Origin of the sequence: Thiohalobacter thiocyanaticus, assembly GCF_003932505.1 — a bacterium.
In the GTDB taxonomy this organism is placed as follows: Bacteria; Pseudomonadota; Gammaproteobacteria; order Thiohalobacterales; family Thiohalobacteraceae; genus Thiohalobacter; species Thiohalobacter thiocyanaticus.
Genome location: NZ_QZMU01000002.1, coordinates 1 through 55,319, shown reverse-complemented (window position 1 = coordinate 55,319; position 55,319 = coordinate 1). Strand labels below are relative to the sequence as shown.

Genomic DNA, 55,319 nt, shown 5'->3' with positions numbered 1-55,319 from the left:
TGGACCGGGTACAGGCCCTGACCGGTCACCCGGCCTTCAGCCTGGCCAATCCCAACAAGGTCTATTCCCTGCTGCGGGCCTTTGCCCAGGGCAATCCGGTGGGGTTTCACAACGAATCCGGGGCCGGCTATCGCTTCATCGGAGAACAGATACGTACCCTGGACGCCCGCAATCCCCAGGTGGCCGCGCGGCTGGCGGCCGCTTTCACCGACTGGCGCCGTTACAACCCCGCGCGCCAGGCGGGGATGCGTGAGCAGCTGCAGACGATGCGCGACGCGCCAGGCGTGTCGCGCGACCTGTATGAAATCGCTGAGCGCAGCCTGGGGGAGGAATGTACAGAATAATGATGGGTTATGACACAAATTGAAGAGTGAACATAAAATTTGTTCCGTAGGTAGACGGTAACAAGGGAAACACGGCAAATCCTGCTGCCCAGGGTATGCCAGTGTGGATTTGTGAGCTTTGTATCAGTGTGTTTTCCTGTGCTATGTTAGCGTTAAACGACCAAATACAGACTTGGGCCTCACAGCCACTACGCCATGTCAGCTTGCGGCAATTACATCCGGCATCTGTGCCTGCGCGCAGCGCTCTGCGCGCCGCTGCTCTTCGCTCCGTCCCTGCAGGCGGCGGACGCTGCCGCCGGCGTCGGCTATGAGGGCTGGGCCTTCTCCACCACGGAAACCTCCCTGGCGCGCGAACCCCTGGACAGTCGTGCCTGGCAGGGCAACGCCGGGGGCTACGAGACGGTTTCCGCCACCCCGGCACCACTGGGGCTGCAGTTGACCAGGACCCTGGACAATGGCCTGGCACTCGATGCCGGCCTGTCTCACGGCCAGATGCTCGACCGGCAGCCGCCGCCGGGCCGCAGCCGGGCCGACTACCATGACGCCTTCCTGGGTGTTCGTTATCAGGGCTTCAGCGGCCAGGTCTGGTACCTGGACGAGCCACGGGCCGAGGGCGGCAGCCAGCAGCAGAGCCTGTACTACCAGGCCGGCTGGACGGCGCCGGTCAGCGAGCGCATGTCCGTCTCCCTGCAGATGGGCCAGAGCTATCGTCGGGGTGCCGGATTCGAGCATGACTATCCCGACCTCAGCATCGCCGCCGAAGGTGATTTCGGCGGTTATGGGCTGGGTGTCCGCCTGATCGACCGTTCCGGTCTGGGATACGGCGAGCAGGACGCCGGCTACAGTCTGATCGGCAGCTTCAGCAAGCCATTCCCCTGAGTCCACAGGGCGTAAAATACCCTCCTGGTTTGCTGGAAATTTCTTGTAAAACAGTACCTAAACAATTATAGTTCCGCCCGGCCGGACTGCCCGGGCAGTTCCTGTTTCTGCCGCCACCCGATCCGGGGCGCGGCCTTGCATCCCAGACTGGGTCATCACCGATGGATTATTTACCAATTTATCTCACCCTGACCGACAAACCCTGTCTGGTAGTCGGCGGGGGTGGTGTCGCGGAGCGCAAGGTGGCCCTGCTGCAGCGCGCCGGCGCGCGTGTGCATCTGGTGGCTCCGGCCCTGACGCCCGACCTGCAGCGTCAGGCCGACAGCGGCGCGATCGAGTGGCGTCGGGGGGTATTCGAGGATGCGGACATCAGCGGCAGGCAGCTGGTCATCGCCGCGACCGACGATCGCGCGGTCAATGCCCGGGTCTCCGAGCTGTGCCAGACACGCGGTATCCCGGTCAACGTGGTCGATAATGCCGATCTGTGCAGCTTCATCGTGCCCTCGATCATGGATCGCTCTCCGGTGCTGGTCAGTGTGTCCACCGGCGGCGCCTCTCCGGTGCTGGCCCGCCAGCTGCGTGCCCGGCTGGAAACCCTCATCCCCTCCACCTATGGCCGGCTGGCGGCCATGGCCGAGGCCTATCGGGACAGGGCCAGGCAGGCGATCCCCGACGAGGCCAGGCGCCGGCACTTCTGGGAGGAGGTGTTGCAGGGGCCAATTGCCGAAATGGTCTTTGCCGGCCGTGACGACGAGGCCCGCCAGGCGCTGGAGGATGCCCTCAGCGGCAAGCCGGCCGCGCGCGCAATGGGCGAAGTGTATCTGGTCGGCGCCGGCCCGGGGGATCCTGATCTGTTGACCTTCCGCGCCGTGCGCCTGATGCAGCAGGCCGACGTGGTCATCTACGACCGGCTGGTGGCCGGGCCGATTCTGGATATGACCCGGCGCGATGCCGAGCGTTATTATGTCGGCAAGGAAAAGGACAACCATGCCGTACCCCAGGAAGGGATCAATCAGCTGCTGGTGGATCAGGCCAGACAGGGCAAGCGGGTATTACGCCTGAAGGGCGGTGACCCCTTCATCTTCGGCCGCGGCGGCGAGGAGATCGAGACCCTGGCCCAGGAAGGCGTGCCGTTCCAGGTGGTGCCCGGGATCACCGCTGCCGCCGGTTGCGCCAGCTATGCCGGGATTCCGCTGACGCATCGCGATTACGCCCAGTCGGTGACCTTCGTTACCGGTCATCTCAAGGCCGGCGATCTGGATCTGAACTGGCCGGCCCTGGTGCAACCGCGTCAGACCGTGGTCTTCTACATGGGACTGACCGGGATTTCCGTCATCAGCGAGCGCCTGATCGAGCACGGCATGTCCCCCGACATGCCGGCCGCGCTGGTGGAACAGGGCACCACGCCCAACCAGCGGGTGCTGATCGGCACGGTGCGGACCCTGCCCGAGATCGTCCAGCAGGCGGGGGTGAGGGCGCCGACTCTGACCATTGTGGGCGAAGTGGTCAGTCTGCACGAGAAGCTCGAATGGTATCAGGCCGAGGAACATGTTCCCGGCACCGTCTTCAGCTCGCACGGCCAGGCCGGGCGCGGCTGAGGTTCACAGCCAACAACGCCGTTCAGGCAGGAGGTGAGCGAATGAGCGAACCCCTAGACATCCAGATCGATTCCGGCTCCTGCGGCGAGGCGGAGCTGTTTGCCCTGCAGGTACTCGACGACAGCATGGAGCCCGAGTTTGCCAAGGGCTGTATTATCATCATCGACCCGTCGGGCGTGGTGCAGAACGGCTCCTTTGTGCTCGCACGGCTGGAGGGCGATGACCTGATTTTCCGCCAGTTGCTGGTCCAGGACGACAGGTACTATCTCAAGCCCATGCGCTCGAGCTACGAAACCCTTGAGATCGACGGCCTGCACCAGATCTCGGGCGTCATCGTCCAGCGTGCCGGTACCCGCCGCAGTTACCACAAGCACTACGCCTGACTCCCTGACTCCTCTGATCCGGGGCCCGCTGCACCCCGGAACGGACCTGTTCGCCTTTTTTACATGGGGCTCGGAATCCCGCTGCCAAATCCGGTCGGGGGGGAGGGGCTGTGTGCGAGCCAGATTCTGTTAAATCGATCGAATTTGTAGGCTATTTCTTACAATAAATTTTATGCCATACCCCTTTAGTCTAAAATTATGATTTATTAATGATTTTATCTTTATGATATTAATAAAAATTATAGGTGTTATTGTTTTTCGGAAAATAATCTGTCGATAAAAATTACATTTTTACAGCCCCAAACCATGGGGTTGTCGAAAATAATTAATATATCATCAGGTTATAAAAATGGCCTGATCCTTGCTTATGTACATGGGCTAATCAACTTGTCATCAGGAAATCCCATGTCGCGTCTGAAAGCCATCATCTTCAGTCTGCTGCTCCCGTTGCCGGGTCTGCTGCAGGCGGTATCTCTGGATCCCCTCTGTGCCGCCGTGCGGCCGGGCGTGGATGTCGGCTGTGCCGTGGGCGAGGCGCAGTTCCGGATCGATGTCAGTCAGAGTGCGACTGACGAGGTCACCTTCACCTTCGCCAACATCGGTTCGGAGACCTCGGTGGTCCTGCCGCACATCTATTTCTTCGGCGACGGTTTCTTCTCCGGATTGAACGGCATCGAAAGCGGCAGCGTGGGTCGGGTGGATTTCATGGAAGGTCTCGCCAGACCCGGTACCCTGCATCCGGCGAAGCGTGCGCCTGCCTATACCTTCGGTATCAGCGGGCCGGCCACAGTGAGCGGTATCAATGCGGGTACGGACGCCGAACACGAATCCCTGGCGATCCGCTTCGGACTGGCCATGGATTACAGCAGCCTGCTGCTCGGTCTGGAGAGCGCTGACCTGCAGGTGGGACTGTTCGGCCGCTATTTCCCCGAGACCCGGGGTGGTCTGAGTTTCCTGACCATGGAGACGGATGGGTTGCTGCCCCCCGCGGCTATCCCCGTGCCGGGTGCGCTGCTGCTGTTCGGCTCCGGTCTGGTGGGACTGGCGGCCGCCGCCCGCCGGCGGCTCGGGGCCTAGTACTCCTTCAACATGATAGTGAAGAAGTATTAGTGCAGCTTGATCTCCGGGTGTACGCCGGCCCGGAACAGGTGTGAGATACTCAGCATTGCGGTCCGGTAAAAACCGAACAGCGCCAGCTGGTGCAGCTTGTACAGCGACAGATACACCATTCTTGCAATAAAACCTTCCACCATCACGGAACCGGTCAGGTTCCCCATCAGATTGCCCACCGTACTGTAGCGGCCGAGCGAGACCAGCGAGCCGTAGTCCCGGTAGTGATACTCCGACAGGGCTTCGTTGTTCAGCCGCTGGCGCAGCACACGATACAGGTGCGAGGCCTGCTGGTGTGCCGCCTGTGCCCGTGGCGGCACCAGGCTGTTCTTCTCCGGCCAGGGGCAGGCGGCGCAGTCGCCCAGGGCAAAGATGGCGTCGTCCCGCGTGGTCTGCAGGGTGGGGCGCACCACCAGCTGATTGCTGCGGGTGGTTTCCAGCCCGGCGATCTCCCCGAGAAAGTCGGGCGCCTTGATGCCAGCGGCCCAGACCCTGATCGCCGCGGGGATGAACTGACCGCTGTCGGTCCGGATGCCGGTGGCGGTGACTTCGGTGACGCGCTGTCCGGTAATGACATCGATGCCCAGCCGGCTGAGTTCACCATGGGCAGCCTGGGACAGGCGCTCGGGCAGGCCGGGCAGGATACGCTCGGCAGCCTCGACAATGCTGATCTGGATCGCGTTCGGGGTGAAATTGTCCAGGCCATAGGCCCGGAACAGACGTGAGACCTTGTGCAGCTGGGCAGCCAGCTCGATGCCGGTCGCGCCGCCGCCGGCGATCACGACGTCGAGCTGGCTGAGCTCCATCGGCCGGTTCTGGGCGTGGGCATGGATATAGGATTCCAGCAGCCGGGTCTGGAAATTCTCGGCCTGGGCCTTGGTATCGAGGAACAGGCAGTGTTGCTTCACGCCCGGGATGCCGAAATCGTTACTGATGCTGCCGACGGCGATGACCAGGGTGTCATAGCCGAAGGTGCGCCGGGGAATGATCTCCTCGCCCTCGCTGTTGCAGGTGGGGGCGACCTGGATTTCCTTTTTCTCCCGGTCCAGGCCATCCATTCGTCCCAGACGGAAATGGAAGCCGTTCTTCGCGCCCTGGGCCAGGTATTCGAGCTGGTTCTCATAAGAGTCGAAAGTGCCGGCGGCGACCTCGTGCAGCAGCGGTTTCCAGATATGGGTGCGATTGGCATCGACCAGGGTGATATCAGCCCGCCCTGGCCGCCCGAGTTTCCGGCCGAGCCGGGTGGCCAGCTCCAGCCCGCCGGCGCCGCCGCCGACGATCACGATGCGGTGTTTGTCGTTCATGCGTTATTCGATCCCGCGAGGTATATTGGCCACGAATGAACACGGATAAACACAGGTAGAATTAATGATCCATTCATTTTGGTTTTATTCGTTTTCATCCGTGTTTATCCGTGGCTTCAATACCACCTGACCACTCAGTGCAACCGCGACAGGACCATCAGCTGGTAGGGTTCCAGCACCAGTTCCTGCGCGGCGATGATGGTCCGGCCGGCGAACAGATCGACCATCGACTTGCGCATGCCCATCATACGCAGGTAGCGCGCCTCCAGTCGCTGTTCGCGTTCGCTGAAATTGGCCAGCACGAACAGGCTGTGCTGTTCATGGTTGCGAAAAAAACCGAACACATGGCGGTTGCCGGTGTTGACGATTTCGGTCTCCGTGCGCCGGAAGGCATCATTCTGCTGGCGCAGCTGGATCAGACGCAGGATGCCCTGATAGATACGACCGACGGTCGTGGCGGGGTCGCGGCGCTGTTCGGCGCGTTCCCAGTCGAAGGCAGAGCGATGCAGCCAGCGTGAGTCGCCGACCTTGGCCGGGTCCTTGTCGTAGCTGTAGTCGTTGAGCATGCCGATCTCGTCGCCCATGTAGATCAGCGGAATGCCGCCGATGGTGATGATCACCCCGTGCAGCAGCAGAATGCGCCGAATGGCAAGCTCGGTTTCGTTTTCGTCGGATTCCGCGAGCGCCTGTTCCAGGCCGCACAGCGAGGCGCAGGTGCCGGAGACCCGTGCATCGCCCGTGTCCGGGTTTTCCTGGAACGGCGCGCCGCGCGCGAAACTGCCCTCGAAGCGGTTGGTATAGAACCTGGTCAGAAAATCCCGGTGCGCCCGTGGATCGAAGCCCACCGCCTCGACATCCTGATCGCAGAAGGCCCAGCCGATGTCGTCGTGACAGCGCACATAGTTGACCCAGGCGCAGCCCTCGGGGATGGCGAAGCGGCGCTCCATGGCGTAGTGCAGGAGCCTGACATCACGGGTGGCCAGAGCGTCCCAGAGCAGGGCCATGAGCTGGGGGTTGTAGGACAGCGGACATTCCTGCGGACTGATGTACTTGCTGACCTCGTCGGGATGAACAATGGCCTCGGACTTGAACACCATGGCCGGGGCGGCGATATTGACCAGCGCGTTGAAGGCCTGGATGATCCAGTGGGCCTCGGGCAGATTCTGGCAGTCGGTGCCGAGGCGCTTCCAGAGAAAGGCCACGGCGTCCAGCCGCAGTATCTCCACGCCCTGGTTGGCGAGAAACAGCATCTCTTCCAGCATGCCGCTGAACACGACCGGATTCTCGTAGTTCAGATCCCACTGGAAGGTGTTGAAGGTGGTCCACACCCATTTCTTGATGCGGTTGCGATAGGTGAAGGCGCCGGGGTGGTCCTCGGGAAAGATCTCGCCCATGCTGCGCTCGTAGGCATCCGGCATGCTCCGGTCGGGGAACATACGGTAGTAGTCCTGGTGGTCCTCGTCGCCGCGCAGTGCCTGCTGTGCCCATTCGTGCTCATCGGAAGTGTGGTTGTAGACGAAATCGAGTACCAGCGAGATGCCGTGGTGTCGCAGCTCGGTGGCCAGTTCGCGCAGGTCATTCATCTCGCCCAGCCGTGGATCGATCTCACGGTAGCTGCTCACGGCATAGCCGCCGTCGTTGTCGCCCTGAGGTACCTTGAATACCGGCATCAGGTGCAGATAGGTTATGCCCAGTTCGGTGAGGTAGGGGATACGTTCGCGCAGGCGCTTCAGGTCGCCGGCAAACAGATCCGCGTAGCACATGGCGCCGACCATGCGGTTGGATTGGTACCAGTGCGGATCGAGTTCGCGCATGGCATCCAGCGCCTTGAGCTCGGCCGGGCGCTGCAGCCACATTTCGGTGGCCGAGGCCAGGATGCTTTCCAGGTGATAGAAGAAATCATAATGCTGGCCATACAGGCCATGCAGGCGCTTGAACAGCTGCGGGAAGTAGGTCGTCAGCCTGTCGATGTAGGCTGCCCACTCGGCGGGATCGGTCTGAGCCTTGTAGCGCTCCTCGATGCGCGGCAGCAGCCGGCGCAGAGAGGCGTCACTGTGCTTTTGCAACCATCGGGCATCATCGATACTGCTGTGATTCATACTGCAATCCATGCGGCAGGTAGCCGCCCTGCGGCGGATGGTTTCAATCGGGTTTGAAGTTCAGCGCTGCTCTGGAGGCAGTTGCTCGGGCTTGAGCCTGGGCGTGAAATATTCCTCGGCATCGTCCGGATCGACCTGTTTGCCGCTGTTGTCGATCAGGGGGAGCTCATAGTCGTTCCAGCCGCGCAGGCCGGTCTTGAGCGAATAGACACCCTCGTAGCCGAGCTGCTGCATGGTTACGGCCGCCAGTGCGCTGCGGTTCCCGGAGCGGCACACCACGACTACCGGGCGATGGCGTGCCTCCACCAGTTCGGGGACCGTTTCGTCGAAGCCCCACTCACAGGCGGTTTCCAGGATGCCGCGTGGTACATTGATCGAGCCATCTATGCGCATGGCTTCGTATTCATGGGGCTCGCGAGTGTCAATCAGCAGGATGTTGTCGTTCTGCTGTTCGAGTTCTTCCATGTCCCAGGGGAAGACCTCCCGGATCTGGGCCGTGGCCTCTTCGATAAGGTCTGTGTACTTCTTCATTGTTTGCTCCGCATGGAAACTGGCGCTTTTACTCGGCCTCGCGCCCCCCGAGATCCTCGCGGGTCGAACGCAGACCCTGCTCAACCGCGATCACGGCGGCCTCCACCCGTGAGTGGACCCCCAGCTTGCGCAGAATGGCCTTGACGTGCAGCTTGACCGTGCCGTCGGAGATACCGAGGTTGCGGGCGATGGCCTTGTTGCTCTGTCCTTCCGCCAGCAGACCCAGGATTTCGCTTTCCCGCGGCGTCAGTTCGTCAAACGGGCTGGCGTTCGACTCATGGGTGCTGACGCTTTCACCCTGTACTACCTTGGCCAGCACCGGAGCGAGATCCGGGGCGACCACGGTCTTGCCTGCGACGATCTCGCGCAGGGCGACGACCAGGTCGTCGGGTTCGATATCCTTGATCAGGTAGCCCTGGGCGCCGTTACGCAGGGACTCGACCAGGTCCTGTTCATTGCTGCTGGTTGTGAGCATGACGATGGGCATCCTGAGTCCGCTCTGACGCAATTGACGCAGGACGCCCAGGCCGTCCATGTCCGGCATGCGCATGTCCAGCAGGATAACATCCGGCTTGAGCTCTTCGGCCAGGCGGATGCCTTCCTTGCCATCACCTACCGCGGCGACGATCTCGATACCGCGATGTGAGAGCAGCCCCTGCAGGCCGACCCGGAACAGGGTGTGATCATCTATCAGTATGACGCGCAGACTCATCGGGTGACGTTTTCCACCGGTATGTTGACTTCCTGGAGGTTGACCTGGGTCGACGGCGGCGCCTTGAACATGAGCTGGATGCGCGTACCCTCGCCGGGTTCGGACTCGATGCGGATGCGCCCGCCGAGGCGCTGGGCGCGTTCCTCCATGATGGACAGGCCCACGTGCTCGCCGGGTCCGCCGCCCTTGTTGGGTTTGGCCATGCCGACGCCGTCGTCTTCGATCAGCACGGTATAGTTACCGACGGCATCGCCGCGCATCAGCACGCGCACCACATGGGCCTGGCTGTGCTTGCGTACATTCGCCAGGGCCTCCTGGATGATGCGCAGCACCTGGATCTCCATGTCGTCGGGCAGATCGCGATTGCCCCATTCCTGCTGGAGAAAAATCTGGATGTCGGACTCGTTACGAAAGCGCTGGATCACCTTTTCCACCGCCGGGATCAGGCCGCGGCGGTCGATGGGGGCGCTGAAGTGGTCGATCAGGCCGCGCAGCTCCGTGTAGGCCTCATCCAGGCTGTTCTCGATGCGTTCCAGTTCGGCCCACAGGGCGGACTCATCACCCTGGTGCAGAGTTTCGTCCAACACCCGGACCTGGAACCGCAGGCTGGCCAGCGTCTGCGCCAGCGAATCGTGCAGTTCGTGAGCGATGCGGGTGCGTTCCTCGATGATGGACAGGCGGTTGGCCTCTTCGTCCACGCCGGCCTTCTCGATGGCCATGCCCAGGTGCCGGCCGATGCTGACCAGCAGCTCCCGGTCCACACCGTTGTCGAGCTTGTTGTTCTTGTTGACGAACAGGTTGTACACCCCGAGGGTGCGTCCCCGGTACTGCAGGGGCACGGCGATCATCTCGATTTCCTGGCTATCGAAGAAATCGCTGCCCACCAGCCGGTTGCAGGTACGCAGGCTGGTATGCACCTGCACCGAACCCTCGGTAGCGGCCTGGCCGCACAGGCAGCGGTCGGAGGGCAGGTATTGTTCCTTGCGTACGATGTCTTCGCTCAGGCCCAGGCTGGCGACCAGCCGCATCTGGTTGTCCTTGCCCTGCAGACGTACGGTGGCGGCGCGCGCCTGCACGACTTCCTTCAGGGTATGCAGAAAGCGGGTGAGCAGATCGTCCAGATCACGAGAGCTGTTGATGCTGGCCGCTACGTCGTAGAGGATTTCCAGCGAGCGCGTTTTCTGTTTGATGTGGCGGGTCTCTTTGCGCACCTGGGTTTCCATGTCCAGGGACAGGCTCTGGAAACGGTCACTGAACTGGTTGATGTCATGCATCAGATCGGTGAACAGGCCCCGGGGCGGTACCGGGATCCGGCTGGCGAGCTGGTCGTTGAGCATCATGGTGGCCCAGGAGCGGATCTCCTGCAGCGGCCGGAGCAGTTCATTGCGGATCAGGATGATGCCGGTGATGACCAGGACCAGTCCCAGCAGGCTCAGCAGGGTCTGGAGGATATAGAAGCCGCTGCCCGGCTCTGCCAGCCACAGGTGAGCAAGCGTGAGTGCAAAGATCACTCCCAGCCCCAGCATCGGCAGCAGCAGGGGATTCAGTACCCGGTTGCGCAGGGAGACCACCGCGCCGGAGTCTTCCGTGTGCGGTTCCCGCCTGCGCCGGGATTCGGTCTGTTCAAGGGATTCCTGGCTCATCCGACCTCAGTGACGTTCTGCCGTGAAATCAATGCCATATTGCTTGGAAGGCGGGTCGAAAGCGACTGACTTCGAGCCTTCACTATACCACCATCACCGCCGGCGGACATCCGTCCGGGGCAGCGCGGTCGGGTCCGGATCCCGTTGCGTGGCTGCTCAGCCCGCGTTCTCCGGCGGGGTGTAGTTGGCGTCGTTGGGATTCATGAAAATGAACTGGAAGTCGCCGGGTTCGATTTCCACGAAGTCCACAACGGTGCCGTCGAGCAGGGCGCGGCTGGTGGGGGCGATAACCAGCTCGATGCCTTCCGAGGCATAGCGGGTGTCATCGTCCCGGTTCAGGTCATCGAAACCCATGCCGTAGTGGATACTGCCATCGGACTGGCGGTCGGCCGCGATGCGCAGGGCCATGCCCTCCATACGGGACTGCTTGGCCGCTTCTTTGATCTGTTTGGCGGCGGCGGGGGTAATGGTGATCATGGGTGACACCTCGTGATGGTTAATGCGTGAATTACACGGACTATTCTAAGACATTGGTCCGGGCATCGTCGCCTTCACCCGTGTGGTGTGGGGTTTTTGTCCGGCGTACAAAGTCCACGAAGCGCAGTGCCCAGTGGTACTGGCCGGTATCGCGCAGGTGGGCGTAGCAGGCCAGCAGGTTCTTGTAGACATAGCCGTCGTGCCGGCCGTCCATACCGCTGCCGCGTACCACCTGGTAGGCGAAACGGGCCGCGTCGGTATCGAAATTTTCCAGGCGTGAATAGTGGAATTCGTGTGCGGCGATGGTGTCCGGGGGCGCCGTGCCCTGCCAGGGGTGGGCCGCTGCCTCGCGCAGGACGATGTAGCCACGGCCCTGGGGGCGGGCATGCATGACGGTATCGGCCGGGATGATACCCACCATCTCCGCCCGCCGGTCCTGCCAGTGCAGGCTGCGGGTGAGATACATCAGACCACCGCATTCGGCATAGGTGGGGAGGCCGGCCTCGATGGCGTCATGGATGGCCCGGCGCAGGCCCGTGTTGGCCTCCAACCGGTCCATGCAGGCCTCGGGAAAGCCACCGCCGATGAACAGGCCGTCGATCGCCGGCAGTTCGGTATCGGTGAGGGTGTCGATGGGGACCAGGCTGGCACCGGCCGCTTCCAGGGCCTCCAGGTCGTCGGGATAGTAGAAACCGAAGGCGGCGTCGCGGGCGATGCCGATACGCAGCGCCGGCGCGGGTTCAACGGTCTGGCTGCGCTCTGCAGGTGTGGCCAGCCCGGGTGCCGTGGCGGCGATTTTGCGCAGCCGGGACAGGTCGACCTGGTCGCGGATCAGGGCCGCGATGCGGTCGATCAGATCGCGGGCGCCCGAGGCCTCGTTGCTCGGAACAAGCCCCAGGTGGCGCTCATCGATGCGCAGGTCGGGATTGCGGTGCACGGCACCGACCACCGGGATGTCGGTATAGTGCTCGATGGTCTCACGCAGCTTGGTCTCATGGCGGCTGCCGGCGACCTTGTTCAGGATCACGCCGCCGATGCGTACCTGGGGGTCGAACTGCATGTAGCCAAGCAGCAGCGGGGCGATGCCGCGGGTCATGCCCTGGACGTCTATGACCAGTACCACAGGCGTTGCCAGCAGCCGCGCCAGCGCGGCATTGCTGTTGCTCAGGTCCAGCGCCATGCCGTCGAACAGGCCCTTGTTGCCTTCCACCAGGCCGATGTCCATGCCCTGCAGCCGGGTGGCCACCAGGCCACGGATTTCATCCGGCTGCATGGTGTTGAAATCGAGGTTGTAGCAGGGTCGGCCGCTGGCCTCTCGCAGCCACATGGGGTCGATATAGTCGGGGCCCTTCTTGAAGGTCTGAACCCTGAAACCTTCCTGTGTCATGGCAGCCGCGAGCCCCAGGGACAGTGTGGTCTTGCCCGAGGACTTGTGTGCGGCACTGATATAGAAACGGGACATTGTCTTTCAGAAAGACAGAACGCGCACAGCCGGTGACTGTGCGCGTTCTGTCAGCATTGACGTGGCCTGGTGATCAGGCCGCTTTGCCGGCCGCGGCGTCGGTTGCGCCGCCATGGTGTGGATCGGCGACGGCGTCTTCCAGCGTCTGCGGCATGAAGGGCAGAACCTTCACCGCCAGCGCCACGGCGATCAGGGCGATGCCGAAGCCGCCGATGCCCAGCAGGAACTCGGGCAGCGCGGGGCTGTACTCGGCGACCACGCCGTCGTAGAAACTGCTGCTGACCTCCATGCCGGGGAACAGAACCAGCGGGTAGGCCTGGCCGCCAATGATGATGGTGTACATCTGCGTCAGCCCGCCGAGGATGACCAGCGCACAGGCCCAGCCGATAGCGGTGCGCGACCTGCCCAGACCGGGGTGATACAGCATGGCCAGCGGGATCAGGCTGCCGATCAGAATCTGCCCGATCCAGAACAGCTGGGTGTAGATGCCGCCGCCGAGCAGGAGGAAATGCTCGTAGCCGTGATGCTCGGTAGCGTAGAGGTTGGTCAGGTGATAGGCCAGCACGAAATAGAGCACGCCGCCGACGAATACGCCCAGCAGGTTCTTCAGGCGGCGCAGGAGGGCGTCACCCAGCGGCCGGCCGGTCCATTTCATGCCGGCCATGAGCACCAGCAGGTAGATGGCCAGCCCGAAGGAGAAGGACATCACCACGAACAGCGGCGCCATGATGGCGGCATCGTAGGCCTGGCGGGCGACGATGAAGCCGAAGATGGAGCCGGTGCCGGTGGTCAGGATCAGGCGCCAGAGGAAGGCGAAAAAACCGACCGTGGAGGAATACTGTTTCTTGGACGGATCCATCAGCATCCACAGATACACGGCGACAATGGCGATAAAGCCGTTGTAGAGAATGATGTTCCAGGCGAAGATCGACTTGAAGTTGTAGTAGGTCATGGCCACGATCAGACGGTCGGGACGACCGAGATCGAGTACCAGGATGGCCAGACCGCCGATCAGAAGGGTAACAGCGAGCAGGCCGGACAGAGGCGCCAGCGGTTTGTAGGGTGCCTTGCCGAAAACGGAGCCGATGGAGGCGACATTGAGTGCACCGGACGCGGCAACGATGAGAAACACCGCGAAGACGTGCGGGATACCCCACACGATCTGATTGTTCATGCCGGTGACATAATGGCCGTGATGTTCCATGTAGTAAGTGGCACCAAGGCCGATGGCCACGATAAGGCCGAGGATGCCGATCAGGCCCCAGTAGCCCGTTCCATTGTTCGTCACTTCTCTGAAATGGATTGTCTTCTTCATGGATCCTGGCTCTTATGCTTGTGCGTCTGTGGAGTTGATCAGATGCCGCGGTAACGAACACCCAGGTCGAGACCCAGGTCGGCGCGGATCTCGGTGCCGCCATGCAGGGCCAGCTGGCGCGAAATCTCGCTGTTCGGATCGTTCAGATCGCCGAACACGAAGGCGTCATGGCCTTCCGCTGCACAGGCTTCGGCACAGGCAGGGACGGCATCGGCGCCATCCCTGTCGACCCGGTGCACGCACAGGGTGCAGCTCTCGACCGTACCCTTGCCGCGCGGGGCGACGACCAGCTGATCCTGCAGATCCTCGTGGATGAAGGAGCGGGCCTTGTAGGGGCAGGCCATCATGCAGTAACGGCAGCCGATGCAGATGTGCTTGTCGACCAGCACGATGCCATCGGCACGCTTCATGGAGGCGCCGGTAGGGCAGACGTCCACACAGGGCGGATGCTTGCAGTGCTGGCACATCAAGGGCAACTGGTGGGCATAGCCGGTGCGGGTGTCACGCAGTTCGACGATGCGGATCCATTGTGCCTTCTGCTCGGGTGCGGAGTGGGGTTCGCTGTCGTTGATGTCACCCCAGCCATTCTCTTCCATGCAGCCGCGCACGCAGGCATCGCAGCCGTCGCCGCACTTGTTGGTGTCGATCAGCATGCCCCAGCGATTCTCGCTGGTGACAGGCTGATCGGCGGGCTTGGCCTGTGCGACCTGGTTGAGAAACACGCCGGGCGCGATGCTCATGCCGGCAGCGGCACCTGCCGTCCCGCCAATGAAGCGGCGGCGTGAGGTGTCTACGTGCTCGCTCATTGCAGTCCTTCCTCCGTGGCTGCCCGCAGTACGTCGGCAGTCAGCTCGGTTTCGGTTTCGGTGAAGTGATGGCCCTTGCCGCCGCCAAGCCGGTGCATGCCGGGCTCGGCATCCGGCATTGGCGTGTCGCGATGGCAGGAAAAGCAGTCGATCTTCACCGCCGCATAGCTGTGGCAGCTGCTGCAGAAATGTTCCTTGCTGTCGCTGCGCACGATTTTGCCGGATTCGGGCTTGGGAACATGGCAGTTGATGCATTCCTCCAGGCTGTACTGCTTGGTGCGCACGCCCTGGCGCATGGTCTCGTCACGCTGATGGAGGATGTACTCCATGTGATTCTTGCGCATCTCCTCCGTCGGTTCGACACATCCCTGGGCCTCGCTGTAGCGGGCATTGGCCTGCGGGATGTCCGGCCGGGGAACCTCGGCGCCGGCAAGCAGCGGGATGGCCAGAAAGGCCATCCCGACTGCCAGAACCAGTGACTGCAGGGGTTTAAACAACCGCGTCATGTCCACTCCTAATGCTGCTGCTGTGCGGGGATGTCGTTTTATTCACCCATGGCCATGTCGATGTAGCCGGTGGGGCAGACATCCGCACAGATATGACAGCCGATGCAGCGCGTGTAATCGGTCGCGACATAACGCCCGGTGGTCGACTCGGCCTTGTTGACACGATAGACCGCATCCTGCGGGCAGTAGATGACGCAGTTGTCGCACTCGAAACACATGCCACAGCTCATGCAGCGGCCGGCCTCGGACACGGCTTCATCATCCGTGTAGCAGTCGTAACGCTCCTCGAAATGCCCCAGCACTTCCTCGGCACCCGGGCCGTGCTCCTTGCGCTTGACCCGCGGCGTGTAGGAGAAGTGACCCAGGAACAGCTCGGTGTGCGGGATGATCTCCTGGCTGGCGCGGTCCTCGTAGTTATGCACCGCATACTTGGCCTCGGAGGTGCCGCGCATGTCGCCCTGGGGCTGGAACTCGATCGGTGACAGGTTGGCCTCGTTGAGCTTGGCCAGCAGATCGAAGTGGTGCTTGTCGACCTTGGGCCGCTTGACCTGAGACTCGTTGTTCAGATAGTGCTCGATGCTCTCGGCGGCGATGGAGGCCTGGCCGATGGCCGTGGTCAGCAGGTGCGGACGGATGATGTCGCCGGCCACGAAATGGCCCGGACGGTTCGGTACCTGATAGTACTGGTCCGAATCCATCAGACCGCGACCATTGTCGAAATCTTCCAGGCCGGCCAGGTCACCGCCCTGGCCGATGGCGGCCACGATCAGGTCGGCTTCGATGTCGAACTCAGTGCCTTCGGCCGGAGTCGGGCGGCCGTCCTTGATCTCGCACTTGGCCATGCGCAGGGCGGTGGCGCGGCCGTTGTCGTCCTTGACCAGGGCGACGGGCATGACTTCATTGAGAATGGTCACGCCTTCTGCCAGGGCGTCGCGCACCTCGTGTTCGGTGGCCGTCATCTCTTCCTTCGGGAACAGTGCGGTCAGGGTGACCTCGGCACCTTCACGGGCAGCGGTCATGGCGGCATCGTGGGCGGTGTAGCCGTGGATGACCTCCTCGGGACGCTCTTTCTCATTGATGGTGGAGATCTTGCCCAGGCGACGGGCTACGGAGACCACGTCGATGGAGGTGTCGCCGCCGCCGACGCAGACCACCTTGTCGGCGGTGACCTGCAGGTCGCCCTTGTTGTAGGCCTCCAGGAAAGCCACGCCGGAGACGCAGTTCGGGGTGCCTTCCCAGCCCTCGACGGGCAGACCGCGGCCGGTCTTGCAGCCGATGGCCCAGACAATGGCGTCGAATTCCTTCTCCAGTGCATCGACCGTCACGTCCTTGCCGACGCGGGTGTTGGTACGCACCTCGATGTCGCCCATCTCCACGATACGGTTGATCTCATGGGTCAGATGGGTACGTGGGATACGGTAACCGGGGATGCCGTATTCCATCATGCCGCCGAGTTTGTCGTGGTCATCGAAGATGCAGCTGGCGATGCCGCGGCGACGCAGATGATAGGCAGCGGCCATGCCGGCCGGGCCGCCGCCGATGATGGCGACCTTCTTCTCGGTCTTGAGTGCCGGTGCTTCGTATTTGAAGTCGTTCGTGACCGCGCTGTCGCCAATGAACTGCTCGACGGCGTTGATGCCGACGAAATCCTCGACCTCGTTGCGGTTACAGCCGTCCTGGCACGGGGCCGGGCAGACGCGTCCCATCATGGCGGGGAAGGGGTTGGATTCGGTCAGACGCTGGAAGGCGTATTCATGCATGCTGACGTCCTGGGGCGGCTTCTCGATGCCGCGCACGATCTGCAGCCAGCCGCGGATGTCCTCACCCGACGGACAGCTTCCCTGGCAGGGCGGCGTACGGTGAACGTATACAGGGCACTTGTGAGATTCGTCGGCGACGAAAATCTTGTCGTGCATGCTGCTCCAGGTGTGTTCGCCGTCCTCGAACTTGCGGAAAGTGAGTTTCATGTCGTCTTGGGAAGTTGCCATGCCTGTTCTCCTGATCTAGGTGAACCCGGTATGCCGGTATTCGTATCTAGAGATTAAAAATTGTACGTCCGAATTACTGCAAGCAAATCAATCCTCGTCACTCGCGTCATCATCGTCGTCGTCCGATTTCTGGCCGGTCAGGATAAGCGCGTTGCTGACCAGCTGATGGACGCTGACGATCTGATCGAGAGTGAAGCCGTAGTACGGCATTACCTTGGCGAACTGGCTCTTGCAGATGGCGCAGATCGCGGCCATGTGCGTGACGCCGTGTTCATCCACAACTTTCTTGAGCGCTTCCATGCGGGGCAGCGCGCCCTTGACGCGCAGCTCCATCAAATCGTCCGTCAGCAGACCGCCGCCGCCACCGCAGCAGTAAGTGCTGTCGTAAATGGTGTCGGCCGACATGTCGTAGAAGTTGTTGCAGCTGGCCCGGATGATATCGCGCGGGATGCTGAACTGACCCCCGGGCGTATCGCCCATGCGTGAGGCACGGGACACGTTGCAGGAATCGTGGTAGGTCAGGCTCATGTCGTCGTTGCGCGACTTGTCCAGGTTCAGCTTGCCCTGCTTGATCAGATCATGCGTGAACTCGCAGATGTGCTGCGGGACAGGGTAGTTCGGGTCCAGGAAGTCGAAAGGACCGGCCAGGGTGTTCAGGAAGCTGTAGGCCACACGCCAGGCATGCCCGCACTCGCCGAAGATGATGCGCTTCACGCCGAGATCCAGCGCCGCCTCGCGGATGCGCATGGACACCCGGCGCATGTTCTCGTAGGAGCCGATGAACATGCCGAAGTTGGCCGCTTCCGAAGCATGAGAGCTCAGGGTCCAGCTGATGCCGGCCTCATGGAAAACCTTGCCGTAGCCGATCAGGCCGTCCACGTGGGGCTCGGCGAAGAAATCGGCCGACGGGGTGACCAGCAGTACCTCGGCGCCTTTCTCGTCCAGCGGGTAGCGTACCTTGACGCCGGTATCGTCCTCGACGTCCTCCTCGATCCCCTCCAGCGTATTTTCCAGCGCGGGCTGGGGCAGGCCGAGATTGTTGCCGACCTTGAACACCTTGCCGATGATCTCGTTGCAGTATTTCTGACCCTTGCCGACGGCGTCCATGATTTCGCGCGCGGCCATGGAGATCTCGGCGGTGTCGATCCCGTAGGGGCAGAACACGGAGCAGCGCCGGCACTGGGAGCATTGATGGAAGTAGCTGTACCAGTCGTCCAGCACTTCCTCGCTCAGGTCCTCGGCACCGACCAGCTTGGGGAAATACTTGCCGGCAAAGGTGAAGTAGCGACGGTAGACCTTGCGCAGCAGGTCCTGGCGTCCCACCGGCATGTTCTTGGGGTCGGTGGTACCGAGATAATAGTGGCACTTGTCGGTGCAGGCGCCGCACTTGACGCAGGCATCGAGGAACACCTGGAACGAGCGGTACTTGCCCAGCAGTTCGCCCATCTTGTCGATGGCGACTTCCTTCCAGTTGTCGACCAGCTCGCCGGGGTAGCCCAGAGGCTGCTGGAAATCGGCCTTGGCGACGTACGGCTTGCTGTGCTCCATCGTCCCTTCCTCGAGCTTCGGGATGATGGGAATCTCTCTAAATTTCGGGACGTCAAAGTCAGCCACAGTTCGCTCCTAAGTCTACTGCCGCAAAGGTGTCACAAAACTCTGCGATTATTTTTCCAGCTCGGCAGCCCACGGTGCCAGATGCCGCTTTTCACGCGGGTTGTCGACCTGGTTCCGGGTCGGGCTGAAGAACACACCGGGTGCGTGCAGCAGTTTGCTGATAGGGAACACGATCAACAGCAGTGCTACCAGGAAAAGGTGGATCAGCAGGGCCGGGTCAGTCGGCAGTTCCTGCGGCGAAAAGCGGATCATGCCCAGGAAGAACGCCTTGACGGACACGATATCGGTATGTGAGACGAAGGTCATCATCATGCCGCTGAGGCCGATGCCGAGCAGCAGCGCCAGCATCAGATGATCGGACGGAGCGCTGATGTAGCGCACGCGATCGACCAGGACACGCCGCGCCCACAGACCCAGCAGGCCGATGACCATGCCGAAGGCGGCGTACTTGCCGAAAGGCTGGATCAGGCTCACCCACAGCCAGATCTGATCCTGGAAATAACGGATGTGGCGCAGAAGCACCAGTAACAGTGAGAAGTGAAAAATCCAGCCGAACAACCAGATCCACTTGTTGGAGCGGAACAGGCTCTGGAAGAAGACGACTTCGCGGAACATGCGCAGAACGACGCCGCCCGTGGTCGTCGGTGCCGGCGTGGTCGGGATCTTCAGCGGTGCCGGTGTCCTGGCATAGCGGTAGATCCGCGCACCGACCCCAACCAGAAATACTATCGCTGCGGCATAAAACAGCGCGGTGTAAGCGATACTCACAAACGACACCGTCGTCTCCTCACTGTTGCAATTCTGTAGTAATGATTGGGGGAGGGGATACCTCCCCCGGCAATCACGGAGTTGTCGTGATCAGACGCAGCCGGTCGGCTTGGGCAGGCCGGCGTACTTGCACGCCTGCTTGGCCGGACCGTAGGGGAACAGCTCGTACAGGTACTTGCTGTTGCCCTTGTCCTTGCCCAGCTTCTTGCCGATGGCCTTGGTCAGGACGCGCACGGCAGGAGCGATCTGATACTCTTCGTAGTACTCGCGCAGGAAGTTGATTACTTCCCAGTGGCTCTCGCTCAGCTCGGTGCCGTCTTCCTTGGCCATGGCGGTTGCCACTTCGGGCTCCCAGTCGTTCAGGTTGGCCAGGTAACCCTCTTCGTCAGTCTCGTAGGTCTTGCCGTTTACTTCGATTGCCATGATCGATCTCCTCGTGCTGTTGGAGCAGAAATGAAATAACCAAAAATGTCAGAGCCAGGCCTGAACACTGTCGTGCTCAGTGACCAGGTCGACGAATCCGCCGTAGTCGACGACATTGATACCGTCCAGGACCTGATCCTCGCTCATACCACGTGCCCTGAGGTCAGGGCCTAACACGTAGACTTTGCTCTTCTCCATCGCGGACTGGACCTTGCCTGCAACGGCGGTACCTTTCATCGCGCCGTAGACCGCGTCCTCGAACAGCAGCACGGCAGCGCCGTCCTTGATGCGTCCGAGGCATGAATCCAGGGAGCGATTCTCGAAAGGTGATTTGTTGACTGTATGCAGCATTGCCATCACTGAATCTCCCTTGGTTCCTAGAAGCTGAGAACGATGTCCTGTTCATCCATCAGGTCGCGCAGCTCGGCGGCGCTGACCACACGGATGGAGGGCTTTTCCTCCCAGTCGTCATCCTCGTCCTCGTACATGATTTCCTGCAGGTCATCGAGGGTGAGACCGCGGGCTTCGAGTGATTCCTTTTCGACATACAGCTTGTTGATGTCGTAATCCCCGAGGACCTTGTAGATCGGCGAGAAATTCTTCATGCCGATGCCCTTGGTGTCCTGGCCCTTTGCCAGCTGGTAGACGCCGTCGTCCAGGAATGCCAGGCTGACATCCTGATCGAAGGCTGCGCCGATCAGGACCACCTCCAGGGATTCGAGTGCGTAAATGGTCCCGTAAGGTGCCTTACGGTTCACATACATGAACTTCTTGATACCGCCCTCGTTTTCCATATTTCTGAAACCTTCTAGTCAGTAACTCTCAATCGCCGAATACGACGAGCCGGTCGCTCTGGATGCCAGCTTCGATCAACTGACCCAGGCCCGAAATCCGGAAGCCGTTGGCGATATTATTGCCGTCCTTGCCGTGGCGCTTGGCTTCGTTCTCGTCAAGCAGGCCGCGGCGCTGGGCTGCTGCCACACATACGACCAGATCGATGTTGTGTTGCTCGGCCAGTTCGGACCACTGAACGGTGATGTTGCGATCGTCCTGGGGCGGTACACCGAACCGCGTGCCGTTGTTCACACCGTCGTGGTAGAAGAACACACGAAACACCTCATGCCCCTTCTCCAGCGCCGCCTTGGTGAACTGCAGCGCGCTGTCCGCGCTCTGATGTTGATAGGGGCCTTCGTTTACCATTACCGCAAGTTTCATCTACTTCTGTCCTTCGGTTCTCGTTGCACATCCAATTCGGTCAGTTGATTAAAGTGGTGCGGTTAGCGCCGTGCACTAACCGCACCCTGACCAACTGGGACAGCCTGTCTACCCGGCCGCGTTCAGAAGCGGATATGGGTGGAGGCGTTCAGGCTGTTGCGTGCACCTCTCCAGTTGTCGATGTGGTACTTGGTAAAGGGCAGGCCGGTGACCTCGAAGAAGCGGGGCCAGCCGATGCGCTCGATCCAGTCGTTGATGCGCTCCCAGTCCTTGGCGCCTTCCTTGTAGGCGTTCAGGATGCGCTTGACGATGGCGGTTGCCTCCGGCCAGCGCGGCGGGTTGTTGGGGATGCCGGCTGCGACCAGCTTCTGGAAGGTCGGCTTGCCACGGGCGTTGGAGTGGTTGCCGCCCACCCAGATCGCGAGCTTGGTGTGTTCGGCATCGTTGATCTGCATCGGGGGGCAGGGCGGATAGCAGGCGCCGCAGCAGATACACTTCTTCTCGTCCACTTCCAGCGAGGGCTTGCCGTTGACCATGGCCGGACGAATGGCGGCCACCGGGCAGCGTGCAACCACGGAAGGACGCTCGCAGACGTTGGAGACCAGGTCGTGATTGATCTTCGGCGGCTTGGTGTGCTGTACGTTGATGGCGATGTCGCCCTGACCGCCGCAGTTGATCTGGCAGCAGGAAGTGGTCAGGTGCACACGGTTGGGCATGTTGCAGTTGCGGAACTCGTCGATGAGTTCGTCCATCATCGCCTTCACCACGCCGGAGGCGTCGGTGCCGGGGATGTCGCAGTGCAGCCAACCCTGGGTGTGCGAGATCATGGAAACGGAGTTTGCGGTGCCGCCGACGATGAAACCGGCGTCTTCGAGTGCCTTGATCAGCGGCTCGACCTTGGCTTCATCGGTGACCATGTACTCGATGTTGGAACGCAGGGTGAAACGGACATAGCCGTCCGCGTACTGATCGCCGATGTCACACAGCTTGCGCAGGGTGAAAACGTCGAGGATACGCTGGGTGCCGGCCTTGACGGTCCAGATGGTGTCGCCGCTGTAGGCGACGTGGCGCAGAACACCCGGACGCGGATGATCGTGCCATTTCCACTGGCCATAGTTCTTCATCATGACCGGATGGGTGTACTGGAAGCCGTCAGGGCAGCCGGATTCGATCGGCTGGCGCATGTCTTCAAGTGCCATGGACTTCTCCTGAACTATTTGAACAACTTGATTGTTGATCCGGGGGGATGTCCCCCCGGAACTCAATTACCGAAAATGCCGGTCAGCTGGCAGCCTTCTGTTCCTGCATACGCTGGAACCACTTCTCGGCTTCCTCATCCCAGCCGTCCATACGGACGTAGGAAGACTGGCGCGGGCTGGCAACCATGTTCGGGTCGGGGTCGATGCCGATGCCTTCCAGGAAGTTGACCAGGCCGATGCGCTCGATCATCTCGCCGCAGCGCTCGTGCTCGAGACCGTTCTCGGCCCAGAAATCGATGATTTCCTCGCCCATCTCGGTGATGCGCTCGTAGTCTTCCTCGGTTTCCAGCTTCATAAACGGCACCACCACGGTACCCATCAGGTCGCCGATCTTCAGGGTGCGCTTGCCGCCGATCAGGATGGTGACACCCTTGTCATTACCGGGGTGCAGAGCCTTCGGCATGACGTTCAGACAATGCATGCAACGCACGCAGTTGTGGTCGTCGACGGTGATGGTGTCGTCATCGTTCAGGCTGATGCAGTTGGTCGGGCAGCGGGAGATGACGTTGTCGATGATGTACTGACGGCCCTTGGCCTCGATGAAGTTCTTGACCTCGCCCTGATCGATCTGCATCTCGTCGCGCCAGGTGCCGATGATGGCGAAGTCGGAACGCTCGATGGCGTTCTGGCAGTCGTTCGGGCAGCCGGAGACCTTGAACTTGAACTTGTACGGCAGGGCCGGACGGTGCACGTCGTCGGTGAAGTTGTTCAGCAGCTTGCGGTGGATGACCTGCTCGTTGGCGCAGGACATTTCACAGCGGGCTGCACCGACGCAGGACATGCCGGTACGCACGCAGGGACCGGCGCCGCCGAGGTCCCAGCCGTAATCATTGATCTCGTCAAAGAAGTGCTGGGTACCCTCGGTGTTGGTGCCGATGAACATGATGTTGCCGGTCTGACCGTGGAAGGTCACCAGGCCGGAGCCGTGCTTCTCCCAGCTGTCGGCCAGCTGGCGCAGCATGTCGGTGGTGTACATGTTGCCTGCGGGCGGCTGGACGCGCAGGGTATGGAATTCCTTGGACTCCTGGAAGGCGTGACCGACTTCGGAGAAACGCGGGATGATGCCGCCGCCGTAACCGAACACGGAAACCGTGCCGCCTTTCCAGTAACCCTTGCGGGTTTCGTAGGAGTGTTCGAGCTGGCCAAGCAGTGAGTTGGCCATGCCGCGAATACGGTCGCTGTCATGGGTGTCGCGCAGACGCTTGATGCCGGAAATGAAGCTCGGCCACGGGCCGTTTTCCAGTTCGTCAAGCATCGGAGTTTCATGGTGCTTATCGGCCATGTCGATCTCCTTAAGTTTGGAATGGCTGGTTGTGCATTTCGGGCACCTGGAACAACACCGCCGGCACCCGCTCCACTACAACATCTAAATTCTATTTGAGTACCACGTCGACCGCGGTCCGCACCGTGCGGACCGGGTGTAAATCGTGCGTGCTGATACCCTTCTCCGAGCACTCCGATTTTCCGTGCTGGGAAGTCTATGTATCTGAGCGCGAAGTGAATACCCTACCCATGGGGTGTTCGGGCCGCAGTAGACTATCCCAAATGGAGTAGGTGTGCAATGGCCGGCCATGCGGCCCCTGACAGTGAAATGTCATGCCCTGCATCCGGGAATTTTAAATAATTAACGTTTAATTATATACTTACAAAAATGGCCAGGAAAGAGGTGGTCGGCAGGGTCCGACCGCACCTGTCTGACACAGGGGTGTGTCGGTTATCATCCTTCCCGGCGCCACCCTGCAACAGTCTGTCCCCGACGCGAGAGACGCATTCATCATGGGTACATCCGTATCGTCCCAGACCCCGGCAGTGTACGGCAATCCCTTCGACCTGGACGAGCCGAGCGCCTATGCCGCCTGGCGGGAGTGGAAGCTGACACGACGGCCGGCAACGGTCGCCGACCTGATCGTGTCCGTGGCCGATCCCCGGCAGCTCACTGCGGATGAGCACGCGGCCCTGCTGGCACGGCTGCGGCAGGCCAATCTGGCCCTGTACCAGTTCGATCCCGCGATCACCGGCAAGGACGCGATCCGCGCCCTGGGCCGGCAGTTCGGGCTGGAGCGGCTGGACGGCAACCTGTGCGCCGATGACGACAGCATCACGTCGCTCCAGGTCTCCAGCGACGGCGCCAGAGGCGAATATATCCCCTATACCGACCGGCGTCTGAGCTGGCACACGGATGGTTATTACAACCCCCCGGACCGGCAGATCCGGGGCATCGTCATGCATTGTGTACGGCCGGCAGCTGAAGGCGGGGAGAGCACCTTCCTGGATCATGAACTTGCATATATATTGATGCGTGATGCCAGTCCGGGCTGGATCCGGGCCCTGATGGCGCCCGACGCCATGACCATCCCGGCGAACGTGTCGCAGGGGCGGGTCATCCGGCCGGCGCACACCGGCCCGGTGTTTTCACTCGATCCGGCCACAGGCGCGCTGCACATGCGCTACAGCGCCCGCACCCGCAATATCGTCTGGAAGGACGACCCGGATACCCGCACGGCGGCGGCCTTTCTGCAGGAGCTCTGGCGCCGGGACAATCCGTACGTCTATCACCATCGGCTGGTGTCCGGGCAGGGTATTATCTGCAATAATACCCTACATAACCGCTCAGGATTTCGGGATCACCCCGATCCGGACCGCGGCCGCCTGCTGTACCGGGCCCGCTACTACGACCGGGTCGCGGGGACCGCGCTGCGGGAGGTATTCCCGGAGGCCTGAGCCCATGGGTCCGCTGACGGACACGAATTTCAGCCGGCGGTCGGCAATCGCCGCCCGGCAGAGGAGGCAGAGATGTTGTGGTTGAGTGAGATCCTGTTGCAGGAGCACGAAATGGATTCCTTCGATCAGCTGTGCGAGAAGATCCAGGAACGTGCCGCACAGGGTGAGATGTTCTTTCGCATGGATGTGAAGCCGCCGTTCCAGGATACCCCGGTGGACTGGGAGGATCGCCTGGAGGCGGCCTTCGCCCAGGCGAACAACAAATAGATTGTGCAATTCCGGTTAGTCTTTTGGGTAAAGCTGTTTCACAATGTTGTCTGGTTTTCATGAACCCTTGTTCAGGTGGTAGAAAATGATGTTCTGGCAGGAAGAGCGGGAGGAAGATAAACCCTTTCAGGTACCGGACGATATCGTCGATATCAATTACCGGATCACGGCCCGTACGCTGCCGCTGGACCATGCTCATGCCCTGTCCAGTGCGCTGCTCGCCGCGCTGCCCTGGCTGGAAGAGGAGGAAGACGCGGGCATCCATCTCATCCACGGCGCCGAATCCGGCAACGGCTGGTACCGGCCCGAGGATGTCACCAACGAACTGCTGCATCTCTCCCGGCGGGCCCGCATGAGCCTGCGCATCCCCAAACAGCGTCAGGCAGACGCCGAGGCCCTGGTGGGGCAGACGCTGGATATCGCCGGTTATCCCCTGGAGGTGGGCGAGGCCAGCATCAAGCGGCTCAGTGCCCTGCCCACACTGTTTTCCCGCTATGTCAGGACCGAGCCGGGGCTGTCCGAGGAGGACTTCCTGGCCTGGGCCGCGGCTGAAATCAAGGCCCTGGGCATTCCGGTGCGCAAGCTGATGGCCGGCAAGAGCCATGCCTTCCGCACCCCGGAGGGCACCCTGCATACGCGCACCCTGATGATTGCCGATCTGGAGCCCGAGCCGGCCGTGTTGCTGCAGCAGAAGGGCATCGGGAAGGGCCGCAAGATCGGCTGCGGTCTGTTCATCCCGCACAAGGGTATTACGGCGGTCAAGGACACGAACTGACCGTCCCGGCGCCCCGGCCGCGGCCAATTCAGTGTTTGGTAATTTACAAATGTGCCCGTTTCAGGGTATATTCCGCGGCTTTGTGATAAGGGCCTGTTAACACTACCGAAGCACCTGCTGCCGGCGCCGCGTTTTGTGTCTCCGCAAGGCGCCGTGAGCGCAGTGTAGCTCGGCTACATAAGCGAGCGGCAACGCCGCGGGACGCAAAACGCGGCCCGTCCCGGAGGGTTGGGCCTGAGAAACCGTCACTCGGCGTTGCTCGTCGCTCATTTGGGGCGACCAAACTTCGCTCCTCGCGCCTGGATTGACGGTTTCTCAGGCCCAACAGCAGGCGCTTTGGTAGTGTTAACAGGCCCTTTTGGCTTTGAACCAGAGGAAGAGTCATGGCTTACGAACTCAACGGCAAGACCATCGAAACCAACGAAAACGGCTATCTCAACGATCCCCACGACTGGAGCGAGGAGCTGGCGCAGGTGATCGCCGACGCCGAGGGCGGTATCGGTCAGCTGACCGACCAGCACTGGGACATCATCAACTATCTGCGCGACGAGTACTTGAACAACAACCAGAACCAGCCCAACGACCGCACCATTCTCAAGGACATGGCCAAGAAGTGGGGCACCAAGCCCACCAGCAAGGACATGTACGCCCTGTTCCCGAAAATGCCCTCCAAGCAGGGCGGCAAGGTCGCCGGGCTGCCGGAGAGCCGCCGCAAGGGCGGGTACTGATCCACTCCAGATTGAGCTGAAGGGTTCAGAGTCGCCCGCGCGGCGACCGGGCAGGCCGGGTGCTGGAGCCCCTTGCCCATTTGGGATATAGTGACGGGCCTTTGGGGACGGTATAGTCCCGCCCAGCATCCTGAAATCGATGATTATGGCCAACTAGCCGGAGGCGAGTACGATGAGCGACAAGGCTGAAGCAATCAAGAAAATGATTGAAATGCAGAAGAAATTCATGGAATACGAACACCAGAACGGGGTCGATCCGAAGGATTATTTTGCCCCCGAGTCCGGCCACGCGCTGGATGGTTACCGTCAGGAATACCGTGATCTGGCCATGTCGGTCGTCGATCAGGCGCACAAGGATGTCGGCTCCAAGGTCTGAGCTCCCGGCGCGCCGGAAAAAAGCCTCACGCAGTGAGGCTTTTTTTATGTCCGCTGCCCGACCTCAGCAGACGTGTGTCAGACCTCCGCCCACATCCGCACCAGGTTGGTGTAGCTGTTGCTGACCAGAGTGGTTTCGCGTTCACCGGGTGATTTCTCTACCAGCAGGTCGCGGGCCTGGGCCAGGGAATAGAGCAGTTCACGCCGACCCGGATCGCGCACCAGGCTCTGGGCCCAGGTCACCGCTACCAGGCGTTCGCCGGCGGTGACCGGCGCCACATGATGCGTGCTGGAAGAGGGATAGACGACCGCATCCCCGGCCGCCAGCTTGATCCGCTGCTCGCCGAAGGTGGAACGTATCACCAGCTCGCCGCCTTCGTAGTCTTCGGGGGCACTCAGAAAGACGGTGGTGGATACATCCGAACGGTAGCGCTGGCCCATGGGTCCCATCACCGGATCGTCGACATGATCGCCATAGTTCATGCCGGGGGTGTAGCGGGCATAGAAGGGCGCGGCCACACGATGCGGCAGCACCGCCTGTTGATAAACCGCATGCTGCACGAGGGAGCCCATCACAATGTTATTCAGCCTGGTGTATAGTTCCTGTTCCTGAACCATCTCCTCGTTCTGCTTGACCCGATGCGCCTCCCGCCCGGCGGACAGCCGGCCGTCCTGGAACCGGGCATTGGCCAGCAGGGTGCGGATCTGCTGCAGCTGGTCGGTGGACAGCACGCCGGCTAGCGTCAATAACATGTTCAGGCACTCCAGTTATAAGAGGTAGACCATGATACTGAATGTCCACGCAGGGGAACAAACCTATTCCATCGATGTGCCGGAGCACCTGCTCAATGATGCCGAGGAGTTCTTCGCCCGGATGGACGAGGACATGAGCCGGGGCTACCAGATGAGCCGGACCTGGGTGGACAGTCCGGATGTCTACATGCGCTGCCAGATCGTCGCCGACAAGCTGCTCACGGCGCTGGAGAGCCACAATGAAAGTCTCGGTATCATGATGTCGGCCTATCTGCTCAAGCGCATGCCCGGTATCCGGGCGGTGCATCTGAACCTTGAAGGCGACATGACCGAGCACGATTTCGATCTCGCCTGAGGCAGCCGTGGCTGAGCTGCTGCAGGTTACCGCTCCGTTGCTGATCCGCTACCCTGACGGCAGTCGGCACGTGATGGCCGAACGTTTTGCGCATCCCGACGGGATACTGTATTTCCAGCCCTTCTGGCACCTCTGCCGCCCGGCCTCGCAGGCCATTCACCTGGTCCGCGGTGAACTCCGGGGCGAGGGCCCCTGGAAGCTCGGCGATGCCGTGATCACGGTACTGGGCTGCCAGGGCACGGACCCGGACATGGCTGCAGTCCATGCCGAATGGCAGGCCTTCATCCGGAGCGGTGCGCCGGGTTATCCGGGGCCGGATGCCATCCGCGCGCTGGCCTGCCAGCACGGTGCCTGTCAGGATTGATCTGATACGAACCTGCTCCGAGTATAGGTATTTTTCATTACCCGCGTTTTCCCACCCCGGAATTTGTGCAACAGTCCACAGACTGCCCCACTGAATCTGCCAAACTGGCATCAGATTCATATGGAATAGTAGTTATGCATGCCAGTGATATTACAAGTAAAATAAATCAGATTTCGACCATGCCCCTGTTCGAGGGGGTGCCGCTCAATGTCCTGCACTGGGTCAACGAGCGTTGCGAGGTTGTACGGGTTTTCGCCGGTCAGACCCTGCTGGATCCCAGCCACCGGAATGATGCGATTTATATCATCATCTCCGGATTCGCCCAGGTCAGAAACCCCGGCGCCGATGGCCAGGCCCTGGCCTACCTCATGGAAGGACAGTGCGTCGGCGAAATGTCCGTCATCGATGGTGGGCAGCCTTCGGCCAGGGTCGTGGCCGATACCGACTGTATGCTGCTGGTGATCGAATCGCAGACTCTGTGGGAGCTGATCGGCATGGCGCCGGTGGTGGCGCGCAACCTGATGCGCACCCTGTCCAGCCGCCTGCGTTATGACAACGAGGTTATCCTGGAAAGCCTGCGGATGCAGCGCGTCTTTGAACACGATGCCCGGGTGGATCCCCTGACCGGGATGCACAACCGGCGCTGGTTGTGCGAAATGCTCGATCGCCAGATCCAGCGCTGTAATATGAGTGGTGAAGAACTCTCCATCCTGATGCTCGATGTGGATCACTTCAAGTCATACAACGACAGGCACGGCCATCTGGCCGGCGACTGCGCCCTGCAGTCCGTGGCTCAGGCGTTGCGGGAGGGATTGCGGGTGTCGGACACCACTGCCCGCTTCGGTGGCGAGGAATTCGTGGCCATTTTCCCCGGCGTGGGCCTCAAGGCCGCTCGCGGCATCGCCGAACAGTTACGCCAGGCCGTGAGCGACTATCCGGTACGGGACTATCAGGGCAATCCGTTGCCGGGGGTGACTGCTTCCATCGGTCTGGCCGCCCTGGAGCCGGGTCAGGACCGCGACAGACTGCTGGATGCCGCTGATGCCGCCCTGTATCGCGCCAAGAATGCCGGGCGGAACCGGGTCAGTGAATGACCCGGGTCTCCATCAGCCCCGTATCAGCAGTCCCAGACCGGATACCGCCAGCAGGGCGAAGGCCAGGCGGCGCATCTGGACGATCGGCACATGCCGGGTCAGTCGTGCCCCGAACTGGGCGGCCAGCAGCACCGGGAACAGGCACCAGGCGGCAGCTTCCAGCATGGCGGGCTCGAACTCGCCGCGCAGGATCTGCACGATCAGGCGCAGCAGGGTGCTGAGAAAGAAGATCGCCAGCAGCGTGGAGCGGATGCGGGCCATGTCCCAGGGCTGGCGGTAGATGTGAAACACGATCGGTGGGCCGGCGGTGCTGAACAGGCCGCCCAGCACGCCGCCGGCGGCGCCGCTGAGAAGCCCCGCGGTCGCTCCCGATGGCCGGGGCAGCGGGTGGCGGGGAAGAACAGCACCAGGGCCGCGGCCAGGATCACCACCCCCAGCAGCTGCTGCAACAGCACCGGCATCGCCGTGTTCATCCAGGCCAGCAACGCCATCCCCAGTACGATCATGGGCGCCAGCCCCAGGGTCATCCAGCCCAGCTGCGGCCAGTCGATGGCGCGCGGATGCCGACCCAGTACCCAGGCGCCGTTGGCCATCGAGATCATGCTCACCACCGCGGCCAGGAAGGGGATGGAGGCCAGCTCCAGCAGACTGGCCAGGCCCATGACGATCAGTCCCAGGGCGAAGCCGGTCAGGGCCTGGATGAAGCTGCCGGCGAAGGCGAGCAGGACCAGCAGGGTCAGTTCGAGCGGGGTCATGGCAGCGGCTTGCGCATGAGAAAGTGCGGGATGCTGCCGAACAGGGTGTGCGAGGGCGCGACCGCTGAATAGCCGTGATGCGCATAGAAGTCGACCGCGGCCTGCCGTGCATGCAGCCGGATTTCGTCCAGACTCCAGTCCCGCGCCTGCTGCTCGAGCGCTTCCAGCAATGCCGTGCCGACACCGCGACCGCGCCAGGCCTCGACCACGGCCATGTAACGGATCTGGCCCCGCGTGTCATCGATACGGTGCAGGCGTCCGATACCGATCAGGCTGCCGCTGCGGTCCTGTACCTGCAGATGGAAGGCGGCGTCTTCGAACTCATCCCGCTCGCTGCCGCGCGGCTGATCCCAGGGCGCGCGCAGTAGCTGCCAACGCAGGTCGAAATAGTGCTTCAGCTCGGCCTCGTCGCAGGGACTGCTCAGGTGAAAGTCGGGTTTCACTCAGGCAAACACCACCCAGGTGGTGGCGATGTACTTCACTCCCCGGTCCAGCGCCACTGCTCTGTGTTCGTGGGTCCAGAAGGGTGGGAACAGGATCAGCTTACCCTGTTCAGGGCGCACCTTGACCTGCTGAAACAGGAACTCGGTCTCCCCGCCCGGGCCGGGCACGTCGTTGAGATACCAGAGCGCGACCAGCTGGCGCTGACTGAACTCGTGGCTGCCGCCATCGATGTGCCAGTGATAGTACTCGCCTGGCACATAGCGCTGAATGCCATAGCCCATGTCCTTGAACGGCCCCTTGAAGTAGGGGAAGGCCTCGCGGAATTCACGCAGGGCAATGCCCAGGGAACGGAACAGGTTGTTGTCCACGTCCTTCCAGTGCGGCTTGCCGCTGACCACCAGGTCGGTGGTCTTCTTCACCCCGGCGTCCTCGTTCGCCGTCTGGCCGATGCGCCCCTTGTACTGCTCGTCCTGGTGCGCCTCGAAGCGCTGGATGATGTCCTGGCAGATGAAATCCGGCAGTGCTCCGCGCTGCTCGAAGATGAAGGAATTGGGCTGGATTTCCGTGAGGGTGCGCAGCGGTGTGCGCTGCGGGCTGTCGTGGGACATCATTGGATAGACCGGGTAGGGAAAGAGGGTAATTTTCTTACAGCGCGTTGGTTTCGATCAAGTCGGGAATGCGTTCCATGGAACCGCGGCCGTGGCGGCGGAAGTCTTCCAGCACGGCCTCGGCCACCCGGCGCCAGTGCGACTGGCTGCGCTGAATGATGGCCTTCAGCACCGAGTCGTTGCCCTCGCGGTGCCAGGTCTGGTAGGCATCGACCAGGCTGGGCGTGAGACTCTTGCGCATGTTGGTCAGGGTCGCGAAGTAGAAATGCAGACTGGCCGCATCGGCCTTGTCCAGCAGCCGGGGCAGGGTGGACAGGGCATCGGCCAGGTTGTCACGCACGGCGCGGGCCTGGATCTCGGCCCTGGAACGGGGGAAGCTGGCCAGCATTTCCTCCCACTCGGGGCCCAGCTCGCGTCCGCACTGGACCTCCCCGATCTCGTGCAGGATGAAGGTGTCGATCTGAGCCTCGGCCATGGTGTCCAGTGAGCCGTCGGGGTCATGCTCGAAGTCATAGGCACGGATCGCCCGACCCATGGGGTTGTCCAGCCGATTCCAGCGCCATTCCTCCATCTTCTCCCAGATCATCTGGCGCAGGGCCTGGCGGCGGATGAAGATGGTGCCGTTCTGGGACATGGCCGGCGGCGAGGTGAGATCCCGGGCGAATTCCTCGCCGGCCACGATCAGTCGGTATTCGCCCGTATCCTCGTGACGGTCCAGCCGGCCGAGAAAGAAGTGCGGCTTGGCCCGCTGGCCGTAGCCGGCCGAGTAGACCAGACCCTGGGGCAGCAGCCGGGTGTTGACCTGTTCGGCCTCCAGCGGATCGAGGGCCTGGTCCTCGAGCGGCAGGCTGACGAAATCGCTTGCCTCCAGATCCTCCCACAGCTGTTCGCGTTCGCGCAGCCAGTCACCGACCTCCTGATGGGGGAGGGAGTCGGCATAGGCGTAGCCCTTTTCCCAGCGATAGAACTCGCGCATCTTCATCAGATAGACGCACAGGGTGTAGTCACCGGCATGCGCGGCATCGGAAATGTGGCAGTTGTGCTGTACGGAGTCTCTCAGGCTGCTCCACTCATCCTGCATCTCAACATCCTCTGCAATGGGGGACCGCCTCGATTAGAATAAAGCATGTCCCGGCGGCTTGCCGTGTTGCCGTGAAATCCCGAGTAAAATGGTATACTATTGGCATCCTAGCATGGGTCGGGCCGGATGACAAAGCGAAGCAGTGCTATAATCTGGTCAAAGAATATGATCCAACATTTTGAAATACATTGTTAAGTCAGAGGAATTTCCGTGCGTATCAAGACCCGTTGGAACAACAAGGACAAACAGCGCACCATCGAGGACACGGCCAGTGCGCTGAGCTTCACCCTGTGGCGGATGTGCATGCAGTCGCTGCTGAATCTGGAGAACGAAGGTTTCCAGACCGACACCCAGATACAGCGCCTGACGGTGATCGAGGAATATCTGGCCTTCCTGCTGCACGCAGTGGACCGGATCGTCTACAACAGGATGGACGAGGAAGAGCGGGCGATCTTCATCAACGCCCTGGCGAAGAAGCTGGCCGACTATGTCCAGGACAACGGCCGCGACCTGGCCGGGCCGGATGACTACCGTGCGCCCTTCATCAATCTGCTCAATGACCGGATGGACGGCTATGCCGAGTTCGGTTTCTTCGATTACGAACCCAGTTTCCAGATGTCACGCTATTTCGGTGACCAGGTCACCCAGGTTCTGGGCGAGCATCAGCGCAAGTGGGTCACCACCCAGATCATCGACATCGAGGTGCCCTTTTTCATGAAGACGATGAAACGGGCCATTACCAGCCTGCTGCCGGAATTGCCCAAAGAGGAATCGGCCTGAGGTAATGCGCCTCAGGCGCTGCGTCGGCGGGCAATGCCTGCCAGGCCGATCAGACCGCTGCCGAACAGCCAGACAGCGGCGGGGACGGGGACGGCGGAGAGGTCGACTGAGGCGTCGTTGAAGCTGGCATTGACCACGTTGTAACTGGAATCCTCATAATCACCGTGCAAGCTGCTGGTGGCCATGGCGACGGAAGTCGAACCAGGCGCCAATGCATCGAAGCTGATCGTGCCGATGGTGTGGCCGTCACCCGTACCAAAACCACTCAGAGCACCGAAGCCGATACTGACTACCTCGCTGGACTCGATTATGAGTTCGGTATACGGAAACAGTGTCTTGAAGTCGCTGTTCCAGCTGAAATCCGTATAGCCCAGCAGGCTCGAGTCGAAGCTGAACTCGACCGAGCCGGTGATGATTTCAGTCGATGAAAAATCGGCCAGTACATTCAGACTGAAATTGCTGCCGGCTACGGTCGTGGTTGATGCCGGATCCAGTGAGATGGTGACGGCTTGCGCTGACGATGCGGCAAGCAGTGCAGCACTCAGAATGGCTCTGATGGGCATTTTAGTCATTATTAGGCACCTCAATTATCAGGATTGTCGGCTGCCTGTCAGGAAGCATGATCTGTACCTGAAATATAATATATTAATAAACAATGAGTTGAGTTTATCATCCGGACAAAACTGTTAAATAAAACGACATGCTGTGATGTATGCGAAGTTCTGTTATGCCATGTTTTAACCTGTTATTTCAATAAGTTGATATAAAAAGCGAAAATCGCTGCCAGAATAAGCTGTAATCAAAATCGACAGAAAAGCCGCAGGGCGGCAGCGAAACCCTCGTCGTTAAGGAGTCCCGGCCGAAGGTCCGGGCGGATTCCCGTAGAAAGACCTGAATATCGAAAAATCTGACAGGTTAACGATGCCGTCGCCATTGAAGTCCGCATCGGCGTCATCCGTCCCGTATCGTTGTCTGTACAGCGAAAAGTCAGCCAGATTAACTAATCCGCTGTTATCCAGGTCGGCGTCGCAACGGTTGCCGTAGCCGTCCCCGTCCGTATCGCGCTGCAGTGTATTGGCGTGCAGGGTGCAGTTGTCGCAGGCATCCCCCACGCCGTCGCCGTCCTGATCCAGCTGGGCCGCGTTGGCCGTGTCGGGGCAGTTGTCGATCCCGTTGTCGATGCCGTCTCCGTCCCGGTCCGGGTCGCAGGCATCGCCGACGCCGTCTCCATCCGTATCGGACTGGTCCGGATTGTGGATGGTCGGGCAGTTGTCCAGATCATCCAGGACATTGTCGACATCAACATCGGAATGGGGGGTGAGCAGGACCAGGGGTTCCTGGATGCCGTCGGGATCATCCCCGCACAGGGACAGAGAGGGGCCGCAGGGGGCCGGATCACCCATGGCGACCAGCGCGGCCTTCACGTCGGCCGGGCTGGCATGGGGGTTCTCGGCCCGGTACAGGGCGGCGGCACCGGCCACGTGCGGGCTGGCCATGCTGGTTCCGTGCAGGTTCCTGTAGCCACCATCGAGATAGGTGGAGCGAATCCTCACGCCGGGCGCCATCAGGTCCACGCCGGCGCCATGATTACTGAAACAGGCGAAGGAGTCGTCCTGGTTCTCGGTGCATTTACCGTCGGCGGTGTTGTAGGTGAAACTCAGACTGCCCTGGGCACCGATCAGGCCGTCGCTGTCGGCCAGCGCCGATACGGTGATCACGTCCGGATGTCCGCCAGGACTGACATTGGCGACATCAACGGCGTCATTGCCGGCTGAAGTGACGAAGGTCACGCCTGCGCCGACAGTATTGCTCACCGCACTGTCGAATGTACTGCTGCTGCCGGTGAAGCCCAGGCTCATGTTGAGCACCTCGATCTCGCCGGCATTGGCGATGACATAATCAAGTGCGGCAATGATCTCCAACGCGGTCGTGGTGCCGTCATCGCGGAGGACATTGACGGCCCAGATGCGTGCGCCCGGTGCGACCCCGACCACCCCGATGCCGTTGTCCCGCGCCGCGGCGGTGCCGGCGACATGGGTGCCGTGGCCCTGCCGATCATCGGCGCGGTTGTCACCTTCGTTGCAGGTCCCCGACCGGGGATTTTTCTGATAGCAGTAAGCGTAGCGATAGACATTCAGGTCGGGATGATCCAGATCCACGCCGGTGTCAATGATGGCGATATCGGCGTCGACCGCGGTCCCGGTGCCGTCGATGGCTGCCACGGGGTGGAGCTCGGCGTTGATCCGGTCGATCCCGGTCGGCAACTGCTGGGCGTGCAGTTCGAACAGCTGAGCCTCCTCCACGCCGGCGACCAGCGGATGCCGGCGCAGGCGCTCGACGGCAGGGGCGGGCAGGTCGATGCCCATGCCCTGGATGGCGTGGCGGTACAGGTATCTGGGTTTGGCGCCGACCACCTGTTCGAGCTGCTGCGCCGCTCGGCCGGGCTCGGCCTCGGGTGCGAAACGGACCACATAGCTCCTGATGTCGGTCGGCAACGGTGGTGCGGCGGTGACGGGCTGCAGTGGACAGGCGCCCAACCACAGACACGCCAGTAGCAGGCGTCGAATCGACATCACATCCCCCTCCAGCTTTCTTGATCTTGTTATTGGTATCTTGTCGTTTTCCGTTACTAGACCCGATACGGGGCAGGCAAGTCAATGGTGTCAGGCCAGGATAAAACTAGAAAAAGAATTATAAATATCTAATAACTAACTGTATTATAAATATAATATCATATCGCTCCGTGCGGTTGCCGGACATAAAAAAACCCGCGGCCAGCGCCCTGAAAAGGGCGGCTGTCGCAGGCTTCGGATACTGCCCGGGAGCCGGATTTACTTCTTGATCCAGTCCTCGAAACCGGTCGGATCCTTTTCCTTGCCCTTCTCGTAGCCGGCCTTGTAGGCGTCGGTGACACGCTGCTCTTCGCGCTCGGGATTCAGCCAGTAGCCGCTCTGCCAGCCCTGGATGAAGTCACTGTCGACACCAGCTTCTTCCATCTTGGTGACTGCGTCATAATATGCCTGATGCGGGTTCATGCTTGCTTCTCCTTCTCTGATCTCGATCTCAGTTAGCCGGGTATTTTCCACTATTTCAAGGCAACCGTACATCCCCTGGGGCGCAGCCTTTCCTGGCGGGTTGCCGCTTCAACTGTATTCCGGACCGGTGGCAACCTTCTGGTTACAGCTGCGCGTCGCGATATGGTGTCAGCGTCGGTCACACTGCATTCATGCATCTGGCCCATGGCCGATGTGCCGCCTGCGGCCGGGCGCAGGCCTACCTTCAGGATGCGCAAGTATACAGATATGCCCAAGCCCGACGTATATCCCCATAGAGGGAGGCGCCAACCCTCCAGGAGGGAGGGATTTCCCAGATAAATCAAACAGCAGCATCGGCATGGCGGATCCTCCGGGGTCTCCCTGATTCCTTATTATTTTGGTAAACTATTCGTTTGCACAGGAACAGCCGTCCGGAGGATTCCATGTCATTTGAAGACGATGTCGATTTCAGCAGCGCCATGGCGGCTTTCGAGGCCAAGCATTTCGCCCGGGCCGCCCAGATGCTGAGCCCCTTCGCCCAGAAGGGCAATGCCGAGGCTCAGCACCGCCTGGCGATCATCTATCAGAACGGCCTGGGTATGACCCGCAACGACGAACTGGCCCATAAATGGATGCGGGCCGCTGCCGAGCAGGGTCATGCCCTGGCCCAGCACGGCCTCGGGTTCATGTACCTTGAGGGCGAATGTGTCGAGAAAAACGGCGAAGAGGCCGCCAGGTGGTTTCAGATGGCCGCTGATCAGGGTATGGCCGGCTCGTTGACCACGCTCGCCATGATGTACGAGCAGGGTAACGGAGTGGAGCAGAACCTTGAAGAGGCCCGGCGTCTGTATAAACTGGCCGGGTTCGATGATGCCGTCTGAACGGCCGGTCGCACATCTTATACGTTACATTGATTTATTTTTATAACTAGCTGTCTATAAAAATGGAACTTTCCTCTGAAGATGCCTTGCGCCTGAATGTCATGCTGGCCAACGAGCTGGAGGCGGTGCGTATCGACGAGTCCTCCATGACCGTCTATGCCCTGTCGCCGCGAGGCGAGACGGCGGTCAGGCTCAATCCGAACTGCCGGGACGAATCCTACGTCAAGCAGGTCAAGGAGCTGCTCTCGACCCAGGTGCTGGGCTCGCCCGGCGGTTATCCCGTCTACCTCAAGCGCTGGACCCGCATGGGCCAGACCCGCGACAACAACCTGGACAAGCTGCTGATGCTGGGTGAGCCGGAGGCGGTGGTCGCCGTGGTACATGCCCGGGGCCTGACCGAGGACCTCGCCCGCCGGGCCTGGTGGGCCATGCCGAGCGCCGACAATGCCCGCAAGATGCTGGCGCGCGACTGCGTGGCCAGGAGCGACCTGGGTCGGGAACTGGCCGAGTTCCTGATCGAGTTTCTGCCGTTCGAGGAAAACCCGCAGGATATGATCGAAAGCGTGCGTCTGATTCTCCAGCCGGGGTTGATCGATGCCGAGGCGCGGGACAGGATCTGGGCCCGCGCCCGGCACAAGAACACCTATTACGTCGGTTTTCTGCAGGCCGTTCCGGATGAACTGCCGGAGGAACATCCGCCGCATCCGGCCCGGGAGGACGTGCGCTGCGCCATGCGCCCGTTGCTGGAGCAGGGCAATCCCGCCGCCCGGCTGCTGGACCGGATCTACAGCCCGGCCGGGCAGGCTTACCTGCGTACGGTCGAAACCGTACTGCGCAAGCCCAACAACCAGGACGTGGTGGTGGAGCTGCTCGAGGCGCTGAAGGACTATTTCAGCCCGGTGGCCGCCCCGGGCGAGCGACTGCGCGAGATCGAGGCCGTGCTGGCGCAGGCCGGGCAGCGCCGGCAGGATCCGGCAGCCACCGGTGACACGGTACTGGCCGAGCTGCTCGAATGCCTGCCCGACCAGGCCGATGCCATCCATGCCCTGTGTGTGTTTTCGGGCGTGGGCGAGCGTCTGGTCGCGCCCACCTTCGCCCGCACCGATGCCATCGGCAGTGTCATGCGGCGCAAGATCGAACCCATCACCAGCCCCCTGTTCGAGCACCTGCAGGTGCTGCGGGGCAGGCGCTGATCGCGTGTCCATCCAGCTCAACAGGATCGCACTCAACATACTCGTTCGACTGCCGGAACACGTTTTCGAACGCCACCTGCCATCCTCGCCCTATGTCATCGGTACCGAGCTGGCCGATCAGGTGGTGGCCTATGTACGCGAGCACGAACTGGGCTATTACCCGGCGCTGGATTTCTTCGAGAACAATGGCGGACTGGATCCGGAGCTGCTCGAGGCCGCTTCCCATACCAGCTGGTTCGTCGCCAACCTGGTGCGCGAGGAGATTCACCGCAAGCTGCGGCCCATCTTCGCCAGTCTGAGTTTCCAGTCGGTGCAGACCGTGGCATTTACCATGCCCACGGTGCGGCCCTCCCAGCTCAATGCCTACAATGAGCTGGTCGAACACTACACGCCGGATACCATCAAGGTGGGTCTGGTGGTGGGGGTGTTTCAGAAGCGGGAAAACGACGAGGCCCTGACCCGCTGGGCGCGGCACACGGCCTATCGCTGGCTGAAGAACAGCTTCGAGGACTTCGAGGTCACCAGCGCCATGGCGGTCTGACACAACCATCCCCTCTCCCCGCCGGGGAGAGGGGCAGGGGTGAGGGGGGATTTATGCGCCAACCTAACCCCGCACCAGCAGGATCAGCAGCACCACGAAGGCCACGACCACCAGGATCGGCAGCAGTGCCGCCTGCCAGTCCTGGCTGCTGCCACGTGGTCCGTGCTTGAGCCAGTGGTTGGCCGCCGGCCACAACCGCCAGACCATCACGCCCAGCAGCGCGGCCACCCCGATCTTCATCCACATTTCCATGCCGGTTCCCTCCAAAAAAACAGGCCACGGCGAAACCGTGGCCTGGCTGGCCTGCGTCAGCGACTGGCCGCCGGAGCTATTCGCGCCCGCTGAAGGCCGCCAGCAGGTGCAACAGGTGGATGAACAGGTTGTGTATGTCCAGGTACAGAGCCACCGTCGCCCGCAGGTAGTTGGTCTCGCCACCATTGACGATGCGACTGACGTCGAACAGGATCAGCCCGCTCATCAGCAGCACCACCGCGGCGGAGATGGCCAGCGACATGGCCGGAATGGCCAGGAAGATGTTGGCGATCGCCGCGATCATGACCACGATCAGGCCCACGAACAGGAAGCCGGCCATGAAGCTGAAATCACGTTTGGTGGTCATGGCGTAACCGGACAGGCCCATGAAGATCACGCCGGTGCCGCCCAGGGCAGTGGCGATCAACTGGCCGCCGTTTGGCAATGCCAGGTAGTGGGTCAGGATGGGTCCCAGGCTGAAGCCCAGCAGGCCGGTGAAGGCGAATACGACGCCGATACCGGCGGCGGAGTTCTCGGTGCGCGGCAGCGCGAACCAGAGCAGGCCGAAGGCCACCAGCATGGCGACCAGGGACATACCGAAGCCGGCCGACATCACGATCGACACACTGGCCATGATTGCGCTGAAGATCAGGCTCATGGACAGCATGGTGAAGGTGTTGCGCAGCAGCTTGTTGGTGGCCAGCGTCGCCGTCTGCGAGCGGGCCATCATCTGTTCAGGGGTGTTCATTGTCGGTTCGTCCTCCTGTGGAATTGACTACCACTATGACACGTTGACTCAATCTAAAGTTCAGCATACCGGGATGGTCCCGACGGGACAAGGCCAGCGGTCTTGATATGGGGGCGATTTCCCTTGAAAAAACCTTGGCTTCGCCGCCGTCCCGGGGCATAATGCGGCCGCCTGAGCCGGGCGCCCGGCTCAGGGCGGGTTGCCGTCATCGGCGGCGACATTCCCCGGTTCCGCCCGGGGTTGGATCAGGCACGATCCGGAGGGGTGGCTGAGCGGTTGAAAGCACCGGTCTTGAAAACCGGCGAGGTTTAACGACCTCCGTGGGTTCGAATCCCACCCCCTCCGCCAATTATCCTTATAAAACAGTTAGTTATTATTATTTTATATATCTACCCAACTTCCTACCTAACATTTTCAAAATGTGCCATCGGCACTATAACCAACTAATTTAAAAGGAAATATATTTCTCGCCTCTCACCTGGACTAGGATTTTTCTCCTTGACCAGGTCCATGTACGTCTATACGCTTGTATATACAAGAGATATACAGATTGTGGTGCGTATGCCGCTAAACAGAACGATGGTTACGGACGATGGCTTTAATTGTATCGAGCAGGGTGAAGGCTAAACTGATCGAAAAGCACAGCGTTAGCGAAGAGGAAGTCATCCAGTGTTTTGCTACACGTGAGGGTGGTTTTCTCAAAGACACTCGTGAAGAGCATTTAACAGATCCACCTAGTCAGTGGTTCGTGGCGGAAACTTACTTCGGGAGGATATTGAAAGTCGTTTTCATTATGGAAGATGGCGACATTTACATTAAAACGGCCTATCCGGCAAATTCTAAGGAAATTCGCATTTACGAGAAATACGCCATGTAATCGTATATACAACTATAGACATTTCTATATATGTCACTCGCTCAGCTCACGAAGGAACAATCATGGCTAAGCGCAAAATCCGCGGAACTGAAGAAGCCTGGGAAACCGGCGAATTGGGACGCGACGAAAAATACGTCGAAGTCGCCGATATAAACGAAAGCACAATCGATGAGGCATTAGAGCTTCAGATGATCTCTATTCGTCTGCAAAAATCGCTTATCGAAGACTTCAAGCTAATCGCGAAGATTAATGGCATTGGCTATCAAACACTGATGCGCCAAATCCTAAAGAGATTCGCTGACTCAGAAACGAAAAGGCTGCTACGAGAGTGCGTTCGAGCAGAAGAACAAGAAGCTAAGGAACAAAGGCAAATGGAAGAAATTGAAGAATCTCGTAAGCGAGCTTGAACAATTTACAAGGATATAGAATTCATTGTGGCCCGATTTTTTTCGGGCTTATTTTTTTGTTATACAGTAATCAAAAACCCCGCCACATGGACGGGGCTACGCCTCCCCTGACTGTATCGGGTCGCTGACAGATAGTCGCTTAGCGCCCCTGCAGTATCCGACAGGGCTTGGCTGAAGCCTGTCAGTCCTGGATTATCCATCTGTAAGCCATTTCATGCTCTGGTTGTAAACGCCCATCATGCGGCTGCTCCCTGCAGGTTGATTAGCATCCAGGGCTGACCATCACTCGCGGCAACTGCACCCCTTCATCCTCACACCAGAAAGTGACCACATACACCCGCTGCTCAGCCCCATCCCTCGCTACAAGGCCCTGGACGCAATTCCCCCGAACCAGGGGAAAGGACCAGCTGCAGCGCCGGTGGCGGTCCAGCTCAAGCATTCGGGTCAGGGGCAGCTTTACCGGGATCGGGAACCAGTAGTCCCACTCGCCGGCCTTGATCGCCTCCAGGCTGGCACAGCTGCCCAGGGGGAAGGGGCCGGGCTCGCCTTCCCGTTGCCCCCAGGGCAGTAGCAGGACGCCGCCTGAGCGGGTACGCACGGGCAGACAGACGCCGGGCACGCTGAAACGGACCCGGATATCTCGTCCAAGGTAGGGATATTCGACTGCGGGAATCACTGGATAAATATACAGCATCCGGACGGGTGCCTGCATCGTTGGGCTATCCGGCTGAATTCTGTATATTTCGGGGACTGCCCACGACCGGAGTCTCTGCCATGTGCGGCCGCTTCGCCCGAACTACCCCGCCGCAGCGCTTTGCCGAGATGACGCAGGCGCAATGCGACCTGGATGACCTGCCGCCCCGGTACAACATCCTGCCGGGACAGCCAGTGCTGGCCTGCCGGATCAGTGCGGATGGGGTGCGGGAGCTGGCTCTACTGCGCTGGCCGTATATCCCGCCCTTCGAGAAGCAGCCTAAGACCCGATATTCCACCATCAATGCCAAGGCTGAGACCTTGACCAGTAGCCGCCTATGGCGCTTCCCCTTCCAGCACTTCCGCTGCCTGATCGCTGCCGATGGCTTCTATGAGCCCAGGGACACCGGAGAGAAGCGCAAGCCGCAGTATTACTTCCATCGCCAGGATGGGCAGCCGTTCTTCATGGCGGGCCTGTGGGGGCGCTGGGAGCCGCCAGAAGGCGGGGAGGGCTTCGATTCCTGCGCCATCGTCACAACTGAACCCAACAGCGTGGTTGGGGAGATACACCCCCGAATGCCAGCTATTCTACTGGCTGCGGCATGGGGGCAATGGCTGGACCCGGAGGCGAAGCCTGGGCAGTTGCAGTCGTTGCTACAGCCTGTATCAGGTGAGGGGTGGGAAGGCTTCCACGTAGGTTATTACACCCGATTGGATGCATCGAAAGTGATAGAACCTTGGGAAGCTACGTGAAACATGTCACTGCAATTTCTTCAGGGCGAGCGCAATGATTTTAAGTATTTATAGGGTCCGGTAGATGGAGCCAGAGAGGAGGCAACTACAAGATTGCCCTAGCACAGCAATCAATCGCGGGCCATGGCTTAGCGTATTTCAGGCACAAAATAACCGCCTGGAGGCGGCTGTAGTGCTGCATCCCAATTCCAGTGGGACTATTTGTTCGAGGTGAATTAGGGACTTGAGAGGGAGGCTGGGCCCGGAGTTGAGCCGAGGCACACGGATTTGTAGTCCAATATCACCCATTAATAAACAATAGGTTATTAATTAATTTCAAGAAATTTTCTGATCTTGGATAGTTGTTTCAGGCATCCGGCCCCGATTCGGCAATGATAGTCGGTGTAATTTCCTCTTAACCTAACTTGATTAGGGTCTTTCATATGGTACGCTAAATACTAAAGGGCAAAATAGCCCTAACCAAGACTAATAACACCTCGGAGGAAACCATGAAAAAGCAGACACTTAGCGCCATTGCGGCGTGCTCTCTAATTGCATGTACAGGATCAACAGTTTTCGCAGCCTCTTCTGGCACTTTCGATGTCTCTGTTAGTGGGCAGGGCACTTGGGAAACCACCCTACAAGGCCGCGACCTTGACGGCAATGCTGCCACTACCGAGGCATATTACGACACGGTGTTGGACGTGACCTGGATGGCGGACGTGTTCTATGCCGGTACGGAAATGACCTGGTCTGATGCCAACGCTTGGGCGGCTACCTTAGATCCCTACGGCAGTGGCATCACTGGCTGGCGATTACCCTATGCTAACCCGATTGATGGTACCACTGCTAACGATGAAAACTTTTCATATATTGGCACCGAAGACCGTGGCACTAACATAAGTGCCCCTGGAACTATGTATGCGGGCAGCACAGCCAACGAGCTAGCGCATATGTCCTTCAACACATTAGGTAATCTGTCTTATTGTGATCCTAGCCTTTCAACTACATCGTCATGCAGCGGCCCCCAGCCAGGCTGGGGGATATCGAATACTGGGCCGTTCTCAAATGTCAAACACGCTTATTTTTGGACTGCCATGGAGTACGCACCAGATAATGACCATTATGCCTGGCACTTCGATATGAGTTATGGTAATAATGCTCCCGGTTATAAGTACGGTAATTATCAATCATGGGCGGTGCATGATGGTGATGTGGGAGCGTCGGTCGTCCCTATCCCTGCCGCCGCATGGCTATTCGGCTCCGGCCTCCTCGGCCTGATCGGCATAGCCCGCAAGAAATAGCGCACACAAAAACCCCCGCCACATGGACGGGGGCTGCGCCTTCCCTGACTGTATCGGGTCGCTGACAGATTGTCGCTCAGCGCCGAGGCATTCTCTCAAACAGACCGGCAGGGTTCTGTAAGCCGGGGATTATATTTCTGTAATCCCGCCTTCCCTACTGGTAAGCAGTGTTGGCTGTTTTCACGGGCAGGAGAGTCAACGCCCTATGCAGGGCCATCCTGTCATCGGGTGGCATCTTCAGCAGTTGCCAATAGAATTCCTCTTCGCGTTTTGTGCGAGGCCCTTCACCTGAATAAAGCCACATAGGCATGACCTTGCAGACATCCGCCATACCGCTGAGCGGATCAAAATACTGCGGCCGATTCAGGCCACTGAGGTACCGCCTTGCAGTGCGCTTTGTAACCTCTGCAGCCCTGGCTACTGCATCCTCCTGATCTGCCTTGGACACGATACCCTGTTCGATCAGTGAGTCTTGAAGACGGCAAGCAAAATCCTTATATGCGGGTTCGCTCATTGTGATATCCCCTCTCATCATTCGGTGTCGTGGATTGGGTGAAGCGTGTTCCGCCAGCCTGGGTTAGGTGTATGACCTTGGACCAGTATCTCGGACCGGAATCGGCCTGCATCCCACCAGGCGGGGTAGTGAGGGCCGCCCCCTGTTGCGGTAGGCGGTCCGACGAAAATGCGCCATGTGCCGTCCTTGTCTTGGGCCAGGTATCGCGCCCAGTCTGGTAAATCGACCTCAAGGGTGATTGTCTTGGTAGGCAGAGGTGCGCCATCAAGAATCTGTTGTATGGGCTCCGGGACGCTCATGCTGCATTCCTCCCGTTGATCATGTGATCCACAATCTCGCGGTCTATGGCGTCCATATCCTGCACCAGTTCGGTGAGCAACATTAGCGGCTCTTTCGCCCAGACAACTGCATTGTTGCCATCGCGTGCGTGTTGGAGCAGCCAGTTGACCCCGTACAGTGCCTCCATAGCCCGTTCCTTGATTCCGCGAATATTGGCCAATGCCTCACGCATCAACTGCGGATCTCCGTCTGTGAAGTCTTTGAACCTTGACGCGTCTGCGGTCAGTTCGCAGAAAGGTTCGGTGAAGTGGGCTGGATCAATAGAGCGCCTGCGGATGAAGTGATCGATCTCCGCTTTGTCAGCATCGCTCAGGGGGATTCCTTTGTCTGTCATGGTGAGATCTCCTATGTTTACTCAGTCAGAAGTATAGGGTGCCGGGTGCTGACTACCTGACATAGGACAGGCCCGCTTATTCCCCCGAAGGGTCTTGTATTCGCGGACACCCGACATAATCGGTGGGGATACCCAGGAAATGGGCATAAAAATACCGCATGGCTATCGGGTGCGGTATCCGCCTATGTATGGGGTAGTCAGCCCCGTAGCGTTAACGCTACTCCCGGAATCGCTGCACTGTCAAGAATCAAGCTGATCCTGTGCCGTCGCCTCACGCTGCGCCAGCGCCAGCCGGCCCTGCCAGTGTTCGAGAAGGGACTGCAAGCTACTGAGTGTTTTGTCGATTTTCTGGAACCGCTGGAATAGCTGCTCCATTTCCTCGGGCGAATGCCTGGCAAGCTCGGACAGCTTCTCATCGTTCATATTGCCGATGCTGGCTACATACTTCAGGTCGCCGCCCAGGCTGTCGATGCCGTCTGCAAGTTGCATCAGTTCGAGGGGTCCATGTGCCATTACCCGTTCCTCCGTGCGCCGCGCTCCAGGTTCCGGGCGATATCACGCGCCAGCTGGCCGCCGCTCTGGCGGTTGCGGTCGGCCTGTTCTCCTGTGACGGTAACGGAGATATTCGTGGTGCTGCCGACCATCCGTGAGGATTGGTCATTCGGGAACACCTGTGACCCTCTCGGGAGGTTGACCAGCTCGGGGCCACGTTCGCCAACCAATGCCAGCCCGCCTGGTGCGTAATTCGTCCCGTTGGCAAAGCCGGGGATGATGTCGCTGAAGAAGCTCCCGATGGCGCTCCCGCTGCCGCTGCCGAAGAACTCGCCCGCTGCGTCGAATATCTGCGCTGCTGCTGCCTCGGCCGCCATCTTCCGCATCGCGTCTGAGAAGCCACTGACCATGCCCTCCACCCCGTCATCGAAGGGGTCATAGAGGAATTCAGAAAGCGCGTCCTGTGCGTTCCTGGCGGCCTGTTCGGCGAATACCGATAGCTCCTCGAAAGCCTCCTCGGATTCATCTGCCAGTTTGCGCGGTCCACCCGTGGCATCAGCGAATTCCTGCTGCAACCGCCTGACAGCCTCTGCCAATTGTTCTGCTGGGAGATTGGCTTTCTGGAGGCGCTGAAGTTCATCATTGAATTCGCGCGCCTTGGCTTGGTCAGGGAAGAGTCGGTCCAGGATGGTCTGTAGCTTCTCGGCCTCCTGGTTGGCTTCGCGCAGGGCATCCCCAGCCTTGCCGCTGGATGTTGGGGCCCGGGTATCGCCATCAGGCGAGGGCAACGGGGTGAACCCGCCGCCAGCGTCCGGGAGGGTGAATCGTTGATTCTTTCGCTCCAGATCATCCAGGGCATCGATCTGGACCTGGATCTCGCGGGATATGGCCTGCCGCAGTTCGACTTCCCTGGTCCGGTACTCCCTGGCGAACTGCTCATGACGCTTCGAGACTTCGCCGAATGTAACCTTGCTCAGCGTCTCGGAGAGGTCAGCCGACATGCCTGAGACCGCCGCGCCCACTTCCAGGGCGGCCTGCCGGATAGCGGCAATGGACCGCGCCCCCAGGTTTGAGGCATTCGGCAGGGACGTGGAGAGGAAGTCTGCCAGCCCCTCCAGGGCGGGGGCCAGCTGTAGAACAAGGCTATTTGCCGCCACTGTGAACTGCTGGGACAGCTGATTCATGGCGTCTTTTGCCGCTACAGCATCAGCAACCTGCTCATCCGACATGACGCTGGCGGATTTACGCAGCCGCTCGATTCCGTCTACGCCCTGCCGCAGCAGAAGCTCCAACTGCGGGCCAGCATCGTCACCGAACAGCTGTGCCGCGAAGGCTGCCCGCTGGGCCTGGCTCTCGAAGCCTTGCAGACGCTGCACAACGTCGTTGAAGACATCCTCGGTGGGGCGCAGGTTGCCCTCAGTGTCATTGATGGCAATGTTCAGCTCCTGCAATGCCTTGGCGGCAGGACCCCCGCCAGAATTGGCGAACTCGCCTAATCTGCGGGTGAATCGGCGCATACCATCATCCAGCTGCTGGGTGGTGACGCCGACCTGTTCACCGGCAAAACGAAGTTCCTGCAAGGCGGATGCGGATACACCGGCCCGCTGTGCGGCCTTGTCGATGGAGTCTGCGAATTCCAGCGCGTTCCGGGTGGCAGCTACGATGGCCCCCACAGTGAAGACGCCGAAAGCCGCTTTCGCAGCCCGTGAGAATCCATCGAGTGACTTCTTAGCCCCACGCTCAAAGCCGGTCAGCTTGGCATTCGCCCGGTCCAGCTCCTTGCGCAGCTTGGCGCTCTCGGCCTCCAGCTGAACCTGGATTTTTGCAAAATCTGCCATGTGTTGCCTCCTATCGCTTTAATCTGGCAGCCCGGACCAGAGCAGAGCCGCGCCAATGCCGATAAAGGACAGAGGCGGGTAGATGAGCCACAGCCCATAACCGACAGCGACAAGGCCGACCAGCATCGCCCCTATGTTCAGGCTCAACATGTCGCCTCCGCGATTCGCAGGCGGTTGCGGTTGTGCTGGTGACTGACTGAGTGCGGTACACGCCGGGCCTTGTCAGCGTCGGCTTTGTCCTGCGCCTCGATGCGGTCCCGGACCCACTGCGGGGCAGTGCGCAGGGCCACGCTGGCGCCTTCTGACGTAGCCCGCTGCCGGGCCGTGATCGGATCGTGATACATGGTGAAGTGCCTCCTTTGGCTTGAGGGTTCCACGGTGACGCGGCTGGCGTTGTAGGCCGGCCGCTTCGTGAGCATGAGGGTGATCTCGCGCAGCTCGGCTTCCAGAATCGTGCGCACATCCTCTCCCAGGCCGTGGTGTCTGCGTTCTTCGTAGTCCAGCGCCAGGAACCGGAAGGATGCGCCCGTAATGTCACCCCGGCGGATTGCCGTGATGATGGTGGGGTGCCTTGCTGTAGTGGTGGAATCCAGCCTGAACCGCAGGCCCTCAGGAGATTCCCAGACCGTCAGCCCGCAGCGGGTGTTGCCAAGTTCGCGGGCATCATTGTGATCCACAGTCAGGGGAATCGTGCGGCCGTTCAAATGATTCCGGAAACAGCCACGGGCCAGCACCTCACGCATAGACCGCCCCCGGAACGGCTGGGGGCTCTCCGTGAGCGTGTGGAACGGGATCAGGCCAGCGATCTGCATCGGGTCAGCCCCAGCCTTCGGCCATTGCCTCATCATTGGGGCGGTGGATGATTTCTTCCTTGACGATCTTGCCGCCTCGGGCAATTTCAACCTTTCGGATGCCGCTAGGGCCGGCGGCCAGAGTGGTGACGTTGTGTCCTTTCGGGAGATTGTCATAAGGGCCGTGCTGCTTCGGTCGGGGGTAGTCCTTCGCAGCGATAAGCCCCTCGCGCTCGGCATCCTGCAGCAGGGTATGGATGTGTGCGTCCGGGTCATCCCAACGGCCAAACCGACCCAGCAGGGCCAGCTGAGGCTGGTGGAAGAAAAACCCGGCGTCGATGAAGTCATCGACCAGCTGACGGGCATCGGCAAATGCCTTGGACTGTGCCACAGCCGCGTCAATGGCCTTTTTGACCGCAGCGCGGTAGGGCTTTTCAATGTCCGCATTCGCCTCTGCGGAACTTGCCGTCTTGATCCGCTCCACCCGGCTCTGCTGCAGCCTGACAGAGGCTTCGAGTACCTTCCCCGCGTTCCATGGCTTCATCCAGTTCGCGCTGCAGTGTGCTGATGGATGCCGGGGCATCCTCTCCATCCAGCAGGGCCTCGGCCTGGGCCGTGACAGAATCCATTGACCCATGATTCCGGCCGATCTTCGCGCTCAGATCATTGATTCTGCCGATCTCGGCAGACAGCTGCTTTTGCAGCTCGCCAAGCTTTTCCACTGCGCTCTGGTATTCCGGATAATCTGAAATGCTCTTCATGTGGCTGCCTCCTGTTGGGTTATGGTCCATTTGTACCGCACCTTTCGCCTGATGTGCGGAACAGGTTTCCGGGAGACTTTTTCCATTCCCGGTAATACCGCATCAGTGTTGTCTCGCTGTAACCACGCCGACCGCCTACCTCTGCGGCTGCCATTTCAGGGCTTGTCCCGCGCCGGATCTCCTGTGCCATTTCCTCCAGGGCAGCCTCGCGGCGACGCTGGGTCCGGTACTGCGTAAATACAGAGGGGCCGACATTGCCGGCCAGGCTCAGCGCCTCAAGCACAGCGCCGGCCAGGTGTCCGGGGTCCGGCTCAATCGTGAGCAGGCTGGCCGCTGCAGCTGCCAGGTATTCCGCCAGCCAGTCGGGCAGAGCGGCGGGCCTTTCCTCCAGCACGATCTGCAGCGCCTCCCAGGCGGCAACCGCATTGCCGGCCTCGAACCGGCGTTGCAGTTGTTCCAGCTGAGTGGCGCTGTTACTCACAGCACCCTGATCCCATGTTCTTCATAGGCCGATGGCCTATGATCTGTGGCAATGGCGCAGGCCATGATCAGGCACAGGCAGCCGTCGATCTTCTCAGGCCCGACAGAGGCCCCCGATGGCTTTGTCATGCTGCGTGCGCCGTGGCGATCCTCGGCCCGGGCATTGCCGATATTCCATCGCAGCATCGGGCCGCCGTGGTGGGTTATACGTCCGGCGTATATCAGGCGCTCCGTGTAGTCGATGTGCGGGGAGAGCTTCCAGCCCTGGGGGATGCCTGTCACGTCCCGCCCGCGCCGCTCCAGCGTCTCCACAAGCGTTTTCAGGCCATACGGGTCCACAGCGGTATTCACAGGCGAAAGGTCGAGAATCTTGCTCGTGATGGCGGTGATGTCGGCGTCTGGCTCATCAAACACCGTCAGATCCCCTGCGGCCTCGAATTCGGCATAGGGCACCGTCTCCCGGCGCTTGAGATAACCGTCCCTGTGCAGCCACTGGTGGGCCCAGACAAGGTAATCGCCGCCCTTCGTCTGACCCATGACCAGCAGCACGCTCGGATCATCCCGCCCGCCGGCATCCACAGCAGCGAACAAGTAGCGCGATTCCCGCACGACTCGCTCCAGGGTCAGATCGGGGTCTGCATGCTTGTCCCATTCATCGAGCGGCAACCAGCGGTCCACGCCGATGCGCTCCTGGGCATGGACATTGAGGTGCTGACTGTAGAAATTCGTGAGCGCGAAGGGGTCCGGGTCGGCCTTGGCAATGCGGTGTTCCTGCTCCAGCCATTCCCGGTTGATCGTGGTCCCCAGTGATGGGTTTGGCATCCACCACAGTTCGGGGTTGTCCAGGTCGGCATCCTCGGGCATCTCGAACAGGACAGGTAACATGCGGTCGTTGTCGGCTTTGCCCTCCAGGATGCGCCTGGCGCGGGATACCATGGCCGCATACACGCCAGAGGCCACCCCAAGCGGGGCGGTGGTGATATAGATCCCCATGGGGTGCTCACGCACCGACATGCCAGATGAGAGCTGGCGAACCATTGCCGAACCGCGCTGATTGGCCCCGAGCAGGTGCAGTTCATCGACCACAAAGAAGCTGGGAGCGGTGCCGACCGTTGAATGCAGCTCGGTGGATACCGCCTTCAACACCGTCCCGGTATCCCGGTGCAGGATGTCGCTGCGGTAGCGCCTGACCTGGAACTGCTTCTGCAGGTACTGATCGGCCTCAACGGTTGACGCCATGCCGTCATAAACCAGGCCCGCCTGCTCCTTCGTCGCGGCCAGCACAATCCCGCTGCCGCGCTCTTCCGGGAATACCAGTGTGTGGGGCCACTGGCCAGCAGTCCCGCAAGGAGCTTTTGCCGTTCTTCTTGCGATCGGCCGCAGGTTCCTGGAAAAAAACCGCCGCAGATCGGCATTATCAACAGAGCCATCAGGCACCGTATCCCATTTCTTCCGTGACAGGGCGGGGCAAAATTTCTATCCAGTCGCTTGCCCGCGAACTTGCCCTGGTGATTTGAGCATGGACAGCCAGCGCACCTACGGTCCCCGCTCCGGTGGGGTCTTCCACCGCGGGGATTAAACCGGGCGGACTGGTGCGCTCCAGGTGCGGTTTTGGCAGGGAGGAAAAACCTAGGACTCCCCCCTCCCGTGCATGCAGCCACTGTTCCTCGTCCGGGGTCTTTCCTTCTCGCGCTGCTCTTTCACGCTAACAGCCTTAGCCCGGGAGCCCGCGGGCCATGCCGGGTTGCAGAGCCTTTCTGCCACCACGCCGCTGAGCGTGTTCAGGGAAGCAGGCTGGCATGGAATCTCCCTCATCGGTGATGATAGGGTGATGCTCCATATCCATTTTACCAGCTGCCGAGAGCTTGGACAAGACCAGGCGTAGACTCCGCGTCAGCAGTCGCCGGAATGCAGCAGGCAAGGCTCAAGCAGATATGCTGTAAAACGTCCTTCCACCACCGTCCGGGCACCGGTTGACAGGGTGTTTCTGTTGCAGGCCCCCCCTCGGCATAGAATCCAGCGGGCCGACTTGTGAGTTTCTCTAGCCTATTGATTCATCCTTACGCCTAATCCGGCGGATTTTTCATCTTGCCAAAGGTCCCGCGCGTTGATTTGTTTCTTTTAGCAGGGGAGGTTTCAACGGTCTGACGCCCCCTCCCCCTTGTTTCCGCCCCGGTTTGATTGGACGTTGCAGGGTGCGCACAGGCTCATCAGGTGACCGGATCAAAGAAGCGATCCCGCCAGTCGGGCGAAAGCTATTCCCAGGATTTGACCACCCAGTGGAAGGGTGTGGTGCGCCTTCCCCACCCCCCAACGCTGTGGCATGGAGCAACCAACGGATAACGAGTCAGGTGTGCCAAGGGAGAAGATTAGACAGCGGCTGGTTGATACAAGTTTTATGACGCGCTCGTTCACTGAGGACCGTCCCTTATGTGCCGGCCTCGCTTTAGGGCGATGGACTATCCTGTCAGTATATTCAGCAAAGTCCTCCGCGATCTCCTTGAACCAGGTCATCGGTTCATTACGCCCGGATGTCGAGCATGAAAATCTGGTGGCGAGTTCGTAGGCCCGAACCAATAGTACGCACTGCTTGAATTTCGCTGGATCAACGCTGTTCCGCTAGGTTGCTTGTGCTTGGCAAGCAGGGCATCATTTCGCTTGATAGCGACATTGGCCGCGACATGGGCCCGCCAGCTCCATAGAGCACTCCGCCGTCATGTTCCTTCGACGGGGGAATAAACCTCGTGACGATTCCACCCGCTGTTGGCTGGTGGTTGGGCTAAGTGCTGGCCTCGGATGATGTGGGTCCCGGGGTTGTTGAAATGTTCAAGTCATGTTGTCTCTCCTGTGGGGTTAATTCTTCAGCCTCGGTTGAATGCGGTTATGTTGGCTTTGTGCTGCTTCTGGATTTCCTCGCTATATGATTCGGGATCATCCAACGGAAGCCAGGCAACGGCGTAAGTCGTTAAGTTGCGCCAGCCTACCAGGCCGACCACGGTGGTTGAGGTATAGGCCACGGTCGCACAGCTCTCGACCCAGGGATCGCATTCAAGTCACCCAAAATCGGCCCGCCCGCTATTTCAGGTTCATAATTCCCCTTTTCACCGCTCACAACAGCGTCACCCCGTGGTATTCGATATCTAGAGGTTACGATGGTCCTTATCCGGGAATGTGCTGAAATTGAATCCGATGGTCGTATCCGGAGGGGGCCAAAATGGATTTTCGGTAGTGCCGAATACGATGGTCGTATCAGCCGTGATACGATGAGAGAGAGGCTGGATTTTTAATTCAGGTGCATCGGTCCACCCCCGGTAGTCGTTAGTGGGGGCGCTGCTTTCGCGCTCCATTCAGTGGCGTCGGTCGGCTTCCAGGTGATGGGCATTACCGGGCCACCTCGGGCGGTGATAAGAGCCTGGGTCGTCTGGATTATCGGCCACGCATTCGCAATTCCTTGAGGCCCCGGCTCAGCGTGTCAGGTGACGATATGCCAAACAGCCGTGCTGTCGGCATTGGCAGTGCAAGAGCGCCGTTGTTCTTCCCGTCATACTGCGCGACCAGGGCCACCAGTACCAGCGGCATGCAGGGTGCAGCGTCTTCACGGCCGGGTTGGATGCAGTGATTGTGGCATAATGGACGAATCGCCCCGACTCACGGCGACCCTTGGCCTCGCTCCGGTTTCCTTACCGCCATGCCTGGCTCCTGCTCCGTCCGATCTGTGTGAGGATTCGTAGGCGGACCGATTCAGTTGCTTTTTGCGGGGTCCTGGCCGGTAATACTTCCGGCCACATTCCCGGAACCGGCTTTTGATAGTGTTCGCCGTCAGGACCCGCTGCGCGTAGGCCTCGTCGGCCGTTTTTCGTATTCCGATAGGTAAAAACAAGGCACCGTCTCCATCCAATTGACTGCCCTGCGTTTCCGCCTTCGGGGTTCGATGCGGCAGATCGGGGCGGAACATCCCTCCCATTTTCGGGCAATCTTCCGGGGGTCATGGTGCCCCCCTTCAATCGCCGCTCTAAACCGCTTCGCGCGCGCAGGCTTTGGCCTCTGATGACAGGGACGCGGCGGGCTTCGTCGGTGCGGTTTTTCGGGGGCGCTGACGGGGTCTCCAGGGCCTGGCGGATCTGGTCTGCGGGTTTCGGGCTCTTTAATGCGGCTACCTTCAGGCGGTCAGCCCCCAGCTTCCCACATCCTCACGTCGCCCAGCGTGTGCAGCCGGGGGAAGTCTAATCGGTTGAGGAAATTTGCCGGCCGCCGTCAGCGCCACAAGCTGTGGCGCGGGCTCTTACTTCCAATCGCTCCGCAACGCTTTCGGTCTGAGATGTAGTGCATTGCGTCCTTGCCTCCATGATACTCCCATGAGGACACATTAGGACGCGGGGGGGGGGAAAGTTAAAAAAATTGGGGGGAGGATTTATTTTCTCGCGTAAACAGCAGACCGCATTTTCTGGTGGAAGCATGGTATCAAACGCTTCGGTATTTGATCGGGGTATTCATTCTTGTATTCAGTGCTTGTGTAGGCTTTCAAAGATTGTTTAGAACATCTGAACGTTTGGGGTTGCGTGGTGCCAATGTTCCACCTGCCACCCTCTTAGAGGCTGATGAAGGTAGAGGGGTTGTTAGCTCGATTGTCCTTCGCTGGCTTCTTCTTTCGTCATTTCATCACCTATACCTCCGGCCTGAACATCGGCATAAGAGAATAGAAGCTGGCAAGCATCTGGGCACCTTTGGCCGGCACGCTTGCCCTCGGTTAATGACGTTCAACATAAGACAAAGCTTAACTGGCTGATTAAATACTGTTGCGCCGTGACTTTCTTTTCAGGCTACGCAGAGCTTTTATCAGTTCTTGGGCTATCCATAATCCTGCAGTTTTACCCGCCGCTGATACCACTCACCTTTTAGCAGTGTGCTTGTTGAGAAATCGTGCCCATTACTGCATCAGCGCGTGCGGCTCGTCATCAGATTACCGCCATGTACGCGGATTCGACGGCGTGGGGATAGTATGCGCCATGCCATTCTCTGCCACCCTCTCTCGGATTAGTTCGCTATGTCGGCGACCAGTGCGGAAGGTGGAGCGGCACCCGTGCGGTTGTGCCTTCCACCGCCCATCAGCTACATGTACCTTGGATAGGGTTGCGTCACTGAGCGCTTTGCCACGGGTGGAGGGGAACACATAGGGGCATCTTCGTGAACGTGCAGGGCCTTAGAGCTTCACGGATCAGGGCAGAGCCGGGCACACATGTTCCCGCTGGCCTTTCCATGCGTTCGGCCCGGTACGTCCACGTCCGGGCCTCCATGTCGATTTCCTCCATGTTGCCCCGGCGCACACTCGCCAGAGCGGCCGGCAGTGAGTATCAGGAACTCCCAGCGCCCTGAGAGCCGACCCATAACGCTCCCGCAGGGCGGCAATTTGAAGGCGGGGGCCCTCGCTGACTCGGAACTGCCTTGTGGTGGGCTCCTTACTCAGCTTGCGGGCTGGGGCAGGATGGCGTCACAAGATTCCACCGACAGCGGGCGGGGTTGTCTCCCGACCCGGAACAGGAAGGTGGTGGCCCATGACAGATAATGAATAAC

General features: G+C 60.4%; 60 protein-coding genes, 1 tRNA gene and 1 pseudogene (1 of these 62 running past the window's edge). 22 read left to right on the top strand and 40 right to left on the bottom strand.

Going from position 1 to position 55,319, the window contains the following annotated elements; translation table 11 throughout:
• The 5 genes from pepN to D6C00_RS14435 all read left to right on the top strand — a co-directional run.
• Positions 1 to 344, top strand: the 3' portion of a protein-coding gene (gene pepN, locus D6C00_RS14455; protein WP_125182529.1) for an aminopeptidase N. Its footprint begins 2,317 nt before the window's first position; the window shows 344 of its 2,661 coding nt (coding positions 2,318–2,661); its start codon lies beyond the left edge, outside the window; its stop codon occupies positions 342 to 344.
• A 195-nt stretch (positions 345 to 539) separates the two neighbouring features.
• Positions 540 to 1,223, top strand: coding sequence for a TorF family putative porin (locus tag D6C00_RS14450; protein ID WP_125182528.1), 684 nt, complete (start codon positions 540 to 542; stop codon positions 1,221 to 1,223).
• Positions 1,224 to 1,384: 161 nt separating this feature from the next.
• Positions 1,385 to 2,821 carry a siroheme synthase CysG gene (gene cysG, locus D6C00_RS14445; RefSeq protein WP_125182527.1) on the top strand — a complete coding sequence of 479 codons (1,437 nt, stop codon included), beginning with the start codon at positions 1,385 to 1,387 and terminating at the stop codon, positions 2,819 to 2,821.
• Between the two features lie 41 nt (positions 2,822 to 2,862).
• Complete coding sequence (locus tag D6C00_RS14440) at positions 2,863 to 3,204, top strand: S24 family peptidase (RefSeq protein WP_125182526.1); 342 nt, start codon at positions 2,863 to 2,865, stop codon at positions 3,202 to 3,204.
• A gap of 405 nt (positions 3,205 to 3,609) precedes the next feature.
• Positions 3,610 to 4,281, top strand: coding sequence for a hypothetical protein (locus tag D6C00_RS14435; protein WP_125182525.1), 672 nt, complete (start codon positions 3,610 to 3,612; stop codon positions 4,279 to 4,281).
• A gap of 29 nt (positions 4,282 to 4,310) precedes the next feature.
• Here the strand turns inward: D6C00_RS14435 and D6C00_RS14430 are convergent, their stop codons facing one another.
• From D6C00_RS14430 to dsrA, 19 genes are all read right to left on the bottom strand, one after another.
• Positions 4,311 to 5,618: an NAD(P)/FAD-dependent oxidoreductase gene (locus D6C00_RS14430; protein WP_125182524.1), complete on the bottom strand. Its 1,308-nt coding sequence runs from the start codon at positions 5,616 to 5,618 to the stop codon at positions 4,311 to 4,313.
• Positions 5,619 to 5,752: 134 nt separating this feature from the next.
• Complete coding sequence (locus tag D6C00_RS14425; protein WP_241546946.1) at positions 5,753 to 7,717, bottom strand: alpha-amylase family protein; 1,965 nt, start codon at positions 7,715 to 7,717, stop codon at positions 5,753 to 5,755.
• A 60-nt stretch (positions 7,718 to 7,777) separates the two neighbouring features.
• A complete protein-coding gene (locus tag D6C00_RS14420) occupies positions 7,778 to 8,248 on the bottom strand; it encodes a rhodanese-like domain-containing protein (protein WP_125182522.1) in 471 nt (156 codons plus the stop codon).
• 28 nt (positions 8,249 to 8,276) lie between these two features.
• A complete protein-coding gene (locus D6C00_RS14415) occupies positions 8,277 to 8,960 on the bottom strand; it encodes a response regulator (RefSeq protein ID WP_125182521.1) in 684 nt (227 codons plus the stop codon).
• A complete protein-coding gene (locus D6C00_RS14410; protein WP_125182520.1) occupies positions 8,957 to 10,603 on the bottom strand; it encodes a GAF domain-containing protein in 1,647 nt (548 codons plus the stop codon). The genes D6C00_RS14415 and D6C00_RS14410 overlap by 4 nt, the downstream gene beginning before the upstream one ends.
• 156 nt (positions 10,604 to 10,759) lie before the next feature.
• Positions 10,760 to 11,080 (bottom strand): HesB/IscA family protein, encoded by a 321-nt coding sequence (locus D6C00_RS14405; protein WP_125182519.1) that lies wholly within the window; start codon positions 11,078 to 11,080, stop codon positions 10,760 to 10,762.
• Between the two features lie 40 nt (positions 11,081 to 11,120).
• Positions 11,121 to 12,542, bottom strand: a complete 1,422-nt coding sequence (locus D6C00_RS14400) for a cobyrinate a,c-diamide synthase (protein WP_125182518.1) — start codon at positions 12,540 to 12,542, stop codon at positions 11,121 to 11,123.
• Between the two features lie 73 nt (positions 12,543 to 12,615).
• Positions 12,616 to 13,857 (bottom strand): NrfD/PsrC family molybdoenzyme membrane anchor subunit, encoded by a 1,242-nt coding sequence (gene nrfD / locus D6C00_RS14395; protein ID WP_125182517.1) that lies wholly within the window; start codon positions 13,855 to 13,857, stop codon positions 12,616 to 12,618.
• A gap of 38 nt (positions 13,858 to 13,895) precedes the next feature.
• Positions 13,896 to 14,663, bottom strand: coding sequence for a sulfate reduction electron transfer complex DsrMKJOP subunit DsrO (gene dsrO, locus D6C00_RS14390; RefSeq protein WP_125182516.1), 768 nt, complete (start codon positions 14,661 to 14,663; stop codon positions 13,896 to 13,898).
• Positions 14,660 to 15,169, bottom strand: coding sequence for a hypothetical protein (locus D6C00_RS14385; RefSeq protein ID WP_125182515.1), 510 nt, complete (start codon positions 15,167 to 15,169; stop codon positions 14,660 to 14,662). Before D6C00_RS14385 ends, dsrO begins: the two co-directional genes overlap by 4 nt.
• 38 nt (positions 15,170 to 15,207) lie before the next feature.
• Positions 15,208 to 17,157 (bottom strand): NAD(P)-binding protein, encoded by a 1,950-nt coding sequence (locus D6C00_RS14380; RefSeq protein ID WP_125182514.1) that lies wholly within the window; start codon positions 17,155 to 17,157, stop codon positions 15,208 to 15,210.
• Between the two features lie 87 nt (positions 17,158 to 17,244).
• Positions 17,245 to 18,771: a sulfate reduction electron transfer complex DsrMKJOP subunit DsrK gene (gene dsrK / locus D6C00_RS14375; protein ID WP_125182513.1), complete on the bottom strand. Its 1,527-nt coding sequence runs from the start codon at positions 18,769 to 18,771 to the stop codon at positions 17,245 to 17,247.
• Between the two features lie 48 nt (positions 18,772 to 18,819).
• Complete coding sequence (locus D6C00_RS14370; protein ID WP_125182512.1) at positions 18,820 to 19,548, bottom strand: respiratory nitrate reductase subunit gamma; 729 nt, start codon at positions 19,546 to 19,548, stop codon at positions 18,820 to 18,822.
• A gap of 81 nt (positions 19,549 to 19,629) precedes the next feature.
• A complete protein-coding gene (locus tag D6C00_RS14365; RefSeq protein WP_125182511.1) occupies positions 19,630 to 19,962 on the bottom strand; it encodes a TusE/DsrC/DsvC family sulfur relay protein in 333 nt (110 codons plus the stop codon).
• 48 nt (positions 19,963 to 20,010) lie between these two features.
• Complete coding sequence (tusB, locus tag D6C00_RS14360) at positions 20,011 to 20,319, bottom strand: sulfurtransferase complex subunit TusB (protein WP_125182510.1); 309 nt, start codon at positions 20,317 to 20,319, stop codon at positions 20,011 to 20,013.
• 20 nt (positions 20,320 to 20,339) lie between these two features.
• On the bottom strand, positions 20,340 to 20,756 hold the full coding sequence (gene tusC / locus D6C00_RS14355; RefSeq protein WP_125182509.1) for a sulfurtransferase complex subunit TusC: 417 nt from the start codon (positions 20,754 to 20,756) through the stop codon (positions 20,340 to 20,342).
• 28 nt (positions 20,757 to 20,784) lie between these two features.
• Complete coding sequence (tusD, locus tag D6C00_RS14350) at positions 20,785 to 21,177, bottom strand: sulfurtransferase complex subunit TusD (protein ID WP_125182508.1); 393 nt, start codon at positions 21,175 to 21,177, stop codon at positions 20,785 to 20,787.
• A 122-nt stretch (positions 21,178 to 21,299) separates the two neighbouring features.
• Positions 21,300 to 22,376 (bottom strand): dissimilatory-type sulfite reductase subunit beta, encoded by a 1,077-nt coding sequence (dsrB, locus tag D6C00_RS14345; RefSeq protein WP_096366428.1) that lies wholly within the window; start codon positions 22,374 to 22,376, stop codon positions 21,300 to 21,302.
• Between the two features lie 82 nt (positions 22,377 to 22,458).
• The gene (gene dsrA / locus D6C00_RS14340) at positions 22,459 to 23,718 is read right to left on the bottom strand and encodes a dissimilatory-type sulfite reductase subunit alpha (RefSeq protein WP_125182507.1); all 1,260 of its coding nucleotides are present in this window, start codon (positions 23,716 to 23,718) and stop codon (positions 22,459 to 22,461) included.
• 494 nt (positions 23,719 to 24,212) lie between these two features.
• Here dsrA and D6C00_RS14335 point away from each other — a divergent pair, with 494 nt between their 5' ends.
• The 5 genes from D6C00_RS14335 (at position 24,213) to D6C00_RS14315 (ending at position 27,303) form a co-directional block, all read left to right on the top strand.
• Positions 24,213 to 25,157 (top strand): TauD/TfdA family dioxygenase, encoded by a 945-nt coding sequence (locus D6C00_RS14335; protein WP_125182506.1) that lies wholly within the window; start codon positions 24,213 to 24,215, stop codon positions 25,155 to 25,157.
• A 72-nt stretch (positions 25,158 to 25,229) separates the two neighbouring features.
• Complete coding sequence (locus D6C00_RS14330; protein WP_125182505.1) at positions 25,230 to 25,424, top strand: sulfur relay protein DsrC; 195 nt, start codon at positions 25,230 to 25,232, stop codon at positions 25,422 to 25,424.
• A gap of 85 nt (positions 25,425 to 25,509) precedes the next feature.
• A complete protein-coding gene (cas6, locus tag D6C00_RS14325; RefSeq protein ID WP_241546945.1) occupies positions 25,510 to 26,199 on the top strand; it encodes a type I-MYXAN CRISPR-associated protein Cas6/Cmx6 in 690 nt (229 codons plus the stop codon).
• 383 nt (positions 26,200 to 26,582) lie between these two features.
• Positions 26,583 to 26,927 (top strand): TusE/DsrC/DsvC family sulfur relay protein, encoded by a 345-nt coding sequence (locus D6C00_RS14320; RefSeq protein ID WP_125182504.1) that lies wholly within the window; start codon positions 26,583 to 26,585, stop codon positions 26,925 to 26,927.
• A gap of 172 nt (positions 26,928 to 27,099) precedes the next feature.
• A complete protein-coding gene (locus D6C00_RS14315; RefSeq protein ID WP_125182503.1) occupies positions 27,100 to 27,303 on the top strand; it encodes a hypothetical protein in 204 nt (67 codons plus the stop codon).
• 77 nt (positions 27,304 to 27,380) lie between these two features.
• Here D6C00_RS14315 and D6C00_RS14310 read toward each other — a convergent pair whose 3' ends face one another.
• Positions 27,381 to 28,055, bottom strand: coding sequence for a Fe2+-dependent dioxygenase (locus D6C00_RS14310; RefSeq protein WP_125182502.1), 675 nt, complete (start codon positions 28,053 to 28,055; stop codon positions 27,381 to 27,383).
• 31 nt (positions 28,056 to 28,086) lie between these two features.
• Between D6C00_RS14310 and D6C00_RS14305 the strand changes: the two genes are divergently transcribed.
• From D6C00_RS14305 to D6C00_RS14295, 3 genes are all read left to right on the top strand, one after another.
• Complete coding sequence (locus D6C00_RS14305) at positions 28,087 to 28,410, top strand: hypothetical protein (protein WP_125182501.1); 324 nt, start codon at positions 28,087 to 28,089, stop codon at positions 28,408 to 28,410.
• A gap of 7 nt (positions 28,411 to 28,417) precedes the next feature.
• Positions 28,418 to 28,774, top strand: a complete 357-nt coding sequence (locus tag D6C00_RS14300; RefSeq protein WP_125182500.1) for a hypothetical protein — start codon at positions 28,418 to 28,420, stop codon at positions 28,772 to 28,774.
• 179 nt (positions 28,775 to 28,953) lie between these two features.
• Positions 28,954 to 29,868: a GGDEF domain-containing protein gene (locus D6C00_RS14295; RefSeq protein WP_158675450.1), complete on the top strand. Its 915-nt coding sequence runs from the start codon at positions 28,954 to 28,956 to the stop codon at positions 29,866 to 29,868.
• Positions 29,869 to 29,880: 12 nt separating this feature from the next.
• Here D6C00_RS14295 and D6C00_RS14285 read toward each other — a convergent pair.
• The 4 genes and pseudogenes from D6C00_RS14285 to D6C00_RS14270 form a co-directional block, all read right to left on the bottom strand.
• Positions 29,881 to 30,623: pseudogene (locus D6C00_RS14285) on the bottom strand (TSUP family transporter).
• Complete coding sequence (locus tag D6C00_RS14280; protein WP_125182496.1) at positions 30,620 to 31,066, bottom strand: GNAT family N-acetyltransferase; 447 nt, start codon at positions 31,064 to 31,066, stop codon at positions 30,620 to 30,622. Before D6C00_RS14280 ends, D6C00_RS14285 begins: the two are co-directional and overlap by 4 nt.
• The gene (locus D6C00_RS14275; protein ID WP_206609622.1) at positions 31,067 to 31,678 is read right to left on the bottom strand and encodes a 2OG-Fe(II) oxygenase; all 612 of its coding nucleotides are present in this window, start codon (positions 31,676 to 31,678) and stop codon (positions 31,067 to 31,069) included.
• 34 nt (positions 31,679 to 31,712) lie between these two features.
• Entirely contained in the window at positions 31,713 to 32,756 is a 1,044-nt protein-coding gene (locus D6C00_RS14270) for an Sfum_1244 family protein (RefSeq protein WP_125182495.1), read from the bottom strand.
• A gap of 210 nt (positions 32,757 to 32,966) precedes the next feature.
• Here D6C00_RS14270 and D6C00_RS14265 point away from each other — a divergent pair, with 210 nt between their 5' ends.
• Entirely contained in the window at positions 32,967 to 33,536 is a 570-nt protein-coding gene (locus D6C00_RS14265) for a hypothetical protein (RefSeq protein ID WP_125182494.1), read from the top strand.
• Positions 33,537 to 33,547: 11 nt separating this feature from the next.
• Here D6C00_RS14265 and D6C00_RS14260 read toward each other — a convergent pair whose 3' ends face one another.
• From D6C00_RS14260 to D6C00_RS14250, 3 genes are all read right to left on the bottom strand, one after another.
• A complete protein-coding gene (locus tag D6C00_RS14260) occupies positions 33,548 to 34,108 on the bottom strand; it encodes a VPLPA-CTERM sorting domain-containing protein (RefSeq protein WP_125182493.1) in 561 nt (186 codons plus the stop codon).
• Between the two features lie 273 nt (positions 34,109 to 34,381).
• Entirely contained in the window at positions 34,382 to 36,109 is a 1,728-nt protein-coding gene (locus D6C00_RS16640) for a S8 family serine peptidase (RefSeq protein WP_125182492.1), read from the bottom strand.
• A 258-nt stretch (positions 36,110 to 36,367) separates the two neighbouring features.
• Entirely contained in the window at positions 36,368 to 36,571 is a 204-nt protein-coding gene (locus tag D6C00_RS14250; RefSeq protein ID WP_125182491.1) for an Alvin_2107 family globule sulfur oxidation protein, read from the bottom strand.
• A 443-nt stretch (positions 36,572 to 37,014) separates the two neighbouring features.
• On the opposite strand from D6C00_RS14250, the gene D6C00_RS14245 reads away from it, so the two are divergent.
• From D6C00_RS14245 to D6C00_RS14235, 3 genes are all read left to right on the top strand, one after another.
• Positions 37,015 to 37,452 (top strand): tetratricopeptide repeat protein, encoded by a 438-nt coding sequence (locus D6C00_RS14245; RefSeq protein ID WP_125182490.1) that lies wholly within the window; start codon positions 37,015 to 37,017, stop codon positions 37,450 to 37,452.
• An 86-nt stretch (positions 37,453 to 37,538) separates the two neighbouring features.
• A complete protein-coding gene (locus tag D6C00_RS14240; protein WP_241546944.1) occupies positions 37,539 to 38,645 on the top strand; it encodes a sulfur reduction protein DsrS in 1,107 nt (368 codons plus the stop codon).
• Between the two features lie 4 nt (positions 38,646 to 38,649).
• Entirely contained in the window at positions 38,650 to 39,186 is a 537-nt protein-coding gene (locus D6C00_RS14235) for a hypothetical protein (RefSeq protein ID WP_125182488.1), read from the top strand.
• A gap of 63 nt (positions 39,187 to 39,249) precedes the next feature.
• Here the strand turns inward: D6C00_RS14235 and D6C00_RS14230 are convergent, their stop codons facing one another.
• Together D6C00_RS14230 and D6C00_RS14225 are read right to left on the bottom strand one after the other, a co-directional pair.
• Positions 39,250 to 39,438 (bottom strand): hypothetical protein, encoded by a 189-nt coding sequence (locus D6C00_RS14230; protein ID WP_125182487.1) that lies wholly within the window; start codon positions 39,436 to 39,438, stop codon positions 39,250 to 39,252.
• Between the two features lie 76 nt (positions 39,439 to 39,514).
• On the bottom strand, positions 39,515 to 40,186 hold the full coding sequence (locus D6C00_RS14225; protein WP_177433229.1) for a Bax inhibitor-1/YccA family protein: 672 nt from the start codon (positions 40,184 to 40,186) through the stop codon (positions 39,515 to 39,517).
• Positions 40,187 to 40,444: 258 nt separating this feature from the next.
• Here D6C00_RS14225 and D6C00_RS14220 point away from each other — a divergent pair.
• The 3 genes from D6C00_RS14220 (at position 40,445) to D6C00_RS14210 (ending at position 41,470) form a co-directional block, all read left to right on the top strand.
• Positions 40,445 to 40,534 (top strand) — tRNA-Ser (locus tag D6C00_RS14220).
• Between the two features lie 244 nt (positions 40,535 to 40,778).
• Positions 40,779 to 41,063 (top strand): BrnT family toxin, encoded by a 285-nt coding sequence (locus tag D6C00_RS14215; RefSeq protein WP_125182486.1) that lies wholly within the window; start codon positions 40,779 to 40,781, stop codon positions 41,061 to 41,063.
• Between the two features lie 62 nt (positions 41,064 to 41,125).
• The gene (locus D6C00_RS14210) at positions 41,126 to 41,470 is read left to right on the top strand and encodes a hypothetical protein (RefSeq protein WP_125182485.1); all 345 of its coding nucleotides are present in this window, start codon (positions 41,126 to 41,128) and stop codon (positions 41,468 to 41,470) included.
• A 262-nt stretch (positions 41,471 to 41,732) separates the two neighbouring features.
• Here D6C00_RS14210 and D6C00_RS14205 read toward each other — a convergent pair whose 3' ends face one another.
• Positions 41,733 to 42,182 (bottom strand): hypothetical protein, encoded by a 450-nt coding sequence (locus D6C00_RS14205; RefSeq protein WP_125182484.1) that lies wholly within the window; start codon positions 42,180 to 42,182, stop codon positions 41,733 to 41,735.
• A gap of 62 nt (positions 42,183 to 42,244) precedes the next feature.
• Between D6C00_RS14205 and D6C00_RS14200 the strand changes: the two genes are divergently transcribed.
• Together D6C00_RS14200 and D6C00_RS15660 are read left to right on the top strand one after the other, a co-directional pair.
• Positions 42,245 to 42,916, top strand: coding sequence for an SOS response-associated peptidase (locus D6C00_RS14200; RefSeq protein WP_125182483.1), 672 nt, complete (start codon positions 42,245 to 42,247; stop codon positions 42,914 to 42,916).
• Positions 42,917 to 43,404: 488 nt separating this feature from the next.
• The gene (locus D6C00_RS15660) at positions 43,405 to 44,199 is read left to right on the top strand and encodes a hypothetical protein (protein WP_177433228.1); all 795 of its coding nucleotides are present in this window, start codon (positions 43,405 to 43,407) and stop codon (positions 44,197 to 44,199) included.
• Between the two features lie 154 nt (positions 44,200 to 44,353).
• Here the strand turns inward: D6C00_RS15660 and D6C00_RS14190 are convergent, their stop codons facing one another.
• The 10 genes from D6C00_RS14190 to D6C00_RS14155 all read right to left on the bottom strand — a co-directional run bounded on the left by D6C00_RS14190 (position 44,354) and on the right by D6C00_RS14155 (position 51,185).
• On the bottom strand, positions 44,354 to 44,713 hold the full coding sequence (locus D6C00_RS14190; protein ID WP_125182482.1) for a hypothetical protein: 360 nt from the start codon (positions 44,711 to 44,713) through the stop codon (positions 44,354 to 44,356).
• Between the two features lie 295 nt (positions 44,714 to 45,008).
• Positions 45,009 to 45,386, bottom strand: coding sequence for a hypothetical protein (locus D6C00_RS14185; RefSeq protein WP_125182481.1), 378 nt, complete (start codon positions 45,384 to 45,386; stop codon positions 45,009 to 45,011).
• A 240-nt stretch (positions 45,387 to 45,626) separates the two neighbouring features.
• Entirely contained in the window at positions 45,627 to 45,899 is a 273-nt protein-coding gene (locus tag D6C00_RS14180; protein ID WP_125182480.1) for a hypothetical protein, read from the bottom strand.
• On the bottom strand, positions 45,899 to 47,716 hold the full coding sequence (locus D6C00_RS14175) for a phage tail tape measure protein (protein WP_125182479.1): 1,818 nt from the start codon (positions 47,714 to 47,716) through the stop codon (positions 45,899 to 45,901). The genes D6C00_RS14180 and D6C00_RS14175 overlap by 1 nt, the downstream gene beginning before the upstream one ends.
• A gap of 18 nt (positions 47,717 to 47,734) precedes the next feature.
• Positions 47,735 to 47,866 carry a hypothetical protein gene (locus D6C00_RS16420; protein WP_255416799.1) on the bottom strand — a complete coding sequence of 44 codons (132 nt, stop codon included), beginning with the start codon at positions 47,864 to 47,866 and terminating at the stop codon, positions 47,735 to 47,737.
• On the bottom strand, positions 47,860 to 48,528 hold the full coding sequence (locus tag D6C00_RS15550) for an HK97 family phage prohead protease (protein WP_158675449.1): 669 nt from the start codon (positions 48,526 to 48,528) through the stop codon (positions 47,860 to 47,862). The genes D6C00_RS16420 and D6C00_RS15550 overlap by 7 nt, the downstream gene beginning before the upstream one ends.
• Before the next feature lie 4 nt (positions 48,529 to 48,532).
• A complete protein-coding gene (locus D6C00_RS15545) occupies positions 48,533 to 48,991 on the bottom strand; it encodes a hypothetical protein (RefSeq protein ID WP_158675448.1) in 459 nt (152 codons plus the stop codon).
• The gene (locus tag D6C00_RS14165) at positions 48,942 to 49,268 is read right to left on the bottom strand and encodes a hypothetical protein (RefSeq protein ID WP_125182477.1); all 327 of its coding nucleotides are present in this window, start codon (positions 49,266 to 49,268) and stop codon (positions 48,942 to 48,944) included. The genes D6C00_RS15545 and D6C00_RS14165 overlap by 50 nt, the downstream gene beginning before the upstream one ends.
• 19 nt (positions 49,269 to 49,287) lie before the next feature.
• Positions 49,288 to 49,749 carry a hypothetical protein gene (locus tag D6C00_RS14160; protein WP_125182476.1) on the bottom strand — a complete coding sequence of 154 codons (462 nt, stop codon included), beginning with the start codon at positions 49,747 to 49,749 and terminating at the stop codon, positions 49,288 to 49,290.
• Complete coding sequence (locus D6C00_RS14155; RefSeq protein WP_158675447.1) at positions 49,746 to 51,185, bottom strand: terminase TerL endonuclease subunit; 1,440 nt, start codon at positions 51,183 to 51,185, stop codon at positions 49,746 to 49,748. The genes D6C00_RS14160 and D6C00_RS14155 overlap by 4 nt, the downstream gene beginning before the upstream one ends.
• Between the last annotated feature and the right edge of the window lie 4,134 nt (positions 51,186 to 55,319).

Excerpts from the sequence above, each read along its gene's own strand:
- D6C00_RS14450 (WP_125182528.1), top strand. The coding sequence starts at position 540 with ATGTCAGCTTGCGGCAATTACATCCGGCATCTGTGCCTGCGCGCAGCG.
- cysG (WP_125182527.1), top strand. The coding sequence starts at position 1,385 with ATGGATTATTTACCAATTTATCTCACCCTGACCGACAAACCCTGTCTG.
- D6C00_RS14440 (WP_125182526.1), top strand. The coding sequence starts at position 2,863 with ATGAGCGAACCCCTAGACATCCAGATCGATTCCGGCTCCTGCGGCGAG.
- D6C00_RS14435 (WP_125182525.1), top strand. The coding sequence starts at position 3,610 with ATGTCGCGTCTGAAAGCCATCATCTTCAGTCTGCTGCTCCCGTTGCCG.
- D6C00_RS14430 (WP_125182524.1), bottom strand. The coding sequence starts at position 5,618 with ATGAACGACAAACACCGCATCGTGATCGTCGGCGGCGGCGCCGGCGGG.
- D6C00_RS14425 (WP_241546946.1), bottom strand. The coding sequence starts at position 7,717 with ATGAATCACAGCAGTATCGATGATGCCCGATGGTTGCAAAAGCACAGT.
- D6C00_RS14420 (WP_125182522.1), bottom strand. The coding sequence starts at position 8,248 with ATGAAGAAGTACACAGACCTTATCGAAGAGGCCACGGCCCAGATCCGG.
- D6C00_RS14415 (WP_125182521.1), bottom strand. The coding sequence starts at position 8,960 with ATGAGTCTGCGCGTCATACTGATAGATGATCACACCCTGTTCCGGGTC.
- D6C00_RS14410 (WP_125182520.1), bottom strand. The coding sequence starts at position 10,603 with ATGAGCCAGGAATCCCTTGAACAGACCGAATCCCGGCGCAGGCGGGAA.
- D6C00_RS14405 (WP_125182519.1), bottom strand. The coding sequence starts at position 11,080 with ATGATCACCATTACCCCCGCCGCCGCCAAACAGATCAAAGAAGCGGCC.
- D6C00_RS14400 (WP_125182518.1), bottom strand. The coding sequence starts at position 12,542 with ATGTCCCGTTTCTATATCAGTGCCGCACACAAGTCCTCGGGCAAGACC.
- nrfD (WP_125182517.1), bottom strand. The coding sequence starts at position 13,857 with ATGAAGAAGACAATCCATTTCAGAGAAGTGACGAACAATGGAACGGGC.
- dsrO (WP_125182516.1), bottom strand. The coding sequence starts at position 14,663 with ATGAGCGAGCACGTAGACACCTCACGCCGCCGCTTCATTGGCGGGACG.
- D6C00_RS14385 (WP_125182515.1), bottom strand. The coding sequence starts at position 15,169 with ATGACGCGGTTGTTTAAACCCCTGCAGTCACTGGTTCTGGCAGTCGGG.
- D6C00_RS14380 (WP_125182514.1), bottom strand. The coding sequence starts at position 17,157 with ATGGCAACTTCCCAAGACGACATGAAACTCACTTTCCGCAAGTTCGAG.
- D6C00_RS14365 (WP_125182511.1), bottom strand. The coding sequence starts at position 19,962 with ATGGCAATCGAAGTAAACGGCAAGACCTACGAGACTGACGAAGAGGGT.
- tusB (WP_125182510.1), bottom strand. The coding sequence starts at position 20,319 with ATGGCAATGCTGCATACAGTCAACAAATCACCTTTCGAGAATCGCTCC.
- tusC (WP_125182509.1), bottom strand. The coding sequence starts at position 20,756 with ATGGAAAACGAGGGCGGTATCAAGAAGTTCATGTATGTGAACCGTAAG.
- tusD (WP_125182508.1), bottom strand. The coding sequence starts at position 21,177 with ATGAAACTTGCGGTAATGGTAAACGAAGGCCCCTATCAACATCAGAGC.
- dsrB (WP_096366428.1), bottom strand. The coding sequence starts at position 22,376 with ATGGCACTTGAAGACATGCGCCAGCCGATCGAATCCGGCTGCCCTGAC.
- dsrA (WP_125182507.1), bottom strand. The coding sequence starts at position 23,718 with ATGGCCGATAAGCACCATGAAACTCCGATGCTTGACGAACTGGAAAAC.
- D6C00_RS14335 (WP_125182506.1), top strand. The coding sequence starts at position 24,213 with ATGGGTACATCCGTATCGTCCCAGACCCCGGCAGTGTACGGCAATCCC.
- D6C00_RS14330 (WP_125182505.1), top strand. The coding sequence starts at position 25,230 with ATGTTGTGGTTGAGTGAGATCCTGTTGCAGGAGCACGAAATGGATTCC.
- cas6 (WP_241546945.1), top strand. The coding sequence starts at position 25,510 with ATGATGTTCTGGCAGGAAGAGCGGGAGGAAGATAAACCCTTTCAGGTA.
- D6C00_RS14320 (WP_125182504.1), top strand. The coding sequence starts at position 26,583 with ATGGCTTACGAACTCAACGGCAAGACCATCGAAACCAACGAAAACGGC.
- D6C00_RS14315 (WP_125182503.1), top strand. The coding sequence starts at position 27,100 with ATGAGCGACAAGGCTGAAGCAATCAAGAAAATGATTGAAATGCAGAAG.
- D6C00_RS14310 (WP_125182502.1), bottom strand. The coding sequence starts at position 28,055 with ATGTTATTGACGCTAGCCGGCGTGCTGTCCACCGACCAGCTGCAGCAG.
- D6C00_RS14305 (WP_125182501.1), top strand. The coding sequence starts at position 28,087 with ATGATACTGAATGTCCACGCAGGGGAACAAACCTATTCCATCGATGTG.
- D6C00_RS14295 (WP_158675450.1), top strand. The coding sequence starts at position 28,954 with ATGCCCCTGTTCGAGGGGGTGCCGCTCAATGTCCTGCACTGGGTCAAC.
- D6C00_RS14275 (WP_206609622.1), bottom strand. The coding sequence starts at position 31,678 with ATGATGTCCCACGACAGCCCGCAGCGCACACCGCTGCGCACCCTCACG.
- D6C00_RS14270 (WP_125182495.1), bottom strand. The coding sequence starts at position 32,756 with ATGCAGGATGAGTGGAGCAGCCTGAGAGACTCCGTACAGCACAACTGC.
- D6C00_RS14260 (WP_125182493.1), bottom strand. The coding sequence starts at position 34,108 with ATGACTAAAATGCCCATCAGAGCCATTCTGAGTGCTGCACTGCTTGCC.
- D6C00_RS16640 (WP_125182492.1), bottom strand. The coding sequence starts at position 36,109 with ATGTCGATTCGACGCCTGCTACTGGCGTGTCTGTGGTTGGGCGCCTGT.
- D6C00_RS14250 (WP_125182491.1), bottom strand. The coding sequence starts at position 36,571 with ATGAACCCGCATCAGGCATATTATGACGCAGTCACCAAGATGGAAGAA.
- D6C00_RS14245 (WP_125182490.1), top strand. The coding sequence starts at position 37,015 with ATGTCATTTGAAGACGATGTCGATTTCAGCAGCGCCATGGCGGCTTTC.
- D6C00_RS14230 (WP_125182487.1), bottom strand. The coding sequence starts at position 39,438 with ATGGAAATGTGGATGAAGATCGGGGTGGCCGCGCTGCTGGGCGTGATG.
- D6C00_RS14225 (WP_177433229.1), bottom strand. The coding sequence starts at position 40,186 with ATGAACACCCCTGAACAGATGATGGCCCGCTCGCAGACGGCGACGCTG.
- D6C00_RS14215 (WP_125182486.1), top strand. The coding sequence starts at position 40,779 with ATGGCTTTAATTGTATCGAGCAGGGTGAAGGCTAAACTGATCGAAAAG.
- D6C00_RS14210 (WP_125182485.1), top strand. The coding sequence starts at position 41,126 with ATGGCTAAGCGCAAAATCCGCGGAACTGAAGAAGCCTGGGAAACCGGC.
- D6C00_RS14205 (WP_125182484.1), bottom strand. The coding sequence starts at position 42,182 with ATGCAGGCACCCGTCCGGATGCTGTATATTTATCCAGTGATTCCCGCA.
- D6C00_RS14200 (WP_125182483.1), top strand. The coding sequence starts at position 42,245 with ATGTGCGGCCGCTTCGCCCGAACTACCCCGCCGCAGCGCTTTGCCGAG.
- D6C00_RS15660 (WP_177433228.1), top strand. The coding sequence starts at position 43,405 with ATGAAAAAGCAGACACTTAGCGCCATTGCGGCGTGCTCTCTAATTGCA.
- D6C00_RS14190 (WP_125182482.1), bottom strand. The coding sequence starts at position 44,713 with ATGAGCGAACCCGCATATAAGGATTTTGCTTGCCGTCTTCAAGACTCA.
- D6C00_RS14185 (WP_125182481.1), bottom strand. The coding sequence starts at position 45,386 with ATGACAGACAAAGGAATCCCCCTGAGCGATGCTGACAAAGCGGAGATC.
- D6C00_RS14180 (WP_125182480.1), bottom strand. The coding sequence starts at position 45,899 with ATGGCACATGGACCCCTCGAACTGATGCAACTTGCAGACGGCATCGAC.
- D6C00_RS14175 (WP_125182479.1), bottom strand. The coding sequence starts at position 47,716 with ATGGCAGATTTTGCAAAAATCCAGGTTCAGCTGGAGGCCGAGAGCGCC.
- D6C00_RS16420 (WP_255416799.1), bottom strand. The coding sequence starts at position 47,866 with ATGTTGAGCCTGAACATAGGGGCGATGCTGGTCGGCCTTGTCGCTGTC.
- D6C00_RS15550 (WP_158675449.1), bottom strand. The coding sequence starts at position 48,528 with ATGCAGATCGCTGGCCTGATCCCGTTCCACACGCTCACGGAGAGCCCC.
- D6C00_RS14165 (WP_125182477.1), bottom strand. The coding sequence starts at position 49,268 with ATGAAGAGCATTTCAGATTATCCGGAATACCAGAGCGCAGTGGAAAAG.